The 54963-nt window shown below is 60.7% G+C and carries 38 protein-coding genes and 1 pseudogene (1 of these 39 cut by a window edge); 8 read left to right on the top strand and 31 right to left on the bottom strand.

Features of this window, described 5'->3' with window-relative positions:
• The 3 genes from BBIA_RS02645 to pdxS all read right to left on the bottom strand — a co-directional run.
• On the bottom strand, nucleotides 1-1090 hold the 5' portion of the coding sequence (locus BBIA_RS02645; protein ID WP_051923693.1) for an aminotransferase-like domain-containing protein. The gene continues 683 nt to the left of window position 1, outside the view; 1090 of the gene's 1773 nt are visible here — the first part of the coding sequence; it begins with the start codon at nucleotides 1088-1090; its stop codon lies off the left edge, out of view.
• A gap of 182 nt (nucleotides 1091-1272) precedes the next feature.
• Nucleotides 1273-1911: a pyridoxal 5'-phosphate synthase glutaminase subunit PdxT gene (gene pdxT, locus BBIA_RS02650; protein ID WP_033492339.1), complete on the bottom strand. Its 639-nt coding sequence runs from the start codon at nucleotides 1909-1911 to the stop codon at nucleotides 1273-1275.
• A 99-nt stretch (nucleotides 1912-2010) separates the two neighbouring features.
• Nucleotides 2011-2886, bottom strand: coding sequence for a pyridoxal 5'-phosphate synthase lyase subunit PdxS (gene pdxS / locus BBIA_RS02655; RefSeq protein ID WP_033492337.1), 876 nt, complete (start codon nucleotides 2884-2886; stop codon nucleotides 2011-2013).
• Nucleotides 2887-3325: 439 nt separating this feature from the next.
• Here pdxS and BBIA_RS02660 point away from each other — a divergent pair, with 439 nt between their 5' ends.
• Nucleotides 3326-4759, top strand: a complete 1434-nt coding sequence (locus BBIA_RS02660) for an MFS transporter (protein WP_033492335.1) — start codon at nucleotides 3326-3328, stop codon at nucleotides 4757-4759.
• A gap of 320 nt (nucleotides 4760-5079) precedes the next feature.
• Here BBIA_RS02660 and BBIA_RS02665 read toward each other — a convergent pair whose 3' ends face one another.
• The 3 genes from BBIA_RS02665 to BBIA_RS02675 form a co-directional block, all read right to left on the bottom strand.
• Nucleotides 5080-5298 (bottom strand): helix-turn-helix domain-containing protein, encoded by a 219-nt coding sequence (locus tag BBIA_RS02665; RefSeq protein WP_033492333.1) that lies wholly within the window; start codon nucleotides 5296-5298, stop codon nucleotides 5080-5082.
• 16 nt (nucleotides 5299-5314) lie between these two features.
• Nucleotides 5315-5986 (bottom strand): hypothetical protein, encoded by a 672-nt coding sequence (locus tag BBIA_RS02670; RefSeq protein WP_033492331.1) that lies wholly within the window; start codon nucleotides 5984-5986, stop codon nucleotides 5315-5317.
• A 234-nt stretch (nucleotides 5987-6220) separates the two neighbouring features.
• Nucleotides 6221-8371 (bottom strand): LTA synthase family protein, encoded by a 2151-nt coding sequence (locus BBIA_RS02675; protein ID WP_152600470.1) that lies wholly within the window; start codon nucleotides 8369-8371, stop codon nucleotides 6221-6223.
• Between the two features lie 470 nt (nucleotides 8372-8841).
• Here BBIA_RS02675 and BBIA_RS02680 point away from each other — a divergent pair, with 470 nt between their 5' ends.
• Together BBIA_RS02680 and BBIA_RS02685 are read left to right on the top strand one after the other, a co-directional pair.
• Nucleotides 8842-10020 (top strand): ATP-binding protein, encoded by a 1179-nt coding sequence (locus BBIA_RS02680; RefSeq protein WP_033492330.1) that lies wholly within the window; start codon nucleotides 8842-8844, stop codon nucleotides 10018-10020.
• Between the two features lie 341 nt (nucleotides 10021-10361).
• Nucleotides 10362-10865, top strand: a complete 504-nt coding sequence (locus BBIA_RS02685) for an Hsp20/alpha crystallin family protein (protein ID WP_035137961.1) — start codon at nucleotides 10362-10364, stop codon at nucleotides 10863-10865.
• Nucleotides 10866-11151: 286 nt separating this feature from the next.
• Here the strand turns inward: BBIA_RS02685 and BBIA_RS02690 are convergent, their stop codons facing one another.
• Nucleotides 11152-11793 (bottom strand): hypothetical protein, encoded by a 642-nt coding sequence (locus BBIA_RS02690; RefSeq protein ID WP_033496094.1) that lies wholly within the window; start codon nucleotides 11791-11793, stop codon nucleotides 11152-11154.
• Nucleotides 11794-12072: 279 nt separating this feature from the next.
• Between BBIA_RS02690 and BBIA_RS02695 the strand changes: the two genes are divergently transcribed.
• Nucleotides 12073-13233, top strand: a complete 1161-nt coding sequence (locus BBIA_RS02695) for an ATP-binding protein (protein ID WP_033496096.1) — start codon at nucleotides 12073-12075, stop codon at nucleotides 13231-13233.
• Between the two features lie 160 nt (nucleotides 13234-13393).
• Here the strand turns inward: BBIA_RS02695 and BBIA_RS02700 are convergent, their stop codons facing one another.
• From BBIA_RS02700 to alr, 5 genes are all read right to left on the bottom strand, one after another.
• Nucleotides 13394-14650 (bottom strand): ISL3 family transposase, encoded by a 1257-nt coding sequence (locus tag BBIA_RS02700; RefSeq protein WP_202962023.1) that lies wholly within the window; start codon nucleotides 14648-14650, stop codon nucleotides 13394-13396.
• Nucleotides 14651-14785: 135 nt separating this feature from the next.
• Entirely contained in the window at nucleotides 14786-15856 is a 1071-nt protein-coding gene (locus BBIA_RS13175; protein WP_152600651.1) for a hypothetical protein, read from the bottom strand.
• 257 nt (nucleotides 15857-16113) lie between these two features.
• On the bottom strand, nucleotides 16114-18279 hold the full coding sequence (gene dnaG / locus BBIA_RS02710) for a DNA primase (protein ID WP_033496098.1): 2166 nt from the start codon (nucleotides 18277-18279) through the stop codon (nucleotides 16114-16116).
• A gap of 216 nt (nucleotides 18280-18495) precedes the next feature.
• Entirely contained in the window at nucleotides 18496-19779 is a 1284-nt protein-coding gene (locus BBIA_RS02715) for a deoxyguanosinetriphosphate triphosphohydrolase (RefSeq protein ID WP_033496100.1), read from the bottom strand.
• Between the two features lie 98 nt (nucleotides 19780-19877).
• Nucleotides 19878-21236 (bottom strand): alanine racemase, encoded by a 1359-nt coding sequence (gene alr, locus BBIA_RS02720; RefSeq protein WP_033496102.1) that lies wholly within the window; start codon nucleotides 21234-21236, stop codon nucleotides 19878-19880.
• A gap of 283 nt (nucleotides 21237-21519) precedes the next feature.
• Between alr and BBIA_RS02725 the strand changes: the two genes are divergently transcribed.
• Complete coding sequence (locus BBIA_RS02725; RefSeq protein ID WP_033496104.1) at nucleotides 21520-22944, top strand: APC family permease; 1425 nt, start codon at nucleotides 21520-21522, stop codon at nucleotides 22942-22944.
• Nucleotides 22945-23250: 306 nt separating this feature from the next.
• Here BBIA_RS02725 and BBIA_RS02730 read toward each other — a convergent pair whose 3' ends face one another.
• From BBIA_RS02730 to BBIA_RS02775, 10 genes are all read right to left on the bottom strand, one after another.
• A complete protein-coding gene (locus BBIA_RS02730; protein ID WP_051923687.1) occupies nucleotides 23251-23736 on the bottom strand; it encodes a GNAT family N-acetyltransferase in 486 nt (161 codons plus the stop codon).
• A gap of 137 nt (nucleotides 23737-23873) precedes the next feature.
• Nucleotides 23874-24863: a zinc-binding dehydrogenase gene (locus BBIA_RS02735; RefSeq protein ID WP_033496108.1), complete on the bottom strand. Its 990-nt coding sequence runs from the start codon at nucleotides 24861-24863 to the stop codon at nucleotides 23874-23876.
• Between the two features lie 101 nt (nucleotides 24864-24964).
• Nucleotides 24965-25870, bottom strand: a complete 906-nt coding sequence (locus tag BBIA_RS02740) for a metal ABC transporter solute-binding protein, Zn/Mn family (RefSeq protein WP_033496152.1) — start codon at nucleotides 25868-25870, stop codon at nucleotides 24965-24967.
• 323 nt (nucleotides 25871-26193) lie between these two features.
• Nucleotides 26194-26589 carry a Fur family transcriptional regulator gene (locus BBIA_RS02745; protein WP_033496110.1) on the bottom strand — a complete coding sequence of 132 codons (396 nt, stop codon included), beginning with the start codon at nucleotides 26587-26589 and terminating at the stop codon, nucleotides 26194-26196.
• Between the two features lie 126 nt (nucleotides 26590-26715).
• Nucleotides 26716-27705, bottom strand: a complete 990-nt coding sequence (locus BBIA_RS02750; RefSeq protein WP_033496112.1) for a nucleoside hydrolase — start codon at nucleotides 27703-27705, stop codon at nucleotides 26716-26718.
• 116 nt (nucleotides 27706-27821) lie between these two features.
• A complete protein-coding gene (locus BBIA_RS02755; RefSeq protein ID WP_152600652.1) occupies nucleotides 27822-28823 on the bottom strand; it encodes a ribokinase in 1002 nt (333 codons plus the stop codon).
• Nucleotides 28824-29700: 877 nt separating this feature from the next.
• Complete coding sequence (locus BBIA_RS02760) at nucleotides 29701-31719, bottom strand: ABC transporter ATP-binding protein (protein WP_033496114.1); 2019 nt, start codon at nucleotides 31717-31719, stop codon at nucleotides 29701-29703.
• Complete coding sequence (locus tag BBIA_RS02765) at nucleotides 31716-33668, bottom strand: ABC transporter ATP-binding protein (protein ID WP_033496116.1); 1953 nt, start codon at nucleotides 33666-33668, stop codon at nucleotides 31716-31718. Before BBIA_RS02765 ends, BBIA_RS02760 begins: the two co-directional genes overlap by 4 nt.
• Complete coding sequence (locus tag BBIA_RS02770; RefSeq protein WP_081891885.1) at nucleotides 33665-34225, bottom strand: MarR family winged helix-turn-helix transcriptional regulator; 561 nt, start codon at nucleotides 34223-34225, stop codon at nucleotides 33665-33667. The genes BBIA_RS02765 and BBIA_RS02770 overlap by 4 nt, the downstream gene beginning before the upstream one ends.
• A 263-nt stretch (nucleotides 34226-34488) precedes the next feature.
• Nucleotides 34489-35286 (bottom strand): cell division protein ZapB, encoded by a 798-nt coding sequence (locus BBIA_RS02775; RefSeq protein WP_033496118.1) that lies wholly within the window; start codon nucleotides 35284-35286, stop codon nucleotides 34489-34491.
• Between the two features lie 610 nt (nucleotides 35287-35896).
• Here BBIA_RS02775 and BBIA_RS02780 point away from each other — a divergent pair.
• Nucleotides 35897-37129 (top strand): ATP-binding protein, encoded by a 1233-nt coding sequence (locus BBIA_RS02780; RefSeq protein ID WP_033496120.1) that lies wholly within the window; start codon nucleotides 35897-35899, stop codon nucleotides 37127-37129.
• A gap of 310 nt (nucleotides 37130-37439) precedes the next feature.
• On the opposite strand, the gene BBIA_RS13665 is transcribed toward BBIA_RS02780, so the two are convergent.
• The 3 genes from BBIA_RS13665 to BBIA_RS02800 form a co-directional block, all read right to left on the bottom strand.
• Entirely contained in the window at nucleotides 37440-42173 is a 4734-nt protein-coding gene (locus BBIA_RS13665) for an Ig-like domain-containing protein (RefSeq protein ID WP_081891887.1), read from the bottom strand.
• Between the two features lie 424 nt (nucleotides 42174-42597).
• Nucleotides 42598-43968 carry an ATP-binding protein gene (locus BBIA_RS02795; RefSeq protein WP_033496124.1) on the bottom strand — a complete coding sequence of 457 codons (1371 nt, stop codon included), beginning with the start codon at nucleotides 43966-43968 and terminating at the stop codon, nucleotides 42598-42600.
• A 231-nt stretch (nucleotides 43969-44199) separates the two neighbouring features.
• Nucleotides 44200-45624 carry an ATP-binding protein gene (locus BBIA_RS02800; protein WP_051923695.1) on the bottom strand — a complete coding sequence of 475 codons (1425 nt, stop codon included), beginning with the start codon at nucleotides 45622-45624 and terminating at the stop codon, nucleotides 44200-44202.
• 165 nt (nucleotides 45625-45789) lie between these two features.
• Here BBIA_RS02800 and BBIA_RS02805 point away from each other — a divergent pair, with 165 nt between their 5' ends.
• Nucleotides 45790-47310: a D-serine ammonia-lyase gene (locus tag BBIA_RS02805; protein WP_081891889.1), complete on the top strand. Its 1521-nt coding sequence runs from the start codon at nucleotides 45790-45792 to the stop codon at nucleotides 47308-47310.
• A 399-nt stretch (nucleotides 47311-47709) separates the two neighbouring features.
• The gene (locus BBIA_RS02810) at nucleotides 47710-48450 is read left to right on the top strand and encodes a DUF4391 domain-containing protein (RefSeq protein ID WP_033496128.1); all 741 of its coding nucleotides are present in this window, start codon (nucleotides 47710-47712) and stop codon (nucleotides 48448-48450) included.
• 20 nt (nucleotides 48451-48470) lie between these two features.
• Here the strand turns inward: BBIA_RS02810 and BBIA_RS02815 are convergent.
• The 6 genes and pseudogenes from BBIA_RS02815 to BBIA_RS02840 form a co-directional block, all read right to left on the bottom strand.
• Nucleotides 48471-49538 (bottom strand): annotated as a pseudogene (locus tag BBIA_RS02815) (LacI family DNA-binding transcriptional regulator).
• Nucleotides 49535-50290, bottom strand: a complete 756-nt coding sequence (locus tag BBIA_RS02820; RefSeq protein WP_033496132.1) for a YesL family protein — start codon at nucleotides 50288-50290, stop codon at nucleotides 49535-49537. Before BBIA_RS02820 ends, BBIA_RS02815 begins: the two are co-directional and overlap by 4 nt.
• Before the next feature lie 119 nt (nucleotides 50291-50409).
• The gene (locus tag BBIA_RS02825) at nucleotides 50410-51330 is read right to left on the bottom strand and encodes a carbohydrate ABC transporter permease (RefSeq protein WP_152600653.1); all 921 of its coding nucleotides are present in this window, start codon (nucleotides 51328-51330) and stop codon (nucleotides 50410-50412) included.
• 1 nt (nucleotide 51331) lies between these two features.
• The gene (locus BBIA_RS02830) at nucleotides 51332-52309 is read right to left on the bottom strand and encodes a carbohydrate ABC transporter permease (protein ID WP_081891891.1); all 978 of its coding nucleotides are present in this window, start codon (nucleotides 52307-52309) and stop codon (nucleotides 51332-51334) included.
• 199 nt (nucleotides 52310-52508) lie between these two features.
• Nucleotides 52509-53822 (bottom strand): ABC transporter substrate-binding protein, encoded by a 1314-nt coding sequence (locus BBIA_RS02835; protein ID WP_033496134.1) that lies wholly within the window; start codon nucleotides 53820-53822, stop codon nucleotides 52509-52511.
• A 190-nt stretch (nucleotides 53823-54012) separates the two neighbouring features.
• A partial coding sequence (locus BBIA_RS02840; protein WP_035137968.1) for a LacI family DNA-binding transcriptional regulator occupies nucleotides 54013-54963 on the bottom strand: 951 nt, incomplete at its 5' end.

Genomic DNA, 54963 nt, shown 5'->3' on the forward strand with positions numbered 1-54963 from the left:
TGGGGACCGTGTAGATGAGTTTGGGCCGGAACCGCGCGCAGTAGCCGTCGAGCAGGTCGGTGCGCATGCCGTGCGCGTCGACGGGCACGCCGACGATGCGTGCGTCGGCAGAGCGGAACGACTGCAACGCGGGGAAGAACGTGGATTGTTCGACGAGCACGCAGTCTCCGGGGTTGACGAACGCGCGCACGGTCAGGTCGATGCCCTGTTCGGAGCCGGACAGCACCATGACGTTGCGCGCCGCGCATTGGACGCCGCGCGTGCGCATGTGGTCGGCGAGCAGTGCGCGCAGCTCGTCGAAGCCTTCGATCGGAGACTCGGGCTGGCCGTCGAAGTCGCGTGATGCGAACGCTTCCAGACTGACGGCGCGCAGCAGGTCATCGGGGATGTCGGCCGGGTTGGGCGATCCGGTCGCGAAGTCGATGATGCGACCGCTTTCGCCGGAGCCGCCGCGCTGCGCCCGTTCGGCTTCGGCGATGTCGTGGTACGTGAACCGGTTGGAGTAGTCGCTGAACAGCACCGACCACGGCGGTCGCATGACGATCGGCACAGGATCCGCGGACGACTGCGCGCGCACATCGCGGATGGTGCGCACTCGTCCCGTTGCTCCTTCGCCGACATGGACTGCGCCGCCGGGGTCGGCACGCCAATCGCACGCATCATGCGAGCCGGGCGGAATATGGGGCACGACCGACTGTCGACCATCGGCATTGGCCATCGGCAAACCGCACGGCACTTCGGTCGTGCCGGTCGTGCTGGTCGTGCCGGCAGCGATTCCCGCAGTGCGAGGCGTCGTGCCGGCAGCGGTTCGGCCATCCCCTCCCCGATGTCCAAGCCATGCCGGTGCGGCGCTTTCCGGCAGCACGAACGTGCCCTTGCCGACTTTGGACGCGATCAGTCCTTCGTCTTTGAGCTGCTGGTATGCCTGCAGGACGGTGGCGCGGTTGACCGACAGCCGCGCCGCGAGTTCGCGTTCGGGCGGCAGACGGTAGCCTTCGGCGAGCGCGCCGGAGACGATCTGCTCGCGCAGTTCGCCGGCCAGTTGCCGATACATCGGCACGGTGCTGTGCCGGTCGAGTCGCAGCTGCATGCGATCGCCTCCCATCCGTCGTCTCGCATCGTTATCACGGTCTCCCGCCACCCTACGTCCCGTGGCGGAAAACGTTCGCTGGCATACCGTTCAGCGAGCGTAACGTTTTCCGCCAGCAACCCGTTGTGCGTGGCGGTTTTGGCTCGCTGGCGCTGGCGACAGTGACGGCGAGCGGCGGTGGCTTACAGCGAGAGGAACAGCTCGTGCAGACGCGTGTCACCGGTCAGCTCCGGATGGAACGCGGTGGCGAGGATGTTGCCCTGCCGCAGCGCGACCGGATGCCCGTCGACCGTGGTTTTCGTGTCAGCGGACGGCCCGACCGACACGACGTACGGCCCGCGGATGAACACGAGCGGCAGATCGGGCAGATAGTCCGCATCGCCCGGCTTGCCGAAGTCGGCGGTGGCGGCGAACGAGCCGAGCTGGCGGCCGTACGCGTTGCGGCGGACGGTCGCGTCGAGCGCACCGAAGTACACGTTCGGATCGTTGTCGAGCCGGCTCGCGAGCAGGATCATGCCGGCGCACGTACCGAACACCGGCTTGCCAGCGGCGATGTGCGCGGAGATCGGCTCAAACAGACCAGTCGAGCGCAACAGTTTGCCTTGGGTGGTGGATTCGCCGCCGGGCAGGATCACGCGGTCGATCGACGAGTCGAAATCGTCGGCGGCGCGCAGTAGCTTCCACGGCGCGCCGAGCTTGTCGAGCACGGCCGCGTGTTCGGCGAACGCTCCTTGGACGGCGAGGATGCCGGTCACGCCGTACTTCGCGGTTTCGGCGTCGTCGGATTCCTCTTTGGCAATGTATTCAACAGCTACAACCATGTTGTCTCCTTGCGCTGAGGCTTTTCGCAGTCCCGTGGGACGGGGAACGGGACGGTTCCCTGCCCCACGGGGAGTACGGGCCGCCTCCGCGGAACGCGCTCACTCGCCGCGGGCGGCCATGATGGTCTGGATTTCGTCCTCGTTGATGCCGACCATCGCCTCGCCGAGGTTTTCAGACAGGCGCGCGAGCAGATCGGCGTCCTGCCAGTTGGCGGTGGCCTGCACGATGGCGGCGGCGCGCTTGGCCGGGTCGCCGGACTTGAAGATGCCGGAGCCGACGAACACGCCTTCCGCGCCGAGTTCCATCATAAGCGCCGCGTCGGCCGGGGTGGCGACGCCGCCGGCGGCGAAGTTGACGACGGGCAGGCGGCCGTTGTCGTGCACGTACTTGGCGAGGTCGTACGGCACGGCGAGCTGCTTGGCCGCCTCGTACACCTCGTCGTCGCGCAGGCCGGCGAGTTCGCGGATCTGCTTGTTCATGGTGCGCATGTGGCGCACGGCCTGGATGACATCGCCGGTGCCGGGCTCGCCCTTGGTGCGGATCATGGCGGCGCCTTCGGCGATGCGGCGCAGCGCCTCGCCAAGGTTCTTCGCGCCGCACACGAACGGCACGTCGAACCGGTTCTTGTCGATGTGGTACACGTCGTCGGCCGGCGATAGGACCTCGGACTCGTCGATGTAGTCGATGTCGATGGCCTGCAGGATGCGTGCTTCGGCGATGTGGCCGATGCGTACCTTGGCCATGACCGGGATGGACACGGCGGCCTGGATGCCCTTGATCATAGCCGGGTCGGACATGCGCGAGACGCCGCCGGCGGCGCGGATGTCGGCCGGGATGCGTTCGAGCGCCATGACGGCGCACGCGCCGGCGTCCTGCGCGATCTTGGCCTGTTCGGGCGTGGTCACGTCCATGATGACGCCGCCCTTGAGCATTTGGGCGAGGTTGCGGTTGAGTTCGGCGCGGTTCTGCGTCATGGTGTCCCCCTGTGGTCTGTGGTCAGTCTGTGGCCGACCGGCCGTGAACGGCCGGATCGTGTTCGTTGATGTGCGATTGACAACGCGACCATTATCAAATGCGCGCATTGCCTGCCAATGGACCAGTCCAATTCGGACCAGACCAATCCGCACGTTCCTCACCCAGCCAATTCCGCCGCGCCCGCCCGCGTCATCGCGCTTCATGCACGCCCGCCGCACAGTGTTTCACGCAACGTTCCGCGCATTGTTACGCATCGTCGCGCATCGTCACATATCGTCACGCGCGTCGCAATGCATCGCACAACTCTCGACCCACCCGCAAGAATTCATCTCCGCTTCATCGCGACGCACCATCCGGGCAACGGGTCCGACAGATCATGCGCGTACCACTGGAATCATGCAGATCAGGATGGTAGCTCAGCACTGCACGCAAGTACGAATGCCCTCCCCCGCGTATCGTGTGACGGCGCCCGCATCCCGTACCATTCACACCACACGCGCCGCGAACACCGCCTCGGCACGCGCAATCACCGCCGCTCACACCGCTCCGACCGCGCACGCCGTGCCCCGCCTGAATCTCGTCCAGACGTTCTCCATCGGCTTCGGCATGCTCGCCATCGCCGCCGCGTGGGCCATGTACAACGCGTTCGTGCCGATCAAGCTCAAGGAGCTGGCCATCCCCACCGCCATCGTCGGTGTCATCATGGGCATCGATAATCTGTGCGGTTTCACCGTGCAGCCGCTGTGCGGCATTCTGTCCGACAAGGTTCGCACCCGCTGGGGTCGGCGCATTCCGTTCGCCCTATTCGCAATCCCCGCGGCAGCTATGTGCCTGATGCTCATCGCCGCGGCGCCGAACGCTCCGCTGACGATCGCCGCGGTTGTCGTCTACGCGCTGCTCATGTCAACGTGCCGTGCGCCGATCGTCGCGCTCATGCCGGACGTAACCGCGTCCAGCCAGCGCAGCACGGCAAACGGCGTCATCAATTTCATGGGGTCGATCGGCAACGTGCTCGCGCTCGGCGGCGGCAGCCTTCTGTATCGGCGGTACGGCATGTCCGTCACGTTCGTCGCGGGCGCGTTCATCATGGTCGCCGCGGTCGCGGCATTGGCGAGTCTGGTGCGCGAGCCGGCCGAGTTCCGCACTGAACCGGGCGAGCCGGCGCATCTGCCGTTTGTCAGCTGGCGCGAGTTCCGCGCCGCCGCGGTGCCGCAGCTTGATCTTGACGACGACGATCGCCGCCGCTTCCGGCTGATGCTGCTGATCTTGTTCCTGTACACGATGGGGTCGAGCGCGATCGAAACGTATTTCACACTGTACGCGACGCACGATCTGGGCATGGACGCGGGCGCGGCGAGCGGCGGACTGGTTTGGTTCGCGATCAGCGGCATCATGTTCGCGATTCCGGCCGGCTGGCTGGGCACGCGGTTCGGCCGGCGCGCGACGATGGGCGCGGGTCTGCTGTTGGCAATGCTGATGCTGGCGCCGATGCCGTGGGTCGGGCGCGCGGAGCTGTTGCCGTATCTTGCGTTCGCGTTCGGCATCCTGTGGATGATGGTGCTGGTCAACGCGCTGCCGTGGGTCGCCGAGTTGGGCGGTACGGAGCATACCGGCACGATGACCGCGTACTACTATCTCGCCACGTCGGGCGGCGCGGCGATCAGTCCGGCGCTGTTCGGCCTGATCCAGCAGGCGACCGGCTCGTACCGGTGGATGTTCCTGTATGCGATCGCCGGATTCGCGATGGCGCTGGTCCTGATGCCGTTCGCCGGCAAATCGCTCGCCGACGCGTTGCCTCGCGGCGTGCGCATTCCCGCCCACGCCGCCGCTTGGTCACGCGATGGAAAATCCACCACTCTTGCCATCGGGTGACACGGTCAGCCGGCACGCGGTGGAATTGCTACGTTCATATGCCATCCCGTGACCACCCAACAGTGCAAAACAAGGTCACAGGATGGCTAAACAGCCGGTCTTACCATCCCATGACAAACCCCTCTCTCACGCGATGGCAGTCAAACGTTCCACTTCCATCCCGTGACCTCCCAACAACACAAAACAAGGTCACGGGATGGCAAACCCCGCCGGTCTTACCATTCCGTGGCCCTCTGCCCAATCACGCGATGGACATCAAACGATTGACTTCCATCGCGTGACCGAAACAGCACGGCATGGCAAACAGGAGGCGGGAGTAATCAATCCTCGTCGGGCTCATATTCGAGGATGTCGCCAGGCTGACAGTCGAGCGCTTCGCAGATCGCGGCCAGCGTGGTGAACCGGATGGCCGAGACGCGGTTGTTCTTGATCTTCGACAGGTTCACATTCGTGATGCCCACCTGATCGGCCAGCCAGTTCAGCGACCGCCCGCGCTCGACCATCATCCGGTCGAGCCGGAGCACGATCCGTCCGCCCATCGCACGCCTCCGATCGTCACAGCAGCCCGTCCACGTCGCGCTGCAGCGTCGCGCCGTAGCCGAACACGAACGACAGCAGGAACATGAGCGCTCCGGCCAATATGTATTCAAGCATCGAGAAGAACTCCAACGAAACGCCGACCGGTGATCCGACAATCACAAACAGCACCGACGCCACGGACATGACGCCCGCGATCACCGGCTTGAGTATCAACCCCCAGCCGATGCGCTCCAGCCCGTGCTGCGCATCGGCGCAGAACGGCGTCAAACCGTCCGCGCCCGCATTCGTCGCCTCATCCGATTCGCCGCCGGCCCACGTGCCGATCGCCACGCACAAATCGCGGGCGCCGCTGGCCACGAGCACGTTCAGATACGCGTTCGCCACGCCCGCGAGACCGAAGAACACCAGCGGCAGGCCGCCGTCGTGGAATTGGAACCGCACGCCGGCGATCTGCGCGGCCATGCCGAAGAACCCGTTGCCAAACTGCAGTCCATACGAGGTCACATCGCCGTCGCGCGTCGTGAGCAGCCACGGGTTGAACAGGCAGAGGATGAAGCCGATCTCGATAAGCACGGTGTATGCCACGCTTATCCACGACACCACCACGAGTATGCCGCCGATGCGCGTGCCGAGGCGGGCGTAGGTGCGCACGTTTTCACGATTGCATGTCCATGTCAGGCGTTTCATGATGACCTCCTTGTCATCCCCGGACCGGCCCATCACGACCGTCACGGCTTGCTGTTCACCTCCAGTATCCGCCTATATTTATCGTTTGTCAATAAACTTTTAATGCCCAACGACTATTCACGAGATATTCCGACCCAGCCGCGCAGATACCCCACCGCAAAAGACCGAAAAACGCGAAACCCAGGCAATCGGGGCTTCGACCAAGACACAGCAAGGCAGAAGGCATGGAAACACTCACCTCGCCGACGCGGCCAGCACGTCCATGAATCCGAGCCCGCGCAGATACCCCTTACCCGCGGTGATGTCGTACTGAATGAGCCGATAGTCGCTCAGCAACTGTTTGGTCGCGGCCGACGCGTGCGCGACGTCGATCTGCTTACCGTTCGCGTCGAGATACAGCGGCGTGCCGTCGGGGATGCGCGTCCACCCCTGCGTCACGTTGACTACGGGCGGTTCCATCGCCGGCACGGCCCGGTGCATGGCCGTCAGGAACGCGAGGTACGGCGAGATACGCGCGTCCATGTGCGCGGCGGCCTGCGCCAGGAGATAGTTCGGCGACGTGTACGCGTTCTCCGCAACCGAATCAGCGGCCGCGACGCCACTCGCCGCAGCGCCCTCGCCGACCGCCGCTTCGGCCTTGCGAGCCGCCTCGCGCCCGGCCTTGTTCGACCAGATGAAATAGTCAGTCTCGTGCAGCGGGATCGAATTGCGATCGTCCGCGCTCGCGTGCTTGTAGATGCTCGGCAGATGGTCGCCGTAGAAGATCACCGTGACCGGCTTGCTCAGCGCGTCGAGCTTGTCGAGGAACGCTTTGGTGTACTGGTCGGTGTAGTTCATGCCCTTGGCGTACGTGTCGATGTGCATGCGCTCGTCGGCAGCGAGCGGCGTGCCGGTCGTGGAGGACGCCTTGAATTGGTTGTCGTTGTACCAGTTGTCGTAGCCCATATGGTTTTGCATGGTGACCAGCTGGATGAATCGGCCGCCGGATTCGGAAGTCGTCTTGTTGGACGTCTTGACCGTCGCCGTATCGGCCGTCGCGCCGTCCGCGCCAGACGCCCCCGCCTTGTCCTCGATCAGCTTGAGCACGCTGTCATACGACGTTTCGTCGCTGATGTAGTGCGACCGGTCGATACGTTTCGCCTGCTTGGCGATGAGCGGATCGTCCTGCGAGTAAAACGCGCCGAATCCGAACTTGCGGTAGTTGGTCGAACGCGAGTACAGCGCGGGATTGTACGGATGCACCGCCTCGCTGCCCGCGCCGCCCGCGTTCCATATCTGGTTGAACGAGGGCGCCCAGCTCATCTGCGGCACGAGCTGCTGGTACGGGCTCGACAGCGACGCGTCGAAGTTGGTCATACTCAGGCCGGTGAGCGCCTGGAATTCGAGATTGGCCGTACCGCCGCCGTAGCCGGACGAGAGCATGAGTCCGGACGTGGTCGTTTTCTTGAGCGCGCGGATGTACGGCATCGGGTCGTCGTTGAGCGCGACGCCGGGCACGCGCGTCGGGTCGGAGAATGATTCGGACAGGATCATGACGACCGTGCTGTCGGCCAGGTCCGCACCGCGCGTCGCGTTGATCGTCGCCGCCTGCTTGGCGTAGCGTTGCGCGACGTCGCGCATCGTCGCCTCGCTGTAGCCGGCCGGCTCGTCCATGACTTTTGGCCGGGCGAGTCGCAGAAAGCCTACCGCGACACCGTTCGATTGCGCGTCCGCGATCGAATCCCACAGTTTCGCGCGATCGCCGAATCCGGCCGCGAACGAGTTCGCCCACGATCCGCTCGTGCCAAGGTCGGCGGAGAACGCGACGAGTAGCGACGCGCACAGCACGGCCGCGATGCCGCGGCGGACGCGTCCGACGAATCGTCGCGGCGTGGCGATGAGCGACCGGCGCGTGTCGAACAGTGCGGCCGTGATGCACGCGACGAGCAGGATCGCGACCGTGACGCTCATCTGCACGATCGCGTCGGTCGATCCGGCCGGCATGTTGGTGACCGTGTCGCCCATGCCGCCCGCCCCGCCGCTGGCCATGAGCGTGATGTCGGTGGGCCGGATCGTTTCGGAGCGCACGAGCACCTTCATGCGTTCGAATACGGCGATGACGCCGATGACGACGACGAACAGCCCGCTAGCGATCCAGAACCGGTTGGTCGCGAACACGAGCACCGCGTACACTGCGCCGACGACGATGAGGTTGAGCAGGAACTGGTACTGTCCGCCGCCCGTGAACGTTTTCGCGACGAATTCCCACGGCGTGACGTGGGCGCGCACGATCATCACGCTCCACTGCAGCATGGCGACCCCGGCGGTCGCGAACAGCACGAACGCAACCACGTACGCCCACCACGGAAACCAAGTGCGGATTTTCGAATTCACCAACAATGCCACGGTTTCAGATTATGCAGGAACCCCGGCACTCCCCCGCACCGCGGACCGAATCGTCATCGCCCCGTAACCAAAATTCACCCGTTATCCACTCCCCAGCCGTTTTCCGATCGGCCAGATACGACCTCATCATGTACCCCATCAGCAACAAATCCCCATGCGAATCGCTTTTCGTCGACCTGTTCCAATGACGCGACCGCCATCCTCCTGCTGTTCAAACTGCCACGTACGGGACTCAGCATTCCGAAGGACATCTCGCGAGTGAGGCCTTGACGACAGCTATTACGCCAAAGAAATCGGCCCGACTACCGTTCATCAGGATCCATTCGCGCTCGGACGCAACGCAACGCAGACCAAGCATCACCTAGAGCAGGGTTATGGTGAATGCAATAGCATTGTTATGGTTATTTCTACAGCAATGTTATGGTAATATGTAATGCAGTATTTTGGTTGTTCTGATTGAGGAGTCATACATGATCCCGCGGTTACTCACCGAACAGGTGAAACGGTCCGCCGCCTGGTTTCCGATCGTTTCCGTCACCGGCCCGCGGCAAAGCGGCAAATCAACGCTGGTTCAACACGCCTTCCCGGACTATACGTATCTCAATCTGGAAGATCCAGAACTGCGCAATCAGGCAAACGTCGACCCGATCAGCTTCATTCGCAACCGTTCCACGCGCCTGATCATCGACGAGGCGCAATATGCGCCGGACCTGTTTTCCATGCTGCAAGTGGTTTCCGACGAAACGAAACAACCCGGACAATTCATCCTGTCCGGTTCGCAAAACTTCCTATTGCTCAAACAAATCAAGCAATCTCTGGCCGGCAGGGTCGGGGTACTGAAACTACTGCCGCTCTCATACGCGGAAACGCTCACGGCACGCCCTGAGCTCACCATCGAGGAGTTCACGCTCACCGGCGGCTATCCTCATCTGCACAGCGCGCACGTACCGCGCGGCATCTTCTTCGAAAGTTATCTCAACAGCTATATCGAACGCGACGTCGCCGACTATCTCGACGTGCGCAACCTGACCATGTTCCGCACTTTCCTGCGCCTGTGCGCCCAGCACGTTGGCGGACTGATCAAGGAAACCACGTTCGCCAACGAGCTCGGCATCACCTATCGCACCGTCAAATCATGGATGTCGATCCTGGAGTCGAGCTATATCACGTTCAGCTTGCCGCCATATTTCGGCAATCTCAACAAGCGACTGACCAAAACGCCCAAATTGTACTTCTACGACACGGGTCTGCTCTGCCACCTGCTGCGCATCGAAACCGTGCAGGATCTTCAGGAGCATCCACTGTTTGGCGAAATCATTGAAAACCTCGTGATATCGGAAACCGTCAAGAGGTACTACAACGCACTCAAAACCCCGGAACTGTACTTCTACCGCGACGACAGCAAAATCGAAGTCGACCTCATCGACTGCACACGCTCCCAGACCAAGCCAGAACTCATCGAAATCAAATCCGGGCGCATGTACCATGATCGATTCGCAAAGCACCTGCGCTCGATCGGCACGCTACTCAATGTTCCTGACGAGAACCGTACCGTCGCCATGCGCGTCGACAAACCATACACCGACCACGACGTCAACATATGCCCCATTCGAGAGCTGTTGTTGAAGGCGGAAGATCCTGTGTCTTGATCCGAATGCGTTCGCGCCATTCGTACCTATCTGGACAACCGATGGCCGAATGCAACAATAGGCATCATGCTCAGCTCATCATCACCACAAACAGAACTTGAGTCTTGTTGGCTCAAGTTTTTCACTGTGGGTAAAACCGGGGAATGGTTGCCGGGGATTGCCTATTGTGTGGGGTGAAAGGACAAGGCAGGAGCTCCGGAAGGGGCTCCGGGAACGGTCACGATAACCAGTTCGGCCGAATCTTCGGGGCGCGCCGCGACAGGCGGGTTCCGATGGTTGGCCGGGTCGGCGAGCCAAGCCGTTCCACTCCATGCAAGTTTTTTTGTTTAGGAGTACCGATTATGGCTATGCTTCCGGCTTTGATGAATGACACGATGTTTTCTGATCTGTTCGATGATCCGTTCTTCCAGGGTTGGCGTACGGATGATAACTCGGCGGCGGCTGTGATGCCGGCGAACATGATGAACACCGATGTGCGCGAGACCGCCAACGGCTACGATGTGGACATCGATATGCCGGGCTTCAAGAAGGGTGACATCAAGCTCGAGCTGAACAACGGTTATTTGACCGTGTCCGCCACCCGTAGCAGCGAGCATGAGGATCATGCCCCGTCCGAGGCCCATGAGGGCGATACGAAGTGCGCTTGCGGCACCGACGAGTCCGGCAAGTGGCTGCGTCGCGAACGCTACATGGGCAGCTGCTCTCGCAGCTTCTACGTGGGCGGCGATGTGAAGGAATCCGATATCCACGCGTCGTACAAGAACGGCACGCTGTGCATTCAGGTTCCGAAGAAGCAGGCTCAGCCGCAGGTCGAAGCCAAGCACCAGATCGACATCGAAGGCTGATCTGCGGAGTCCGCACGACGATAACTGAATGATTTCGTCGCCGCCCGTCGGATATTGTCCGCACGCATTGAGTGCGGAGTCCGTCGGACGACGGGAAACAAAGCCTAGTCCTATGATGGGGCCGGATGATCCCAACCGATCATCCGGCCCCATTGCGTTCGTCCGGCCATGTCAGGACGTTCGGTCACGCAATGGAATATCATGGCGTTTCACCATCGCGTGGCCCCACTCCAAAGAAATCAATCGCCTCAGAAATCAGGTTCCAACAATCAGGTTATTGCCGGACTTAGCCGGGAATTTTGGCGACGATGGAGTTGAGTGCGTCAAACGATTCGTTGACCTGATCGACAATCTGTCTGCCCTGCCGCACCATGTCGGTCACCTGTTTGGTATGCGGCTGCGGCAACGCATGAATCGACGACTGTACACGGTCCAACACCGCACCAGCATCGGACAGGTCCCGTTTGACCGACGCGATTTTGGGAATCGACAGCGTTCCGTCCGAGAAATTCGCTCCTGACAACAATTCGGACAGGTTGAAGTCCACCAGCGTGCCCTGCGCCGCACTGTCGATCTTGGGCAGCGCGTTGGTCGCGGCATCGGCAGCCGCGTCCAGCATACCGCGCACTGCGGCGACGTCCGAACCGTAATACGGTACATGCTCAGCCACGGACCACAACGGGCCGCGCGTCTCGTCACGCGCCGCGACGACATGATCACCAGCCTTATCCAACCGGGCAAGCGCCTGTTTGACGTCGCCTTGCTTGATCGACTCCTGCGCCAAGCTCGCATATTCGCCAGCCTGCCGCGATTCGCCGATCACCCGCTGCGCCGACCGCCACAACAGCACGCCGGACACGCCCGCGGCCAATAACAAAATCGCCAGAATGACTGCAACAACGGAAAGAACACGCCTACGTTTCCCCATGCCACCAATCTACCGCAGCGCGCTACGCCACAAGCGGAGGCCCGACGTTCCCCTCCGGAATCACCGCATGCCGGCACCGTCACCACAACGCCTGTTCCATGCCGGCAATGGCGCGGAGCATCTGATACAACGGCTCTATTGATGAATTTACAAAGTTCCTACTGATGAATCTACAGAAGGTCTACTGATGAATTTGCAGAAAATCTACTGATGAATTATCATCATTCCTATTGATGATTTTTCAAGAAGTCTACTGATGAATTTGCAAAGGGGGATGCAATGATACCCAGAACCTTGTCGGAGCAGCTATCCCCAATGCTGTCCTGGTTCCCGGTCGTGTCCGTTACGGGGCCACGACAAAGCGGCAAATCCACTCTGGTGAGAACCCTGCTACCCAATTACGAATACGTCAATCTGGAAGACGAAACAACCCGGCTCAGCGCCCTGAACGATCCAGTCGGCTTCATTCGTTCCCACAACGATCATCTCATCATCGACGAAGCACAGTATGCTCCTGGACTGTTCTCGCAGATTCAGGTCGTCGCCGACGAGCGTGGGACGATGGGACAGTACGTACTGTCCGGATCACAAAATTTCCTAATGGAGAAGCGCATCGGACAATCGCTGGCAGGCCGGGTCGGCATGTTGCAGCTGCTTCCACTGTCCTATCGGGAAGTGTTATCAGCACAGAGCGATCTCAACGTGGATGAGTTCGCGTTCCGTGGCGGATATCCGCATCTGTACGATGTGCCGACGCCGAATGACGTCTACTTCCGCAATTACGTAGCAACATATGTGAAACGTGACGTCGCGGAATACCTTGACGTCCGCAACCTGTCTGATTTCAGCACGTTCATTCACCTGTGTGCCGACAACGCCGGAGCCATGCTGAATCTCAGCGCATTGGCGAGAGATGCGGGAATTTCGTTCAATACGGCGAAGGGCTGGCTGTCCATACTGGAGGCAAGCTTCATCGTGTTCAGACTGCAGCCCTATTCGTCGAACACGCGTAAGCGGCTCACCAAAACACCCAAGCTGTACTTTTATGACAACGGGCTGCTCAACTATCTGCTGGGAATCCGCTCGGTCCAGGAACTGCAGAACGATCCTAAACGAGGAGACGTGTTTGAGAATCTAATCATCTCCGAAACTGTGAAGCACTATCTGAACGCAAATCGGGAAGCGAACTTGTGTTTTTATCGCGATACTGCACAGGCGGAGATCGACCTGGTGGATCTGACGCAACGACGTTCGCCGGAACTTATCGAAATCAAGTCCGGCATGACGCCACGTCCAGATTTCTTCAAGCATCTCGCAACGATCGGTGAGGAACTGAACGTTCCCCTCGAACAGCGCACGGTCGTTTATCGCGGAACCGAAACGTTCTCCACCAAAAATGGCCGATACGTCACCGCCGAAGACTATTTGCGCAGCAAATGACGCAATGACGTTTATGCGCTCACGCTGCGCATATTGCTCCAATCACCGTCAAAACCAAATTGGCCTATTGTGCAGCAAAAACACAATAGGCCAATTTGTTACCTCATTTCCAAAGGAGAAACCAAATTCTCTTTTTAGAGGTTTCTGTTGTTTTCGTGGGTTAGTTTGTTGGTGTTGGTAGTTGGATGTTGAGTCCGCCGCATCTGAGCATGATGAGCGCGATGAGGTTGGTGACGTGGTGGAAGCCGTAGGCCATGCGGATGGTGACTTTGATTCGGTTGTTGAATGCCTCGAGCCTGGCGTTGGAGTAGCCCAGTTCGATCGTGCGTAGGATGTCGGGACGGCGCCGGCGGATCTTCCTGGCGAGTTCGACGATCTCGGGGATCCGGCTGTGGGACGCCCAGAACACCCAGTGGTTCAACTCGGTCTTGGCTTGGTCGAGGGGGTGTTTGAGCAGGGTTCTCAACAGTTCCTTGAGCTGCCAGGCGCGGTAGAGCTGGCCCTTGGGATCCGTGTTGCGCAGGGCGTCGAATGCTTCAGACTGCTTGTCGGTCAGATCGCGCGGGTTCTTCAATACCGCGTATTTGACGCCGCGCATACGCTTAGTCGTTTCCTCGTCGTGTTCGTGTCTAGCTTGGTTCCACAGTCGTTTCCTGACCTTGTCGAGCGCACCGGTCATCCAGGAGACGATGTGGAAGCCGTCCAATACGCGTTCCGCGTTCGGACAGTGCTCGGCGACGCATGAGTCGATCCAACGCGCCCCATCGCCGGTGACGACCCTGATGGACTTCTTCTGTTCGTCGCTGAGCTGCTGGAAGAACAGGTCGAACACGTCTTTGCCGTACCCGTCGTGCGCCCAGATCACGCGATGCCGCTCATGATCGACGACCACCGTGACGTACGTGTGACCCTTCCGGTAGCTGGTCTCGTCCACACCAATCGCGGTGAGCCCGTCGAACGGCGACGGCATCCCCGCTTTCAACCGTTCGGCGACCCTATGGGCGATATCGCCCGCAGTCCTCCATGCGATGTGCAGGAACCCGCTGACGGTCTTCTGGTTGGCGACGGTCATCAGCCACGCGCACTCCGCCTCGAAATCCCTCGTGAACCTCGAGCCGGGCTCGGCCCACGACACGGAAGCGACCACCACCCCGCACTTCGGGCAGTCCACGCGCGGCATCACGGCGACCAGCTCCACCCGCCAGCAGCCGAAATCCTGATGCCGCCAACGACGCACACCACCGCCCTGGTCGTAACCACGACGACGTTTGCCACACCTCGAGCATCGGAGCAGGCCCTTACGCGGGCGCACGCGGATCTCGAGCACGGGCACGGGACGCAACGGCGAGTCAACGATCCGCGCGTCCTCGACGACCGTGCCTTTGACGTTGAGGAGCTGGTTGAATATGCTGTTCATCAGGCGCTTTTTGGTTGTTGTTTTTCTTGGTCGTTAAACATCCTACCCAGAAAGCGCTCTTCTCTTACTCCCCCAACGACTCAACAACGAACCCACACCCACGAAAACAGCAATAGCGCCTCTTTTTATCGAAAATCACTGCGACAACTGCATAATTTTTGCCAATGCACTTGGAATGGTGATATTCCCACCAAGAGTGGACTGATAGGTAATAGTTCCATTGGAAGTGCCCCAGAATTCGACAATATCATCCTCAAGGAATCGGTTATTGCTATCCGTGGCGTGAGATACATAAATAATACTACTGCTATCCCAAATACCGTAATCGCCTTGCTTGACGCTTATGCGATATTCAGAAATATAATCACCCTCAATGACCTGAACGATTTTACCGCGGAAATGAATTCTCTTCCCCTTATTCGAATCGGGATTACGCGCCAAGTCTTCGTATGGTATATCTTGCGTGGAAGCCTTGAAAGTTTCATCGGATTCATCTACGGTCACCGTAAACGTGGTGTCAAAGCCTTCATATTCGACTGTGAATTCTTGAGTTTTCCCTTCCTCAAGCGTTCCAGGATTCGTAACCGTCCATCCGCTAAAGAGAGTCGTTGTTTTACCGTCGGAATACGTAACCTCAACGGTTATGCCCTGAGTGCTGTCATTAATTTCCGTTCCCGGCGCAGTAGAACCGTCATAGTCGGCTTCGATGCCAAGAATCGTGGGTGATTCTTCTTCCTGATCATTGGACGAATCATCAACTTGCTCGTCCTCTTGTCCTGAGCCGGATTGTTCCGACTGAGAAGCTTCCGGTTGCGCACCATTATTACCGGACTGATTGGTCCCCATATTCCCGATGACCATAGCAATGATCATAAGAATAACAACAATACTTACACACAAAGCCATAACGAGCTGCCATAGTTTTAGTGTGATCGTTCTTGCCGGTTTTTTGTTAGTACTCATTGCCGCCGGCACATCCGTTCCTTGCGGATACTGGTCCGCGCTGACATACGGCGCCTCGTGCTGTGTAGACGGCGCAGCTTGCGCGTACAACGGTTGCGTATTAGCGGATTGAGCCTGGGCATTATTTACTGGCGATTCGGAAGTCTGAGCATACTGCCCATACATAGGCTGGACCGGATTGGACTGTGGCATCTGAATAGGATCATTACTTGCAGATGCCGGCTGATTATTCGGATCAGTCATTAAGGGGCTCCTTCGTCTCTCCATTATGAGCGACACGATTGTACCCCCCCCGCTGGACGAACCCTTTCGGCCATGGAACGGAACACAGCCCGTACCACTTCAATGATGGCGCGCTGCAATTACCACTGGCGACGATATCTCGCACCAAGTCGGCTCTATTGATGAATTTGCAAGATTCCTACTGATGAATTTGCAGGAAATCTACTGATGAATTTGCAAAGACGGTTCAGCCAAGAGAAGAGCAGGGAGCCGCCAGGTCACCCGATGTTGCCGCCGAAGATCTCGGATTGGAGGTTTTTGCGCGCGGTTTCCATCTGCGTGATCTGGCCGAGCAGCGCGATTTTCTCCGCACCGTCCGGTAAGGCCGCCATTTGGCGTTTGGCCGCGCCGATCCGCCGCATGAAGCCGATGTCGAGCAGTCGGGCAAGCAGTTCGGTCGCATAGCGCTTCTCGTCGGCCGTGGCCGGGCGCAGCTGCGCGGCGGCAGGATTCGTCCCGTCCACACCGGCACCGCCCGCCGCACGCGCGTCGGATTCGCGCACGTCGTTCTCGCTGGGCGGCAACGGCAACGGCATCACCGCAAGCTCGTTGACGACCGATTCGAGCATCGGCCCGCCCGCCTTGACGAGATTGTGCATCCACAGTCCCTGCGGCATGTCGTCGGCCGGCAGTCCACCCGCCGCGGAAATCGCCTGGAACAGCGAACGGAACACCGGCGTCATGAAATTCGCCAGCGTGAGCGACGCGAACCGGGCACGGTCGATCGCGCGCGGGACCTGCACCAGCATCGCCATGAACTGCTGTTCGCAGATGAACACCGCGTCGTCGATCTTGAAATACGTCTGTTCATTCGCGTCGCGCCGTTCGAGCGCGCGCCGCGCGGACGGATTCGCGTACGGATTGCCGCCGGACTGGCCGCGCCCGGCGAACCCGGCACCGCCGCCGAACTCGCCCGCTCCCCCACTGAACTCGCCGCCGAATCCAGCACCGCTGCCAGCCCCAGCAAACCGCCGTTTCGGCGCGTACGCGTCCTCGTCACGCACGTGCTGCTGCCGCCGCGCGTCGCGCACTTCGCGCTGCATGATGTCGAGATCGACGCCGATGCGTCGCGTCGCCTTGCGCGTGTAGATGTCGAGCAGCGAACGGTCGCGGATCTGCGCGATCAACGGAGCCGCAGCCTTCACCGCGCCCATCTGCCCGGTCGTGTATGACGTGTCGAAACGGTTGATCGCCGCGTCGATCACAAAATCGTACAATGGCCGGGCTCCCGCGATCAGCGAGCGCACCGCTTCGTTGCCGCGTTCGATGCGCAGGTCGCACGGGTCGAGATTGTCGTCGGCCACGGCCACGAACGTCTGCGACAGGAACGCCGAATCGAGCCCGAACGCGTGCAGCGCAGCCTTCTGTCCGGCCGCGTCGCCGTCGAACGTGAACACGATGCGCGAGCTGAGCGACTGGCCTTCGACTTTGAGCGGGCCGACGAGCTGGATCGCGCCGAGCGAGTCGTCGGCAATGAGCCGGCGCACGATTTTCGCGTGCTCCGCGCCGAACGCGGTGCCGCATGTCGCGACGGCCGTGTCGATGCCGGCCAGGTGCATGGCCATGACGTCGGTGTAGCCTTCGACGATCACAACCTGCCGTTTCTTCACGATCGCCGACTTGGCGATGTCGATGCCGTACAGCACCTGCGTTTTGCGGTACAGCGCCGTGTCGGGCGTGTTGATGTACTTGGCGCTGATCGTGTCGTCCTCGTACAGCTTGCGCGCGCCGAAGCCGAGCGTGCGTCCGGTCGAGTCGCGGATCGGCCAGGTGACGCGGCCGCGGAAATAGTCGTACACGCCGCGCTGGCCCTGCCGAGCGAGGCCCGCGTCGAGCATCTCCTGCTGCGTGAATCCCTTGCCGGCCAAGTGCCGGACCAGATTGTCCCAGCCTTGCGGCGCGTAGCCGCAGCCGAACCGTTCGCAGTCGGCCTGGCTGAAGTTGCGCCCGCCGAGCAGCTTGCGCGCGGGCAGCGCTTCCTTGGTGAGGATCTGCGAGACGAAGAACCGCTGCGCCTCCTCGTTCGCTTCGAGCAGGCGGGCGCGCTTGGAGCCGGCCGGCTTGTCGGCGGACGAGCCGTTTTCGTAGTGCAGTTCGATGTGGTAGCGGTCGGCGAGCAGTTCGACAGCTTCGCGGAAGTCGATGTTTTCCTGCTGTTCAACGAATTTGAACACGTCGCCGCCGAGTCCGCATCCGAAGCAGTGCCACACGCCGAGCGCGGGGCGCACGTTGAAGCTCGGGGTTTTCTCGTCGTGGAAGGGGCACAGGCCCACATACGTGCCCGTGCCGGAGGCTTTCAGCGTCACGCTCGCGGATACGATGTCGTACAGGTCCGCCCGCGCGCGCACCTTTTCCACGTCTTCTTTCTTGATCATCCCGGCCATAACGCTCCAGCTTACCGTCACGCTACGAGCAGGCGCACTTGTTACGTTTTGTCCGTTTATGGTAACAGTTGCGCTCACGACCGAGGCGGCCCGGCATGTGCAACGCTCGACACGCTCCGGGCCGCTCGGCCAAGTCATACGGTCGATCATTGCACATGCCGGGCCGCCTCTCGTTCCAGCGAATGTTGCGTTACGACGATCATCGCCTGTCCGCCGTCAGCACAGAATCGAGTGGAGGGCCAAAGCCGAGGTATCAGTGAGGGAGGCGACCTGGTCGACGGCTACGCGCAGGCGTTCGTCGTCGTTGGTCGCGTCGTTCCAGTCGTCGAGGAACACGGTTTCGAGCGCGTCGGACGGGCGCGGTGAGTCGGCCATGAGCACGTCGATCAGATCTTCGACGATGCGCCGCTCTTCCTGATGCAATGGTTCTCGGGCCCGCGGCTCCATAACGAAGTAGACGGCGATGCCTTTGAGCGCGACGATCTCGTAGCTGGTTTCCTCGGGAATAACCACGTTCGCACCGTAACGCACGAGCGGTCCGGCACCGTAGGCGGCGCGCGTCGCCTCCTCCACGGACCATGCGAACCGGCCGATCAGGTCGCTGGTTGCGTTTTTGAGCTGCGCGAGCGAGGAGCGCGATCCGTTGAAATGGTCGGGCAGTAGCCGCAGCCGGCGCAGACGCGCGAACGCAGCGACCAGCGAATCGGCGTCCCACCGTTCGCCGTACCATGCGCGCGTCGCCTCGACGATGCGGTCGATGAGCTTCGCGTCGGCGAGCGCGATCGGATTGAACGCGCCGGTGGCGATCGCGTCCTCCACGTCGTGCACGGAGTAGGCGATGTCGTCGGCGAGGTCCATGACCTGTGCCTCCATCGGCTTGGTTGCGGCCGGAGCGCCTGTTTTGAGCCAGCGGAAGACGGGTTCGTCGTCCGGATAGACGCAGAATTTGGTGGGTTTTGCACCGTGTTCGGCGGCAAGCCGACCCGCTTCGGCGAGCATCCACGGGTATTTGACGGCCGCGTCGAGCGAGGCGCGGGTCAGGTTCACGCCGGCGGAGCGACCGTCGGGGAACATGATTTTCGGCTCGAGCCGGGTGAGCAGGCGCAGGGTTTGCGCGTTGCCTTCGAATCCGCCGATGTTGGCGGCGATGCGCGCGAGCGCCTGTTCGCCGTTGTGTCCGAACGGAGGGTGTCCGAGGTCGTGCGCGAGGCATGCGCAGTCGACGACGTCGGGGTCGCAGCCGAGCAGTTTGCCGATCTGCCGGCCGATTTGGGCGACTTCGAGCGTGTGCGTGAGCCGCGTGCGCGCGAAGTCGTCGGTGCCGGCGACGAGCACCTGGCTTTTTGCGCCGAGCCTGCGCAGCGCGGACGAGTGGATGAGCCGCGCCCGGTCGCGTTCGAACGCGGTGCGCGAACGCGACTTGGGCGCTTCGGGCGCCCATCGCTCCTCGTCGAACGCGCCGTACGCTTCGCCGGCGGGTATTGTTTCGGCCGTCGTCATCACTCTCCTGCCGTCAGTCGTCGGTCGCGCATCAATCATTACGAATCAAACGCTACGCATCAACCGTTCGAATCATTCGTCGATCAGTCGTCCGCCGCCTACAGCAGCGTCGTCGGATCGAGCTTGGCGAGATCGTCGGCCGGCAGCACGTCCGCGGCGTGCAGGTACAGGCGCGGAATGCGGTTGCGCAGGCAGGTGAAGATCTCGTAGCTGATCGTGTCGGCGGCGCGCGCCCAGTCGTCGGCGGTCGGCTCGGCAACTTCCTCGCCGCGGCCCGGACCGAACAGTTCAACCGTGTCGCCTTCGTGCACGCCGAGCGCGTCGCACGATCCGTGCAGGTCGATCATGAACTGGTCCATGCACACGCGGCCGGACACGCGGTACAGCTTGGGGCCGTCGGCGGTCATGACGCGCACGGGACCGCCGGGCTTGTCGACGTGTTTAGCGCCCTGCATGTCGAATCCGGAGGCTGAACGGTGGATGCCGTCCGCGTAGCCGAGTGGCACGATCGCGGTGGACGTGTTGTCGGGGGTCAGGTAGGTGCGGCCGTAGGAGATGCCGTGACCTTTTTCGACGTGCTTGACGGTGCCGAGCTGCGCCTGCAGGGTCATGGCGGGCTTGAGGTCCCAGTCGCGCGGCGTGCCCATGGCCGGATCCGGCTCGTAGCCGTACAGGCCGATGCCGGGACGGGTGAGCTCGAAGTGGATTTCGGGACGGTTCAGCGTGGCCGCCGTGTTGGCCAAATGGCGGATTTCCGGCGCAATGCCGGCTTTGTCCATGCGCGCGGTGAACGCGTTGAAGTTGGCGATCTGACGGTCGGTGGAGGTGACGAATTCGGGCACGTCCGGCGAGTCAGCGACGGCGAGGTGGCTCCATTGGCCGACGACGTGCAGCACACCTTCCTTGGCGAGGGGCACGAGTTTGGCGAGCGCCACGTCGAACGATTCCTCAGTGAAGCCGTTGCGGCCGAATCCGGAGTCGACCTTGACGTGCACGCGGGCGGGCTTGCCGAGCTTGCGCGCGGCGGCCGCGACCGCGTCGATGCCGGGCAGGGAGCCGACAGACACGTCGATGTCGTTGGCAATAAGCTCATCGAACGGCACTTCCATACCGTTGTAGACCCACGTCAGAATGTGGCAGCGGTCGGGGCCGATGCCGAGCTTGCGCAGCAGCAGCGCCTCGTGCGATTGCGCGGTGCCGAGCCATGTCGCGCCGCCCGCGAGCGCGGCGAGCGCGGCCGGCAGCAGGCCGTGGCCGTACGCGTCGGCTTTGACGACGCCCATGACGGCGGTGCCGGAATGCGGCCCGCCGACCACGTCGACGAGATGGCGCATGTTGTCCCGCAGCGCGGCGAGGTCGATGATCGCCTGCGCGGGGTAGCGTTTGCGCGCGGCGCGGTAGTTGGCCTCGCCGGCCGGGGATGAGAATTGCCATTGCGGTGCTGCATTGAGAGTCATGCGCTCCATTGTGGCGCGCGATTGTGACGAATCGCGCACGAATCGCCGCACGGCGGGCATATGGCGAACGCGAGACGTTCGCACTGCGACCGTTCCACGCCTTGAGACAAAATCCGCGATTGTCCACGACTTGTCCACAACATGACCATACACTGTCACCAATCGTTCGCGCCGACGTAACGTTCCCGGCACGAACCGTTCTGATTCCCGGCGTTGAGGCGTGCCGGGGTCCCGGAAAACCGTCCGGTCCAGCCCATATCCATTCCGTATTGAGAGAAGACTCATGGATCTTTTTCGCAAGAAATCGGTGGATCAGCTGGTCGCTGAATCCACTCCGTTAAAGCGTACGATGCACACGTTCGATCTGACGATGCTCGGCATCGGCGCGATCATCGGCACCGGCATCTTCGTGCTGACCGGCAAGGGCGCGCTGACCGCCGGCCCGGCCCTGTCCGTGTCGTTCCTGCTGGCCGCTGTCTGCTGCGGTTTCGCCGGCCTGTGCTACGCAGAATTCGCGTCGATGGCCCCGGTTTCCGGTTCCGCCTATTCCTACTCGTACTTGGCCTTCGGCGAGCTGATAGCGTTCGTGATCGGCTGGGATCTGATCCTTGAGTACGCGCTGCAGGCGGCCACCGTGTCCGCCGGCTGGTCGGGCTATTTCAACAAGTTACTGAGCGGGTTCGGCCTGAGCCTGCCGGTCGAACTGACCGCCGCGTACGGCACCACGCCAGGTGTGACGACGTATTTCAATCTGCCCGGTTTTGTGATCGTGCTGCTCATCACATGGGTGCTGTCGATCGGCATCAACCAGACGAAGAAGACCAACGACATCATGGTCATGATCAAGCTTGCGATCATCGTGCTGTTCATCGTGTGCACCGTCTGGTACGTGAACCCCTCCAACTGGAAGCCGTTCTCCCCGTACGGCGTGTACACGTTCCAACCCGGTTCGACCCAGCCGTACGGCATCGTGCCGGCCGCATCGATCGTGTTCTTCAGCTTCATCGGCTTCGACGCCGTCTCGTCCTCCGCCGAGGAGACCGTCGAACCGAACAAGACGCTGCCGAAGGGCATTCTGCTGTCGCTGGCCGTCTCGACGGTGCTGTACATCATCATGACGCTCATCATGACCGGCATCGTGCCGTACAAGGAGTTCGCGAACTTCATCGACGCGCCGGTGGCCGGCGTGATCCTCGCAACCGGCATGAACTGGCTTGCGTTCATCGTCAATCTCGGCGCGCTCATCGGCATGACCACGGTGATGCTCGTGCAGCTGTACGGCCAGTCCCGCATCTGCTATGCGATGAGCCGCGACGGCCTGTTCCCGGAGTTCTTCGGCCACGTGCACGAGAAGTACCGCACGCCGTTCAAGGGCACGTGGTTCTTCGGCATCCTCACCGCGATCGCGGGCGGCTTCATCAACATCAACGTGCTGTTCGAGCTGGTGAACATCGGCACGCTGTCCGCGTTCATCATCGTGTCCGCCGGCATCCTGTGGATGCGCAAGACGCAGCCGAACGCGCATCGCGGCTTCCGCGCGCCGCTCGTGCCGTTCACGCCGATCTGCGCGATCGTGTTCTGCCTGATCCTGATCGCCGGCCTGAACTGGGAGACGTGGCTGCGGTTCGCTGTCTGGTTCGGTCTCGGCCTGATCGTCTACTTCGCGTACAGCCGTAAGCGCTCCAAGCTCAACAAGGCCACCGAGTAGCGCCGTCAAGCTACAACGGTCCAAACGACCACAGGAGCTCCCCTTGTCAGGGGAGCTGTCATGCGCAGGCATGACTGAGGGGTAGTCGGAAGATCATGCATCGATCTCCCGACTACCCCTCAGTCGTTATTCGTCTCTCTTTATCTGTTACCTGCGCAACATTCGCTGGAACGAGGCGGAGTCCGGCATGTGCAATGATCGACCGTATGACTCGGCCGAGCGGCCCGGAGCGTGTCGAGCGTTACACATGCCGGATTCCGCCGGTCTACGCAATAGCAGAAATCAACGAAGAATAAGTTACGTCGTTCACCACTCGTGCCGCTGGTACGCGATGCGCGTGGTGTCGGTCGGCCGGTCGATGAGCTGGATGAGCCCACAGCGCGCGAATCCGCTCGTTTCAAGCACGTGCTGCATGGCCTTGTTGTTGGGGTGCGTGTCGGCACGCACGTTGCCGTAATGCTTGAGCGCCCAGCGGATGCAGTCGCGAGCCGCGTGCTTGACGAGTCCGGACGAAGCGATGCGATGGATGGTCACATACGTGTCATCGTCCAGCCACGCGCCGTCGATGGTCTTGTACGTCGGGTCCTCGCCCGTGCACAGCGCGAACTGCGCGAGGATGCGTTCGTGGCCGTTTTGCGTGTCGACGAGCAGCATGGTGCGTCCCTGCGCGATGTCGTTGAGGATGACTTCCTCGCGAGGGAACGTGTGCCCCCACTGCGTCGGATTGCCGTTGCGAGCCATGAGTTCGCGGGCGTGCGCGTAGATTTTCTGCATCTGCGGAAAATCGCGCATGGTCGCATGGCGGAAGTGCCGAGACGGCGCATTGGACACGGTTCACCTCGCGGTCGGAAGAATACGTAACTGTCGGGATAGACTAGCACGCCGGCCACACAACCGTCGTCGGTTCGTCTGCGACGTGGCCGTTCGCATCACACGCGCAGCACGACTTTGCCGAACACGTCGCCGTCGATCACTTTGGCGAACGCGGCGGGCGCGTCGTCGATCGCGAACGTCGAATCGATCACGGGATGCAGATCGGCGTATTCGACGAAGCGCAGCAGGCGCGCGAAGTCGTCGCGCGAGCCCATCGTGTTGCCTTGCACGCGGATGTCCTGGAAGAAGATGCGCGTGAGTTCGGCGCCGGGCTGGTCGCCGGTGGTCGCGCCGCAAATCGCGATCGTGCCGCCGGGCCGCACCGATTTGACCGAATGGCTCCACGTCGCCGCGCCGACCGATTCGATCACCGCGTCGACCTTGCGGGGCAGGCGCGCGCCCGGCTCGAATGCCGCGTCGGCGCCGAGTTCCAACGCCTTGGCCCGCTTGGCTTCGGAGCGCGACGTGACGAACACTTCGAGTCCGGCCGCGTGCGCGAGCTGGATGGCCGCCGTGGATACGCCGCCGCCCGCGCCCTGCACGAGGATCGTGTCGCCGGGCTTCACGTTCGCGCTCGTGAAGACGAGCGAGTACGCGGTCAACCAGCTGGTGCCGAGCGCGGCGGCCTCGTCGAGGCTCAGGTTCGCGGGTTTGGCGAACACGTTCGCGCTCGGCACCTGCGTGCGTTCGGCCATGGTGCCCTGGTATTTTTCGGACAGGATCGTGCGGCGCTCGCCGGGCATGACTCCCGCGCCGTCGGTGCCGACGAACGTGTACAGCATGACTTCGCTGCCGGCTTTGAGCCCCTTGCGCACGGGGATGTCCTCGTCGAGGATGCCGGCCGCGTCGGTGCCGAGGATCATGGGCGTCTGCTCGGCGGCGAGGCCCACGCCTTTGAGGCTCCAAATGTCGTGGTGGTTGACGGTGGCGGCCTTGACGGACACGCTCGACCAGTACGGGCGGGGTTCCGGCTCGGGCCGCTCCCCTACTTCCAGCACGTTCAGCGGATCGTCGGCGTTGATTCCTGCGGCGTATACGGCCTTCATCGGCACTCCTTTTCGCGGCGGTTGCGTTTCGGTTCCATTCAACCACGTTCCGTCGCGGATTGGCGGATGCCGTCACGCCGCGTTGGTCCGTGCCGGAACCGTCACGCCGCCTTGGCGAACTGGCCGACGAGCGCGCTCATCCAGTCGAGCAGGTTGTCGTATTCGGCGGGCATCTGCTCGGTCAGTTCGACGATCGGCACACCGGCGCTTTTCGCGGCGGATGTGATCTGTTCGGTGGTGGAGTTGGCTTCCTGCGTGTTGACCACGAGCATGTCGATCGAGCCGTCCTTGAGCGCGTCCTGGAAGCCCTTGATGTCTGCCGGGGTCGGTTCGCTTTCGTTGGCGGACGCCTGCGCGTAGCCCTTCGGCGTGGCGTCGGTCATGCCGAGATCGTCGGCGAGATACCATGCGACGGATTCGGTGGCCGCGTACGGCTTGCCCTTGGTTGTGGCCGCAGCGCCCTTGATGCTGGTTTCGAGCTTGCTTTCGCGCTCGTGCCACGCCTTGTTGAGCTGTTCGTAAGCGCTTTTGTTGCCCGGATCGGCCTGCTGGTAGGCGGCGGTGATCGCATCGGCGGTCGCGTTGCGCACCTTGGCGGAGAACCAGACGTGCGGATTGTCGCCTTCCTTGATGCCAGCCTCGTCCGCCGCGTCGACGAGCGTCGCCTTGGTCGACCTGGCGGCCTTGGACGCCCACGGGTCGTAGTCGGCGCCGTTGACGACGGCGACCGCGGCCTTGCCGAATTTGGCGACGTCCTGACTGGTCGGCTCGTAGTCGTGCGCTTCGACGTTAGTCTTGGTCATGATGTTGGTCACGTTGACGTGGTCACCGCCGAGTTCGGCCGCGACGGATCCCCACTGGTTGATCGACGCGACGACGGCGATCTTACCGTCGTCGATTCCGCCGTTCGCGACCGCCGCGGCGTTTCCGTCGCCGCCGGCCGCCGCCGTTCCGCAGCCCGCTAGGCCCGTCATCATCACTGCAGCCATAGTTGCGACCATTGCCATCGTCGTGAGTTTCTTCCATGCAGTCATACCGTATGTTCCTCTTCTACAGTCATATGTTCCGGTTGACTCCATCACTATACATCATAAATGAGACTCATTATCATTATCAAAGAAAAAACGGCGTGTTCCACGATTCACCACTTCAGAAAACCGTTTCGACAGCAAATCGGCATCACACTGCCGCGCAATATCATGTTGCCGACTGCAACGGCGGCAACCACGACGGCTTTTTCATGCCCAGCGCATGCGGAAGCCGAGGGAGCGTTTCGGACGCAGGACCGCCCAATGTCATCGCACCGCACGCAGCGCAATGACCGGCATTCTCAAACCTTCTGACAGTCGGGGCACAGCCCGAACACCTCGAGCGTATGGGATTCGACGGTGAACCCGTGGTTCGTGGCAATCTTGCGCAGCCACGCCTCGCTCGGCGGGTCGATTTCCACGGTTTTGCCGCATTTGCGGCACACCAGATGATGATGGTGCGCATCCTCGCCGCACAGGCGGAACAGCTGCTGGCCGTCGAGCCGTATCGTGTCGGCCGCACCGGAATCGACGAGCGCGTTGAGCTGCCGGTAGACGGTGGCCAAGCCGATTTTGGTGCCCTCGTCGTCGAGTTTGCGGTGCAGTTCCTGCGCGGAGACGAAATCGTCGCATTCGCGCAGTCGCTGCATCACGGCGTCCTTCTGTCGCGTGTGCCTCACCGGTCCGTTTGTCGCCATGCGTCACTTCCTTGGCCAAGCCGGCGGACTGTCGCGTCGGCGTCATTATCAATAACAATCAGTTAATGATAATAACGCCGTTTACGCGACAACGGAAGCAATGAACGAGACAGACACGGCACAACGTCACGCCTGCGCGCGCACGTCCTCCCCGCCCTGATCCGCAGAGGCGGCAGCCACGGACGTGACGCGGCGCATGAAATCGTCAAGGAAGCGCGACTTGTTGACCGCGATCGCGACGCTCGTGGTCTTGAACGGGTCGTTGAGCCGGTCGTAGTCGCCGATGGTGCGCCCGCGCGTCGGCCCGTCGAGGTCGACCTTGAGGTTGATCGGTAGCGTGGCAACGAGCGTCGGGTCGATCGCCGTGGCAACGGCGAGCGGGTCGTGCAGGCCGCAGCCGCCGAGTCCCGGCGCGGTCTTCTCGTATGCGGCGATGTAGTAGTCGGTCATGTCGGCGAGGAACCGGCCGGCGGGCGTGCTGAGTTCGCGCCATTGCGCGGTTTCGGCGCGCGTGAGCAGCGTCTGCATGGTCACGTCGAGGCCGATCATTTCGGTGCGCACGCCGGAGCGGAACAGGTAGTCGGCGGCTTCCGGATCCTGCGAAATGTTCGCTTCGGTCCACGCGTTCACGTTGCCGGGCACAGTGAGCGCGCCTCCCATGAGCACGATGTCGCCGATCAGGTTGCGGATTTCAGGCGCGCGGCGCAGCGCGGCGGCGATGTTGGTCATGGCGCCGGTCGGCACGTACGTGAGCTCCTTGCCGTAGGTTTTGGCCGCGTCGATGATGAAGTCGACGGCCGGCTCGCTTTCCGCGTCGCGCGTCGCGTCGGGGATGTCGACGTCGCCGATGCCGTTCGCGCCGTGGATGAACGCCGATCCCTTGCTGACCGTGAACGTTTCCTTGGTTTCGGGATGGTCGATGCCGCGATAGACGGGCACTTCGGGATGTCCGAAGAGTTCGGTGACGGCGAGCGCGTTGCGTACGCCCTGGTCGACGGTCACATTGCCGTAGGTGCCGGTGATGCCGATGAGTTTGGCTTCGGGGCTGCCGAGTGCGTAGGCGATCGCGAGCGTGTCGTCGATACCGGTGTCTAGGTCGAGAATGATGTTCTTCATGATGGCCTCCTTTGCCATGCGCCGATCAACCAATACTTACTCCGTGTTCAGCGTATCGCCGCAGCGCCGCCCCACCAAGCCTTTCCCCACCACAGCCCCCAGAATTCAACCGTTCTTCATTTTGCGAATCGCGAACGAATCTGCGAGGAGGTGCCATACGAAGCCTGCGCCCCGTATCCGGTCGCAGCATAGGCCGCCACGTACGAGCCAAGACGGGCCGCGTCAGCCAGCACGAATCCGGAGGCGAGGCCAGCAAGCACGGTGCCCATGAACGCGTCACCGCAGCCGGTGGTGTCGACCGCCTCAACTCGGACCGGAGCAACACGCGTCACACCGGCACCGGCATCATCACCGTCTCCCGTCGCATCCAGAATCACCGATCCGTCGCCGCCGAGCGTGACAATCGCGTGCGCAAATCCGAGCCCGGCCATGCGTTCCCGCGCATCAGTCCAGTCGAATCCGTTCCAATCGCCGTCGGCCGGCTCGTCGACGCCGAGCATCTGCGCCATCTCGTGTTCGTTGACGAGCAGAATGTCGGCCGCATCGACCAGTTCACGCGGCAGTTGCGGCACGAACGGCGAGTTGTTGACGAGTACGGTCATGCCGGCGTCGTGCGCGATGCGCGCGGCCGCGACGACCGTGTCCATCGGGCTTTCGAGGCACAGGCCGAGCACGCTAGCCGCGGTGAGCGCGTCGCGCGACGATACGATGTAGTCGACGCTGACGTGCGCGTTGGAGCCAGGCGAGTAGACGATTGTGTTTTCGCCGTGCGCGTCCACGGTGATGACGGTGGTGCCGCTGGGGCCGGGCACGTGGCGCACGTTGGCGGTGTCGACGCCAGCTTTGCCGAGTTCGCCGAGCAGGAAGTCGGCGTTCGCGTCGTCGCCGACCGCGCCGAACAGCCGCACGTGCGCGCCGATTCGTGCCGCAGACGCGGCCTGATTGCCGGATTTGCCGCCGGGCAGGATCGTGAGCGGCCCGGCGTTCACCGTCTCCCCCGGTTTCGGCAGTCGTTCGGTCACGACCGTGTAGTCCGCGTTCATCGATCCGACCACGGCCACGTCGCCGCCGATCCGTTCCAGCATGTCCAGTGTTGCATCGTCACTTACACCGATCATGGCCATTCCTTTCGTCGGTTTCATCCCATATGCAGATTACGTCACAGCCCCGCGAACCTCCACCATTGCCCGATCGCACATGCTCAAACGCAGCCAGTATCAGCCAATCGTTCCATTCCGCAAGCGTCCGGGCATGCGGGCTGCTTCCCCACCATCGGCCCAACTGGAGTAATTCGGAATACGAATCACGGAATTTCGGGATATCAGTGCCGAAAATCCGGAATAGACATGACGAAATCTCGGAATAGAAGTGTTGAAAATCCGGAATAGACATGACGAAATCCTGACCTATATTTAACTATGCCAAGCAGGAAATCGACTTCATCGTCGAAAAAGGCGGCAGGATACGGTATGCAATCGAAGTCAAGGCCTCCGCCAGCTTCGACTCGCACGCATTCGCTACAATGGACAAACTTTCGACGACTCTGGGACTTACACAAGAGCAGCGTATCGTCGCTTATGGAGGCAACGACACATACGATACCCGCTTCGGCAGAACCATACCGGTAAGTGCGCTTACCGAGCTCATCGCATAAACACGCATTCAACCGCAACGCCTGACCATGCGCATGACGCACGCGCGTCTTTGCACACCCGATACGGCTGTGGGGTGCGTGCATCGATCGACGCACGCACCCCACAGCATTGGCCACAGACACCGACTGCAGTGCAGACTGGCCGACGACCGGCATAACGCATTGGATGTCGCCGGTCGTCAGGCCGTCCGTCTCTACCGACTATTCGAGCTCCACGGCACCCGTGTAGAGCTGCGGAGCCGTCAAACGGACAGTCCTGTGGACTGTCCGTAGGCAACGCCGAAGCACGACAGTGCTGAGGAAACATGACAGCCGGCCGTCAGGCCGTCCATTTCTGCCAACTACTCGAGTTCCACGGCACCGGTATACAGCTGGTAATACTCACCACGCTGAGCGATGAGCTCGTCATGCGAACCGCGTTCGATGATGTTGCCATGGTCGAGCACCATGATCACGTCGGAGTTGCGCACGGTGGACAGGCGGTGCGCGATGACGAACACGGTGCGACCCTTCATGAGCGCGTCCATGCCGGCCTGCACGACTTCCTCGGTGCGCGTGTCGATCGACGAGGTGGCCTCGTCGAGAATCAACGCTGGAGAGTCGGCAACGGCGGCGCGCGCGATGGAGATCAGCTGGCGCTGGCCCTGCGACAAGCCGGAGCCGTCGCCTTCGAGCACGGTCTGGTAGCCCTGCGGCAGCATGCGGATGAAGCCGTCGGCGTTCACGAGCTTCGCGGCCTCGATGCACTCCTCGTCGGTGGCGTTGAGGCGGCCGTAGCGGATGTTGTCCATCACAGTGCCGGTGAACAGGTTGACGTCCTGCAGCACGATGCCGAGCGAGCGGCGCAGGTCGGGCTTGCGGATGTTCTTCACGTCGATGCCGTCGTAGAGGATCTGGCCTTCCTGAATGTCGTAGAACCGGTTGATCAGGTTGGTGACCGTGGTCTTGCCAGCGCCGGTGGCGCCCACCAAGGCCATCTTCTGGCCAGGCTTGGCGAACCATGTGATGTCGTGCAGCACTGGCTTGTCGGGGTTGTAGCCGAAGGTCACGTTGGTGAAGCGCACGTCGCCCTGCAGGAGCGTAAGGCGCCCGTCGGGCGAGGTGATGGCCTGTTCTTTGGCCTTGAGCGCAACCTCGCGAGCCTTGCCGTGCAGTTTTTCGGCGGCCTTGAGCGAGCGCGTGCCGTCGTCGCCGGCTTCGCGCTTCCACGCCCAGTGGCCGGTTTCGTGGTCGACTTCGGTCATCGTGCGGCCGTCCGAGGCGAGCTCGACGTTGACGAGTGTGACGGTACCGTCGTCGGATTCGACCGGCTCGTCCATGAGCGCGAAGATGCGGGAGGCGCCGGCGAGCGCCATCATCACCATGTTGAGCTGCATGGAGACCTGGCCGAGCGGGTTGATGAACGAGCGGGACAGGGTGAGCAGGGAGATGAGCGTGCCGAGCGTGAGCGTGCCGAAGCCGTTGAGGCCGACGTTGCCGACGCCGCCGAGTGCCATCGCGCCGCCGATGATGGCGAGCAGGATGTAGAGCATGTAGCCCATGTTGCCGACGATCGGCATGGTGACGTTGCCCCACGTGTTCGCCGCGGCCGAAGCCTCGAACAGCTCGTCGTTCTTCTCGTCGAAGGTTTTCTGCGTGGTGTCCTCGTGGTTGAAGACCTTGATGACCTTCTGACCGTTGACGGATTCCTCGACGAACGCGTTAACGTCGCCGATCCACTGCTGCTGCTTGACGAAGTATCGTCCGGCGCGGCCGACGACCGTGCGGATCACGAAGAACAGCAGCACGGTGAACAGCAGTACGAACGCGGTGAGCGGAATGGACAGCCACAGCATGGAGACGACGGCGGCGATCGCGGAGATCGCGGAGGCGAACATCTGCGGGAACGACTGGCTGATGGCCTGGCGCAGCGTGTCGGTGTCGTTGGTGTAGCGGCTCATGATGTCGCCGTGTTCGTTGGTGTCGAAGTAGCGGATCGGCAGGTACTGCTGGTGGGCGAACATGTCGTCGCGGATCTTTTTGAGCGTGCCCTGTTCGACGGTGACGATGAGCCACTGCCACAGCCAGCTGGAGACGATGCCGGCGACGTACAGGCAGCCCATGAGCGTGATGGCGCGCAGCAGCGGCCCCCAGTCAGGATCGGTCGCGCCGACCATCGGCAGGATGTACGTGTCGATGAGCGACTGGAGGAACAGCGCGGAGCCCGCCTGTGCGGCCGCGCCGACGAGGATGCAGGCGACGATGGCAACGACGCGCCACCGGTATTGCATGATGTACCCGAAGATGCGCTTGGTGGTGCCGGGGGCGGGTTTGCCCATGCCCGGCTTGCGGTTCTTGAAGTTCTGCTTCGCGTCGCTCATCGCGCTTCTCCTTCCTGTTCGTTGGCGTGTGCGCCGGCCTGTTCGTCGACGCGTTCGCTGGCGCGTTCCGCTTCGGCGCGCACGGCGGCGGCTTCGCGTGCGGCGGCCGCGTCGAGCGCGGCCTGGCCTTCGGCGGTGTTCTTGGTCTGGGATTCGTAGATGGACCGGTATTCGTCGCAGGTTTCGAGCAGTTCGTCGTGCGTGCCGCGGGCCATGATGCGACCGTTGTCCATGACGAGGATCATGTCGGATTCCTGCACGGAGGCGACGCGCTGGGCGATGATGATCTTGGTCGTGTCCGGGATTTCGTTGTGGAACGCCGCGCGGATCAGCTTGTCGGTCTTGGTGTCGACTGCCGAGGTCGAGTCGTCGAGGATCAGGATCTTCGGCTTTTTGAGCAGCGCTCGCGCGATGCACAGGCGCTGTCGCTGGCCGCCAGACACGTTGGTGCCGCCCTGTTCGATGTACGTGTCGTACTTGTCGGGGAATTCCTGGATGAAGCCGTCGGCCTGCGCGAGTTGGCATGCGTGGCGGATCTCCTCGTCGGTGGCGTTCGGGTTGCCCCAGCGCAGGTTTTCGGCGATGGTGCCGGAGAACAGCACGTTCTTCTGCAGCACCATCGCGACCTGGTCGCGCAGGACTTCGAGGTCGTAGTCGCGCACGTCGACGCCGCCAACCTTGAGCGAGCCGGAGCTTACGTCGTACAGTCGCGGCACGAGCTGCACCAGCGACGACTTGGCAGAACCGGTGCCGCCGACGATGCCGACGGTCATGCCAGAACGGATGTCGAGGTCAATGTCGTCGAGCACCGGCTTTTCGGAACTGTCGGAATAGCGGAACGTGACGTGGTCGAATTCGATCGAGCCGTCGGTGACGGCCGTGACCGGCTTGGCCGGGTTCGTCACGGTGCTTTCCTCCTGCAGCACCTGGCAGATGCGTTCGGCGGACGCCTGCGAGATGATGAACATGACGAAGATCATCGACAGCATCATCATGGACATGAGGATCTGCATCGCGTACGTCACCAGTGCGGTCAGGTCGCCGGTGGTGAGGCCCAGCGCGGCGTTGTTGCCGGAGGCGACGATCTGCTGCGCGCCCATCCATGCGATGAGGATCATGGAGGCGTAGATGCAGAACATCATGATCGGGCTGTTGAAGCTCATGATGCGTTCGGCGAGCGTGAAGTCCTTGAAGATGCGCTTGGAGATGCGGTCGAACTTGGAGATTTCGTGGGCTTCGCGGTTGTAGGACTTGACGACGCGGATGCCCTGCAGGTTCTCATCGACGACGTTGTTGAGCGCGTCGTACGTGTGGAACACGCGCTCGAACACGGGGTGGACGAGCACGGCGAGACCGCACAGGCCGAGTCCAAGGATCGGGATGCATGCAAGGAACACCATCGAAATGGACGGCGAGATGCGGAACGAGAAGATCCACGCGATCACGACCATGATCGGGGCGCGCACGCCCATGCGGACCATCATGCCGTACGCCATCTGCAGGTTGGTCACGTCGGTGGTCAGTCGCGTGATGATCGAGCCGGTGGAGAACCGGTCGATGTTGGTGAAGCTGAACGCCTGCACCTTCTCGAACTGGTCGCGGCGCAGGTTCTTCGCGAAGCCCGCCGCGGCGACGGCCGCGAATCGTCCGGCGAGGAAGCCGCTGCCCAGCGAGATGATCGAACAGACAAGCAGGATCAGACCGAACTTGACGATGGCCGGCATGCTGCCGCCGCTGATGCCCTGGTCGATGAGCGAGGCCATGACCGTGGGGATCAGAATTTCCAGAATGCTTTCGATGAACACGAACAGCGGCGCGAGCAGGCTTTCCTTCCTGTATTCGCGCAATGATCCGGCCAGTGTGCGGATGACGTGCTTAGGCCGGTCGGGCTCGACGGCCTTGCGCGACCGTTCGATGGCCGCTTCGGTGGCGGTTGGGTTGTCGCTCATTTGCTTTCCTCCTTCATATCGTCCATGTCGTTCATGTCGTCGTCACGCTCCCTGTCCGGCCCGCGTTCCGGAATCATCGTCTCGCGGAATCGCGGGCCCTCGTGATCGTGTTCGAAATCCTTCTGCGCTTCGTCGATGTTGTCTCTCATGTGCCGGATGCACATCCGCAGGGTTTCCTGTTCCAACGGTGTGAGCCCCTCCACCAGCAGCCGTTCGGTCCGTTCGCCGTTCGCCTTGAGGTCGGCGACGATGTCGTCGGCGGCGGGCGTGAGCACGATGCGCTTGAGCCGTGCGTCGTGCGGCACCGGTTCACGCACGATCAACCCTTTCTTTTCCATGAGGGCGAGCACGCGAGACGCCGTGGACCGCGTGATGCAGAACTTCTGCTCGATGGTGTGCTGGTAGATCGGCTTGTCGCGATTGCGGTCGAGGAAAATGATGATGCGCGCGTTACCGCCGGTGGCCGCCCGGGCTGATTCAGGCATGGTTTCGCCCAGATACCGGTCCACCGCCTTGGTGAGCATGCGCATTTCGACGCTGAGGACATGTTGGTCCATATTCCTCCCATCACTACACACTGCATATCGTTCCACATGCAACAGTTGCATATGCAACATCCGAGAATAATACGTACCCCATACAACAGTTGCACATGCAACAATCCGCGTGTCGCAAAGCGCCGCGCGAATACTGTGCTCTAGAGCACATAAACATTTAGCAATGTGCTCGAAAATAATGTAATCGCAAGCACATTATTCCGAATATCGGAGATACCGTTGCATCAGAAGTTGCAGCACGAACAATTCCGATGAGACGACCGTCACTGGAGCACGTAGGTTTTGACTTTGGAATCGTAGTGGCCGTTGATGTAGGGACCGTTGTCGCTTTGCGCGGAGGCGTTCCAGTCGAGCGGCACGACGGTCAGGCCGGACCGGTTGGTCACGTTGTACAGGATGTCGTAGATGTCGATGCTTTGTCCGGGGCCGACCGATGTGTCGGGCGCGTTGAACGCGTAGCGTTTCGTGCCCACGGTTTTGCCGGACGCGTCACGCAGTTCGTAGCCGATGGAAATCATGCTGAACGTGCCAGCGGTGTAGTTGCGGACCGTCATGTGCAGCTCGTGCGAGTCCGGACCATACTCTTCGCGTTCGGAATATCCTTCGACGGCGATAAGCAGCCCTCCGGCCTTGTTCAGGCCGCCGCCGGCCGCCGACGCATCGGCCTTGAGTTTCTTGTTCGCCGCCTCAAGTTCCTTGTTTTTGGCGGTCAGATCGTTATTTTTCTTCGTCAGATCGTCGTTTTTCGCACTCAGTTCGTCGTTGCTGGTCTGCAGCGACCCACGATCGTCCAGCACCTCGCCGTACTTGGTTTTCAGCTCTTTGAGCTGTGCGTCGCGATCAGCTAACTGCTTGGATATGACGTCGACCTGCCGTGCGGACTGTGCTCCGTTCGCGGCCCAACCAGCGCCGAACGCGCCCGCCAGCACCAGCGCAACCGCAGCGATCGCCGCGATGATCGGCGCGGCAATCGGCGCACGCAGCGCCGACCGCCAATCATGCTTTCCGTCGCCGTCGTCTTTCCCCGCTTTCGGAGAGTTCTTCACCGACGTATCGTCCACGATCTTCCCTTCTCCGCAACAACCACCAATCTGCACTCCGCCGCTCTACTCCATCGTAGAAGCTCATCCGCTCCCCCACCCCATCCCCACATGAACAACCAGTGAACACCACCGCGCGATGAAAACGGCATTGCGCTCACGCGCAATACCACGTTCCCGGCGGCGGCCCAGCCGCCGCGTTCGCATGTGTCCAACGCACTATGATGCTGGCGGTAGCCTCGGCCCCTCGGCTAGGCCGAGCCGTGAAGAAAACAGTCCAGTGGACTGTTTTTAGGCGAGGAGCGAGCGATAGCGAGCCAACAATAATGCTCGCGAAGCGAGTCCATAATTGCAGGACGCTGGCACGCGAAGCGTGACTGAGGGAGCGTCGCGGCCGAAGGCCGCCAACAAACAGCATCGCGCGATAGCGCGATTCCAATACAACCGACGCCACCACCAACAAAAAGAGTGGGAGCCCCACAAGGAAAACTCCCACTCAATGGTCATTGACAATCAGCAGCACGCTACTTCAAACTCTGCCAGGCAACACCCTCCTGACGATAAAATCGTCCCTTCCGGGGGGCAAAATTGAAAAAAATGCAACTTTGCCCCCCGGAAGAAGGATTTTTCCATGTCGTTATATCCAAGGGAACGATATCTGAAGCGCCTGCGACCCTTCTTCGACGACACGGATCTCATCAAAGTGATCACCGGCATCCGCCGATGCGGCAAGTCGTCGTTGATGTCATGCGTCGCCGACGAGCTGCGGCAGCGCGGCGTGGCTGAGCGAAGCATCGTGTTTCTGAACCTCGACAGTCGAGAACTGCGCAAAGTGACCACTCCCGATGCTCTCGACCACGCCATAGAAGAACGGATTCCCGATAGCGGCTTCGTATACCTGTTCATCGACGAAGTGCAGAACGTCAACGGTTTTGAGACGGTGGTCAACGCGTATCGCGAAGATGGCCGGTTCTCCATCTTCATCACCGGGTCGAACTCATACCTGCTGTCCGGCGAATTGGCGACCAAGCTTACCGGCAGATACGTGGAACTGGAAATGTACACGCTTTCCTACTGCGAGTATCTCAGCATGATGCGATTCCTCGGGATGCGAGCCGAAAGTGGCATGGCGTCGTTCAACGACTATCTGACCTACGGCGGTTTCCCCAAGGCACTGGAATACGACGATCCGGATGCTAAGGCCCTGTACATTCAAGACGTGATCCGGCAGATCTTCGAGAAGGACATCACCGCACACAGCCGGATCACGAACCGCGACACGTTCGAGCGCATGCAATCGTATCTGATCAACAACTATGCGTCTCCCACCAATCTGACGCACATCGCGCAGTATCTGCAGCATAGCGAACACGTATCCGTCAAGCGGGAGACGCTGGCCAAATACGTGCGCATGCTCGAGAACGCCAAGATCCTGTACAAGTGCCCCCGCTTCGACCTCCGATCGCGCAAGTCGCTGCGAGGCGGAGAAAAATACTACATAGCCGATCCGGGCGTCTACTTCGCGCGCAACGTTGACACGAGGCTCAGTTACGGGCCGGCGTTGGAAAACGCGCTGTACCTGCATCTGCGATCGAAGGGCTACGAAGTCAGCGTGGGAAAGATCGGAAAGCTTGAGTGCGATTTCATCGTTCGCAAACGCAGCCGATACGCGTACGTTCAAGTGTCCATGAGCGTGCTTGACCCGCAGGTTGAGGAGCGTGAATACCGGCCTTTTACCATGATTCGCGATTCCTACCCTCGCTACCTGTTTACGCTCGATCCACTTCCGCTCCAACGAGACGGCGTACGCCACCTCAACCTCATCGAATTCCTCGCCAACGACGGAGACCTAGAATCCGACTAATGCGTAACGCACAGGACAGGCTACCTCCAGCGTTCGCTTCACGGCTCGCCCTAGCTAAGGAAGCCTGCAAGGCGTGTTATAGATTTCTGGCTTCAAGATCGTAAAACCATCTGATGCTGGCGGTAGCCTCGGCCCCCTCGGCTGAGGGGGCTCCCGGCGAAGCCGGGTGGGGGAGCGTCGCGGCCAAAGGCCGCCTAGCAACACAGCATCGCGCGCAGCGCGATTCCAACGCACACGCCATCACCAACAACAAAAAGTGGGAGCCCCAAGGAAAGCTCCCACTCAATAGCCATTGACAATCAGCAGCACGCTACTTCAGGCTCTGCCAGGCAACGCCCTCCTGACGCCAACCAGCAGCACCAACCTTCTCATACTCGACCTTGTTGGTCGTGTACACGTGCTCACCACTATTCGGGTTATACAAACGATACACCGGCGTGCCAGCCGTGGCATCCACATACCAGGCAACACCCTCGTCCTTCCAACCCAACTTGACCAGATGATCATGCTCAGCCTTGTTCATCGTCCAGTTATGGTTGCCGTCATGACGGTTGTACTCGCGATACACCGGACGAAGGTTCTTGTTCGACGTATCCTTGGCAACCGCCTTAAACGAGACACCCTCATCACGCCAACCAAGCTTCACCAAGTAATCACGCTCAGCCTTGCTCGTCGTGTAATGATGCAAACCGGAATTACGGTTGTACACGCGATACACGGGAACCGCGGTCATCGACGGCTTGGACGGCTGTTCAGGCTCACTCGGCTCAGACGGTTCGCTCGGCTCCGAAGGCTCAGACGGCTGATCAGGATTCGACTCGTTCTTCTTCTTCAGAGCGCCCTGAGCCTCGGACAGCGTCTTGGCCGCCGTATCGACATCGGCCGGCGTCGCCTTGTCGTTGGCTGCGACCTTCTTGGCTTCGGCCAACGCATCGGAGAACGCCTTCCACGAATCGGCCGTGTAATCGGACTGCTGGAGCTTCCCGGCCGCCGCGATCGCATCATTCAGCTTGGTCTTGTCGGCCTTGGCAGGAGTCTGCTCGCCGACCGTTACGATAAGGTTGGCGCTGATTCCACTGAATGCAGTCGCAGTGATGGTTGCAGATCCTGCCTTCACACCGACGATACGACCATTCGCATCCACGGTCACGACCGATGGATCGCTCGATGCCCATGTAATACCATTCATGGTCACGCCCGCCGGCTTCAGTTCCACACCCACCGACGTGGATTCGCCAATCTTCAATGACAACGTCTTATCCGACAGGCTGATGTCCGTAGGAACCGTAATTTTGTCTTGCTGGACGAGTGCAGTACTGGCCTGCGATTCCGTCTTGCCGTCACCATTCTGGTCCACGTCCACGGTGGAATCGCCGTCCGTGTTCACCTTGGCAATCGTGAACAAACTGTCAGGTGTCACACGCAGATGATTGGTGCGGTGTATAATTCGCTCACCGCCGGCCTGCACATCGGTGGAGAACACGAACATGCCGTTGTCGGTACCGCGAGCCTTAAACGAGTACTCGTTAGGAGCACCATGCAGGGTCAATAGTTTGACCGAATCGTCATCCACCTTGAATGATTCGAATACATCCTTCCCTGCAGTAAGACGATTCTCCTTCGAGGTAAGTGTGGCGACCTTTTGCCCGTTGCGGTATACATCCACATCAAGCGGGCACATGAAAGTCGCATACCACAGGTACGGATCCTTATCTACCGTGGGCGCAGAAGGGTTAATCTGGCTGCCGAATAAACCATCAATGATCTTAGTATGAGTTATGGCCGTCTCTTTCTGCTCGGCATCCACCCAACGACCGTAATCCTTGATAATTGTTTGACCCGTTGGAAGTTTGATTCCACCCGTTGCGATCTCGTCAGATGAAACCGTCTTTTCTCCAAGCTTATTTATGCTTAATAGCATAGCCATATCAAAGAAAGCATAATTTGCTTTCTTAAGCTTAACCACGGGGTCAGAATTCTCATCCAAGAACGAAGACAAATCATTTTGATACCCGATAGATAATGATTTTGCAATTTCCGTCTGAATAGCCATGGTACGGCATACCGACGTTGCATCAGCAACACTCTTATTCAATGCAACACCTATATCAATACCTTTCAAGACAGCAGATACAGCAGATACAGCAGAAGTAAAGGTAGTACCAAACATCCCTTTGTCCACAGCATTATCCAATACAGCATTGAAAGCTTTTTCAATCAGATCCGGCCCTACCGCGTCCGCCACATACTCGAAATCATCCTCAATACTTTTATCTTTACGGTTAACTTCTGTAGCGAGATTCTCGGCAGCTTTTTTAACCCCAGAGATATCGGAATTATTCGCGATGCCATTAAGAATTCGAACATATAGATCAGCATTATCTTGAAGCGCCCGCAACTTCATCAACTGATCGAATGCCTCATATACCATTTTAACATCTTCGGCAGCATCCGTAATAGATTCAACCTTTTCAACTGCCTCAACCGCCTTAGCACTCTTGAACTTCTTATTCAATCCAGATATCTGCACCCACTGTTCCATAAACTTAGACGAAGTAACTTCCTCTGTTGCCTTCGAAACAGCGGACGAGGCATCAGCATCCGAAATTCCTTGTTTGTTAACTGATTCCAAATACACTTTATTAATGTGCTCGAGGCACTCAGAAACACTCATTATTTGTTCAGTTGAATCACTAACAATAGAAACCGTTTCTTCAATGGCATTCGATAATGTCTCAAAAGACCTGCGTGTTTTCTCGTCAGTATTCGCTTGAACTTGTTTCTCGACCCATTGTTGCATCAAATCCAGAAACTCAACCATTGAGTTATTTAAAGATTTACCGGTTATCTCTTTCTCGGATTCAAAAATAACTGCATACAATGTCTCTTCAGCTTGCGCTTCTGTAGGCTTCCACCCGGTTATCCACTTACGATCAGCAACAGATTGAAGAAGATTCCATAAAGCCCCATACGCGCCCATACCGGTAATACGAGCAGCTACCGCATATTGTTGATACAGCATCGGTGATATGTTCTTCCCGTTATATGGGTCAGGATTCACATACTGATTCAACTCCGAGGAAACTTCCGAATCGTAATACCATGAATTCACACGATCGACCAGCTGGAAGTCCATGTTGATGTCCTTCACCGGCAGAGACGCGGATGCTTCTACGTCTCCAGCCGATGTGGAGACTTTCGCCGACGCAGTGAACTGATCTACACGCTTGCTCATGTAGTACGGTCTGATATACACGTCGAAATCCGCGATCTTCTGGGTCCAGCTGCTTGGTGTATCCGGACCTTCGTATGTTTGGAGCAGATCCTTCACGTCCTTGGATTGCACTTCTCCCTTACGATCAAAACTCAGATTTTCAGGTAAGGTCACTACAGCCGAATTCACCGACACATCAGTGGTGCTTGTCTGAGCACGATCTACAGTAACGGATAGTTCAAGCGGAAGTTTAGCTCCAATATACGAGCCATTATTGAACCATGCCTGATCCGCCAAGAACGAGAGAGAGGCAGATACTTTATCCTTGGACTCTGTTTCACCTGGGTTGGCTAGTTTTCGAGGAGTGCTGTAGCGCCAGGGATTCTTATCGTTGTCACCGTAACCGAGGCCCCACGGAACATAACCCATCGCCCATAGGCTGCCGTCGGTCTTAATGACATATGACTCAAAGTCTCCGCCGTAAAGATCATCATAACCAGAAAAGATTACATCAGCTATACCAGGCTCAATATTGACTTTTACCGGTGCAGATATTTCCTTATCATTATTACCGATTCCGAGTTGCCCATTAGAGTTTTGCCCCCATGCCCACAAAGTACCATCGTTCTTTACAATGAAGAAAGAACCATGATCTGTATAGACGTCACTTACGTCCTTCATGGTTTGCGTGAAATGCAAAGTACCAGAATAGTCATCGTTGGCCATGAATAGGGTTCCGTCGCGCTTCAGCGCAAAAACCTCCGGCCCATACCGCACCGCTGAAGCCGCAGCAATCTTCTTGATACCTTCAAGTTCCGGGACTCGAGAAGGAATGGAAGACTCCTTCCAGGTCAACACATGACCATCACTCGTCAATGCCAGATTCGCATACCAATTCTGTTGCCGAGCAACAATTTGAGAGACACCGATGCCAGATAATCCGTCAATCTTTACCGGGGTGGCGTATCCGCCCTGCGGATGTTCAATACCTAGGCTGTCACCATCACCCCAACCATAAACAGACCCATCTTTTGTAAAAGCCCACACATGATTATCTTTATCTAGCCTTGCATACACGCTTTCTACATTGTTTAGATTTACCTTCGTAGGAGTAGAGACAATACCCCGAGCATTCCCGATACCCAATCGAGACCGTTCACTCTCTCCCCACGCCCATAAGGTTCCATCATTTTTCACAGCAAATATACAGTGCTCTTGGACGATAATCTGCTTGACATTAGTCATGCCCGGTATCGGGGTCGGCTTCACAATAGCCTGCTCTTTGTCCACACCATTACCTGCGACACCATATCGGTTATAGCCCCACCCCCATAATGAACCATCATTCTTCAGAGCAAAAACGAATCCACCATCCGTTTCCACATCTTTCACGTCGAAAATACCCGGAACTTTGGTTGGACTGATTACACGATTTTGATCATCCTTTAAACCAGCTATCCACGGTAATCCTGTATTTCCTGAAGGCAAATCCCAATACCCCACCAGAGACGGATCAGCATTGCAATTATAGTATTGCGAAGAATGAATATAAGTGTCTCGTTCCCAACAATAGTCCCAATCAAAAAATAGATCATTTCGCCCCCATGCCCATACCGATCCATCATCGGCAACGGCATAGGCCGAACCATCCGTAAAGGTGCTGATATCCTGAACACCTTTAAACTCAGCACTCGGCTCATTCGCATTCGCGGTTTGGTCAACTATCATGCCGGAAATCAGCATGGCCAATGCGCAGACGAATCCGACCACGACTTTCAGAGATCTTCCCAGTTTCATTCCGACTGGAACTTTGGATGTGTACGTCTTCATGACGTTGCTCTTTTCTCTCGCGACACCTCAATGTCTAGGAACTCCCGGGAATCGAACAGCTGGTTCACAGGAAATCCTAGGAAAATCATCGCCCCCCCCCCCCAAGACTTGGCGGGGCGGGTCGTCACGGCCACTGTGGAATCGCGCTATCGCGCGATGCTGTGCTTGTTGGCGGCGCGTAGCACCGCGAACGCTCCCCCAGTCACGCTGCGCGTGACAGCCCCCTCAGCCGAGGGGGCCAAGAGCTACCGCCAGCACTGTGAAGCGTTGAACACTTATCAGCACAGCAATTGCCGCTGAGAACACAGCATCGCGCGCAGCGCGATTCCAATACAACAGATAGGTAATCGTCACACATACCAAAGCGAAGAGCCTCTGAGCGGAAGACGCGTCGGAATTTCCCGTATGGCCCGTCATGGGTTTGTTACTTGCTGTTGTTCAGGAACCATTTCCATGCCGGAATTTGGCGGATGACGAACCCGTTCCGGTGGTATTCGCATTCCTTGCCTTGGCCGACGATGATGGCACCTTCTTTCAACCCCCGTTCCTCCATGAGTTCCCATAATGCGCGGGTTTCACGTTCGACGGTTTTGGGATCATCCATTGCTGCGGTGACTTGGCAGAGTTCGTATTGTTCCTGTTCGAGCACGTCGCCGACGACGAAGTCGACTTCGTATCCATGCGCTTGAGTGTGGCATGATGAGATGCCGTCACGCCGAAAGCCGATGGTCCGTCGGCGCAGTTCGAGATAGACGGCGTTTCCCAGCCTCTGCCCCTCGTCTTTCGAACTTGCCGTGCTTGCCGCTGCAGCCAGACCAGGGTCGATGGCATACACTTTGGGCATGGACGTGGTTTTCTCGCGCAATGCCATGGAAAACTCTCTCATACGGAACACCAGATAGGCATCCTCGAAGTATTCCAGCAGGTCTCCGAGCAGTTCCCGACTCGTGGTCAGCCCAGCGGAACGCAACTCGTTCTCGATTTTGCGCACGGACAGTGTCTTGCCGTTGCAGCCGAGTACACGGCGCGCCATCATGGCGGCGACTCTCGGTCGGGCGATGTCATATCGTTCCACCACATCGCGCGATACCACGCGTTGTACGTACGACTGCAGCAGCGCCACGCGCTGGGGTGTCGGCAGTCCCTGCGCAGCAGGGAATCCGCCTTCTTCTAGGTACCTTGTCATTGCGTTCGAGAGAATCAGTCGCTCCTCGGTTGAATATCCGGATTGGGACGAACGATGCAACAGTTCATCGTCGGCAATGCCATTCGCGCGCACGAACTCGCGGAAGGAGAACGGCAGCAGTTCAAAGTCCAATGCTCGGCCACGGAATTCAGTGGAGATTTCTTTCGAGAGCATTTTAGACGAGGAGCCGGTCACATAGACCGTCGCTTTGGTGGTATCGATAATGCGACGCAACCAGCGGCCCCATCCTTGCATTTCCTGCAATTCGTCAAAGAACAGGTAGATGCCGTCCCTCATGCTTTCCGGGTGCATCGCATAGAACGTTTCGAGCGCTTCGTCTCCGGTTTCGGGTGTGACGTCACCCAGCCGGTCGTCTTCGAAGTTGATGTAGCAGATGTGGTTCCAGTCAATGCCGGAAGCGTGCAATGCTTCCATTTCCTGGAACAGACGGTAGCTTTTGCCACTGCGTCTCATGCCGACGATCACTTTTGCCAGATTGCCGATCTTTGGTTGCAGCGGCCTACCCAAATCAAGTTCGCGGGGCACGATCGGTTGGAAGTCCTCGATGCGGAAGCTTCTCAGTTTCTCCTCAATGATCGGGTTCGCCATATCCTATCCTTCGCGAAAACCAGTACTGGTAATCTGATTTTACCAGTTTTTCTAAAACTAGTAAAATAGCTTATCCAGTTTGTTGTACTGTGGAATACCGAGCAAACGCGCAATGCCCGCCTTTCAGCGACGCCTTGTCTCGGGGGGGGATCTTGGAAGCGGCGCCCCCCCTTCTTGTCGACGCCGCATTCCGTTCAACCAACCGCTCAATCAGCAGACAGCAAACATCGGTTAGTCGGAAACACCGCCAAGCATGTCGTTGGCCGACCACACGGTGAAATCGGGCTCGTTGCGTGAGCGTGCGGTTTGGGCGAGTTCGTCGGTTTTGACGAAGAGTGTGTAATGTCGGCTGTCGTATCCGGGGATGAGATCGGCTCGTGAACGAAGGGTCGCGATGGTCTCGGCGATGTTGAGATTGTTTTTCCATTTGCATTCGCCGAGCAGGATCGTCTTGCTGCGCGGGTTGGCGGCGATCACGTCGATGTCGGTTTCCTGGCGCAGACGCGGATCGGTGCCCCACCATTTGCCGAACGCCGTGGCCCGAAACGGCAGCAGACCTTGACGGTTGGCGCGTACGAGCCATTGCTCGCACACGGTTTCGTACTGCTGGCCGACATAGGTGTCCAAGGCCGGACCGGCGATGTCCGACAAGGCGAGATCGCCGTCGCCGCGTTCAATCAGATCCGTGTTCGGGCCGACAAACCGGTACCAGAATGCGAAGAACGGGTCCGCGAACGACCACAGTCCCTTGCGCGTTCGGGTCGAGTCCTCTCCGAACGGCACCTTGCGTTCGATCAGGTTCAGATCCGACAGAACGCTCAGATACTTGCTGACCGATGAGGATGAGACCAGTCCCGCCTTGCCGGCGATGTCGTTCTGCCGGGTGGCGCCCGAGCCGATGGCGTTCATAACCGAGTTGTACACGGCAATGTCGCGCAGCTCCTGCCGCAACAGCATCAACGGCTCCTCGTACAGCAGGCCGCTGGTGTCGAACATGAGACGCGAAACGTTGTCCTCATAGGAACGGTCCGACCTCAGCTGTTTGAGATAGTACGGTGTGCCGCCGAACGTGGCATAGTACCGAACGACGTCCTCGGTCGACGCGAACGGGATCATACGCGCGGCGTCAAACACGTCGAACGGCTTGACGCGCATCTGCGCGGTTCGCCGACCGTACAGCGGGCTCTTGTAGCCAAGGACCTCGCTTTCCATGAATCCTTCGTTGCTGCCGCACAGCACCATCATTATGTTCGCATGCTGAAAGCCGTGATCGATGGCCACCTGCAGGATCGACGGCAAGGATTTCTCGTTCATCGTCGCGTACGGGAACTCATCGAACACAAACAAGATGCGGCGTGAACCGTCCTGTCGCGTTTTGTCCACGATGAAGTCGAACGCGTCCTGCCACAGGTCAAACGCCGGGCGGGAAGCCGGCTCATTGAAGAAACGGTAGATCTCGCGCGAGAAATCCCGCAGATTCGCGGCGGAAGTCTGCTGCCGCGCCGTGAACATCAGCGTATCGCGCCCACGAGCGAACTCGCCCAACAGCGCCGTCTTGCCCACGCGCCGACGCCCGTACACCACCAGCATCTGGAAATCATCCCGATCCCACAGATCCCGCATCACCGACAACTCATACTCACGCCCGACAAACACAACACGCTCCTTCAGTATGATACTCACGAGTATCATACCAAAGATTATCAATGAGCATCTGCTCTTCCTTTCCCGCACAGCCATGCACGAGCGACGTCGGAAATCACACCATCACGCGGCTTCTTTTTACGCAACCGATTGTTTGCGGGGATACGATGCAGGAGTATGAGCATCGAACACGCCACTGACGCCAACGACAACGACAACCGCACGATCCACGGGACCAACGTCACCGAATGGATCGCCAGTCATCCGCAACTGCGCGACCTGATCGACCTGAAACCGACTGCATGGTTCAACGATCGGCTCGCACCGACGGCGGCAGCCTTGCCGGACGTCGGTCTGACCGTCGCCGACGTGGACGACGCGGCAGCCCGGCTCAAACGCTTCGCGCCGCTCATCGCCGAACTGTTCCCCGAAACCAAACCGACCGCCGGCACCATCGAATCGCCGCTCGCCGCCGTACCGGACATGCAGCGCGCACTCGGCGAGCGTCACGACCAACAGCTTCCCGGCCAGCTGTGGGTCAAACTCGACAGCGAACTGCCGGTGAGCGGCTCGATCAAGGCGCGCGGCGGCATCTACGAGGTCCTCAAGCACGCGGAAGATCTCGCCGTCGAGGCCGGCCTGCTCCCCCGCAACGCCAACGTCGAGGCACACAGCACCACGCATACCGACGCACATTCCGAGGCGACGCGCAATACGTCATCCACCGCAACATCCGCCGTATCAGACCTCGCCCCTCATCCGCCAACCGACCGCACCGACACCGACGCCGACTACCGCACGCTCGCCTCCCCCGAGGCCCGCGCGCTCTTCGCTAAACACACCATCGCCGTCGGCTCGACCGGCAATCTCGGCCTGTCGATCGGCATCATGGCCGCCGCGCTCGGCTTCAACGCGACCGTGCACATGTCCGCCGACGCGCGTCAGTGGAAAAAGGACAAGCTTCGCAGCCACGGCGTGAACGTCGTCGAATACGAGTCGGATTATTCGGTCGCCGTCGCCGCCGGCCGTGAACAAGCCAAAAACGACCCATCAGTCTATTTCGTGGACGACGAGAACTCCTCCACGCTGTTTCTCGGCTACGCGGTGGCCGCACGCCGTCTCGCCGGCCAACTGCAAACCTTTGACATTCCGGTCGACCAGGATCATCCGCTGTTCGTCTACCTGCCGTGCGGCGTGGGCGGTGGCCCAGGAGGCGTGTCGTTCGGCCTCAAAACCGTGTTCGGCGACGCCGTGCACTGCATTTTCGTCGAACCGACGCACTCGCCTTGCATGTTTCTGGGCGAATACACGGGCCTATTCAGCGACGCAAGCGTGCAGGACTTCGGCATCGACAACCGCACCGCGGCGGACGGTCTGGCCGTGGGCCGCGCGTCCGGTTTCGTCGCGCGGCGCATGGCGCGGCTGCTCGACGGGTTCGTCACGGTCGACGACGATGATCTGTTCCGCTCGGTCGCGCTGCTTGACCGCACGTCCGGACATGACATCGAACCGTCGTCGGCGGCCGGGTTCGCCGGACCGTGGCGCGTGCTCGCGGACCGCGACTATCGCGAACGGCTCCATCTGACCGACGAGCGCATGGCGCACGCCACACACGTCGCGTGGATCACCGGCGGTTCGATGGTCCCGCGCGACGACATGGCCGGCTACATCGCCCGCGGCGAGTCTCTGCTCCAATAACAAACGGACAAACACACGCACGCTTGCCGGAATGTGGGCATCAACGGACATCGTGGGCATAGGCGGTTCATTACGAGGCAAAAATCCGTTCTTAATGAACCGTCTATGCCCACGACCGACTTAATGAACCGTCTATGCCCACGACCGACTTAATGGACCGTCTATGCCCACAGCCGCAGCCGCAACCGCAACCAACCAACCCGCCATCAACTGCCACCCCATATCCGCAACGCATACCAGCAAACACATACCAGCAACACATACCGGCAAAAAATGGGCACCAGCCACCGCCCGAACCAACACTGCACTAGTGTGGGAACCGTTGATGTCGCACACAGCGGCCGCGAGGAGCCTCGCCTCAAGGCAGGCGCCGCGCACGGCCGGAAAGGAAGGCCGACGATGACTGTCGCGCACTGTGGTTCCGTATCCGCGCTCACCTTGGGATTGCCCGCCGCAACGGCGATTCCCGAAGCGAAAGGCAGCCTGCCGAAGGCAATGTTCGTCGGCCACGCCACGATCTCCGCAAAACTCAGCAAACAGCTGAAAAACGACATCGCCGGCATCAGCCTGCTCGCGATCGCCCGCCCGGCCAACACGCAACTGACGGCCGGCGCGAAAATCCCGGAGATTCTGGTGATCGGCCTGAAACTGGCCGCAAAAGTCACCACAGTGCCGACGGAGACGATCGAACTGATCGCCGCACAGCGCAAGTCGGGCATCGTGTTCGCGGTGGTGCGCGGCATGCCGTTCGAGGGCACGACGCGCGAGGAGTGCACGCTGGCCGTGCGCCGCGCGCTGCCGGGCCGCGCCGGGCACACGCCGGTGCATCAGGTGTTCGCCGGCGAATGGAAGCCGGCCGGCGAGGTGACGCTGGAAACCGACGGGGTGCCGGAGGGCGCGTCCACCGACGACCTGTGGGAGTCGATCTGCGCGCAGATCATCCTCGGCACGCCGGACGGCGCCGATCTGGACGCGCGCATCACGCGCCGCGCGCAGATCCGCCAATTGGAAGCCACGGTCGACAAGCTCGTGCGCGACCATCAGCGTGCCAAGGACGCCGACCAGCGCAACGAAATCTACGCGCAGCTACACAAGGCCAAGCAGCAGCTCGACGCGCTCGTCGCCCAAGCCACCGCATAACGCGACGCGAGCGGCGCACGTCAGGCCGCGCGCGTCATCGCTGCGCCGCGCGTCYCRYSMTGCGSCGCATGACGTRGACGSGCGGKCATCGCGTGCGCCGCGCGTCCCACGCTGCGGCGCATGACGAGACGGGCGGGCACGGTCATGGACGAGGCGGGCACGTCGCCGCCGCTGAGCCGGCTGAGCAGCGCGGCGGCCGCATCCGAACCGAGCGCGTCGGCCGGCATGTGGATCGACGTGAGCCCGGGATTGAACAGCGCGGCCGTCTTGTTGTTGTCGAATCCGATCACCGACACCTGTTCCGGACAGGAGACGCCACGCCGGCGCAGGGCCGCAACGAAACCCATGGCCATCATGTCGTTGTATGCGATCACCGCGTCGGTCGGATGCGCTAGATATTCGTCGGCGAACGACGCGCCGCCGTCCTCGGTGGGCGCGCACGGCCGCGACCGGCGCAAGGCGATGCCTCGGGCCGCGCATTCGTCCGCGATGGCACGCCATTTGACTCCTCCGACCCACGATGTGGCCGGCCCGTCGATGTACGTGAGCCGGCGGTGCCCCATCGCGGCCAGACAGCGCACGGCCTGACGAACCGCGTCGGCGATGTCGACGACCACGTTCGGCACGCCGCGCACGTCGCGGTTGACGACGACGAGCGGGCACATCTGCGCGCATTTGCGGATCATCACGTCGGGCATGCGCGGCGAGACGAGCAGCACGCCGCGCACGTACGGCAGGACTTCGTCGAAGACGATGCGTTCGCGCGCGACGATTTCGCGCGATTCGCACATGACCATACCGAAGCCGCGGGCGGAGCATTCGTCCTGCACGCTGCGCGCGATGGCCACGAAGAACGGGTTGGCGAGGTCGGGCACGATCACGGCCACCTGTCCTTTGCCGAAGCCGCTCCCGCGCCAGCCGTTGTCGTCGACGGCGTCGGCGTGGTAGCCGATGCTGTCGGCCGCTTCGCGCACTTTTTTTGCGGTCTGTGCGCTCACTCGGCCGGGGGATGCGAACGTGCGCGACACGGTGGAGGGCGCGACGCCGGCCGCTTTGGCCACGTCGTAGATCGTTACTTTGTCGCTCATCGCGCACCGCCCTGCGTGTCGTTCGCACTGTTACGTCCGCCGGCCGCACATCCGTCAGCACCGCGCACGTCCGCCGCATCATCGACGATCACGTACCGGCCGATCCCGCCCCACGCGGAAAACACGCCGATCAGGCCGATCAGCGAACAGCCGAACACCGGCATCACGAGCACGGTGTACGGCAGTCCGACGTACGAGACCACCAGTATCGCCACGATCGCGACCAGCGCGCCCAGCGACTGTCCGAGCCGCATCTGCGTGAGCAGCACGGCGTTCTTGAGCACGTCGCGCACCGGCAGGTCGGTGAACGCGACGAGCGGGAACACGTACGTCATCGCCATGATCGCGAACGCGGCGATCGCGACGCACAGTCCGGCGAGCGCGATGCCGGCCGAGCTGCCGGAGCGCAGGTAGAACGACGCGCCGACGACGGCGAGCGCGAGCACGGCGAACACGGCGAGACCGCTCAGGCTGGAGCGTTTCCATTCGCGCGCGAACGCGGCACGATAGTCGTGCGCGGGATAGCAGACGCGGCGTTGGACGAGCCGGCCGAGGACTTCGCTCATGGCGGTCATGGCGCACGGGATGGTCACGATCGGCAGGCAGGAGAGGATGAACAGCACGTTGAGACCGATCAGGCGACCCCAATGCCACTTGATGACGGAGAAGAACAGTCGCAGGCCATGCGGATGGGCGTCGCGTTCGCTTTCGCGGCCGCCGCCGTTGCCGTAGAACATGGAGTACAGGTTCATGGTTGCGTTCCTTCCGTGTGACCCGTGACCGTGGCCGCGCGGTCGCGTGTTTGCGGTGATGATATGGCCGAGGGCCGACGGCCGATGGTACGGTCGCCGGCCCGGAGCGGACGGAGATGTCAGCCCTTCAAGCCCGAAGTGCTCACGCCTTCGACCAGATACTTCTGGAAGAAGAGGAAGATGAGCACGCTCGGCAGGATGGACACCGACGCCATGGCGAACATGGCGCCGTAGTCGGAGGACGAGCTCGGATCGGCGAACATCTTGAGCGCAAGCGCCACGGGCAGCTTGGCCGAGTCGGACACGTACAGGAGCGCGCCGAGGAAGTCGTCCCAACGCCACATAAAGGAGAAGATGCAGCCGGTGACAAGCGCCGGGGTGAGCAGCGGGAAGATCACGCGAGCGAAGATGCCGTAGTAGGAGCAGCCGTCGATCTGCGCGGCTTCGTCGAGGCTGCGCGGGATGCCTTCGATGAAGTTCATCATCAGGTAGATGAAGAATCCCTGGATGGCGAAGCAGTAGGGCACGATGAGCGGCAGGTAGGAGTCGGTCCAACCGAGCTTCTGGTACCACAGGTACTGCGGAACCATGAGCACCTGCGCAGGCAGCATCATGGAAATCATCATGGCGGTGAACAGCACCTTGCGGCCCTTGAAGTGCAGGCGGCTCAGCGCGTAGGCGACGATGGCCGATGAGAACACGGTGCCGATGGTGGCGGTCACAGCGATGAACAGCGAGTTGCCGATGTAGCGGTAGAACGGGATGCTTTCCTCGAAGCCCTTGAAGCCGTTCACGTAGTTGTCGAGCGTCCATTCGGTCGGGATGAGCTGGCCTGCGGTGGAGAACACGGTGTTGGTGGGCTTGAACGAGCTGAACACCATCCACGCGATCGGGTAGAGCATGACCAGCGCGAACGCGAAGACGAGCACGTGGTAGACGATGCGGCCGGGCTTGATGCGCGTGCGATTGGCGTGGTTGGCACGATTGGCCGAAACCGCGGACGGACCGGAACCGGAAACTGAAGTGATTGCGGCGCTCATGTCAGGCCTCCTCGTCGTATACCCAGAAGCGCTTGGTGGCGAACAGGAACAGCGTGACCGCGCCGACCAGGACCAGCATGACCCAGGCCATTGCGGCGCCGTAGCCCGCGTGATAGTTGGTGAAGGATTCGTCGTACATGTGGACCATGTAGAACAAGGTGGAGTTCATCGGCTTGCCCTGCGTGATGATGTAGCACTGGGTGAAGGCGAGGAATCCGTTGATCATCTGCATGACCAGGTTGAAGAAGATGGTGGGCGTCAGCAGCGGCAGGGTGATCTTCCAGAACTGGGTCCACTTGCTCGCGCCGTCCACGCTGGCCGCCTCGTACAGTTCGGCGGGGATTTGCTTGAGCGAGGCGAGGAAGATCAGCATGGAGGAGCCGAACTGCCAGACCGCGAGGATGATGAGCGTCCAGATGGCGGTGCGGGTGTCGCCGAGCCATGCGAACTTGGAGTCGATGCCGAACACGCCGAGCACCTGGTTGATCACGCCGTCGGTGGCGAACATCTGCCGCCACAGGATCGCGATGGCGACGGAGCCGCCGAGGATGGACGGCAGGTAGTAGGCGGCGCGGTAGAAGCCGGACGCCTTGGAGTTGCGCAGCAGGAGCATGGCGACGATGAGCGCGAAGACGAGCTTGAGCGGCACGGAGACGAGCGCGAACAGGAAGGTGACGCCGAGGGACTTCCAGAACAGGTCGTCCTGCGTGAACATTTCGACGTAGTTGTCGAGGCCGATGAACGAGGCCTCGCCGATGATGTTGTAGTCGGTGAACGAGTACCAGAGGGACAGGATCATCGGCACGATCATGAACATGAGGAAGCCGAAGATGAACGGGAACGCGCACACATAGCCCGCGACGCTTTCCTTGTGCAGGAGCGCGCGCAGTGCGCCCTCCTTGCGGAAGCTCAGGCCGTTCGTCTTCGCCCCGCTGCCGTTGCGCGCCGAGCTGGGCAGCGTCGCGGTTGCTGGTGACATGGTTTGCCTTTCGGATGATGTGAAGGTCGGATTGTTGGTTGTATCGGACGGTTGGGCCGGCCGGGCCGGCGGGCCGTGCGATCGGCGGACTATGGCTGGTCCGTCTGTCGCCGCGCGCCCGTCGGCCGACCGGTTGTGTTGTTGTGTTGTTTGGATGCGGGATGATGATTGTTGCTACGCTGCGGTCAGGTCGTGTCGCCTACTTCGCGCTGGCGAGCGCGTCGTTGGCCTGTTCGACGAACTCCTTGGCCGCGGTGGCCGCATCCTTCTTGCCGTAGAGGACTTCCTCCTCGATGCTCGGCAGGAGCGTGGAATTGACTTCGGTGGCGCCGGCCGGGGCGGGCGGGTTGATGGCGGAGCTGTTGGGGATGACCACGTCGTTGAGGTAGGCCACGGACTTCTGGTCGCCTTCGTCGAGGCTGGATTCGATGGCGTCCATCATCTTGGAGTTGACCGGCAGGCCGCGGTCAGTGAGCATGGTCTTGACCGCGTCCTCGTTGTTGGTGTAGAAGTCGATGTACTTGGCCGCGAGCTTCGGGTTCTTGGAGGATTTGGTGATCACGAAGAACATGGAGGGCTTGACGTAGCCGGCCTTCTTGGCATCCGCCGACGGCCAGTTGGTCATGGCCAGTTCGGTGCCGTCGGTGAGCACGGCCTGCATGGCGTTGAGCTGCGAGTTGAACTTGAACGAGCACCACGAGCGGGCCGCGTTGTCGGTGCCGTAGACGAGCGGATCCTGTTCGACGGAGCCGGCTTTGATCTGGGCGAAGATCTCGGGGGCGACGTGCCAGCCTTCCTTGACGCCCTGCTGGTAGACGTTCAGGTAGTCTTCGACGTCCTGTTCGCTGGCGCCGAGCTTGCCGTCGCCGAAGAGCTGCTTGCCTTCGCCGCGCAGGATGTATTCGAGCAGTTCGGACGCCTCGTAGTAGCGGAAGTTGGTTTTGACGCCGGTCTTCTCGTACACCTGCTTGGAGATGTCGATGAACTGGTCGACGGTCATGTTGTCGGGGACGGTGATGCCGGCCTTGTCAGTGAGTGTCTTGTTGTAGATGAGGGCCGGCGCGCTGTTGCCGAGGCTGAGCGCGTAGGTCTTGCCGTCGATCTTGCCGGCGGACAGGACGTTGTCGTCGATGTTGGACGTGTCGATGGTGCCATCCTTGATGTACTGGTCGAGGTCAACGAGCAGGCCGTTGTCGATGTACTGCTGCAGATAGGAGTAGTCCATGGCGACCACGTCGGGCATCTTGTTGCCGGCGGCGTTGGTGGACAGCTTCTTCCAGTAGTCGTCCCATTCGGAGAACTGGCCTTCGACGGTGACGCCCTTGTTGGCGGCCTCGAACAGCTTGTTGACCTTGGCCTGGCGTTCGTTGCGCTGCTGGTTGCCCCACCATGCGACGGTGATCTTGTTGGAGTCCGCCTTGCTCGAGGAGCCCGATCCGGTACCACACGCCGCCATGGACACCAGTGCCGCGCCGGCCGCGATGGCCGCGGCGATCTTCTTGTACGCCTTCATTACTGGACCTTTCTTGTTGAGGCCGCTTGGTGGATCCTCATCGACCACCGGCCTGCTGTGGATTCGTCTTCCACGACGTTTCCATCTGACAGCCTCCAATATAGCAAATCATTTCCATATTTGCATCCAAGTTGCCATTTGTTCCCGCAAAAATTTCCAGTCTTTTTGCAAACTTCGCAACGCCGCGGCGTCACGCTTCGTGCGCCGCATCATCACCGCCGGCAGGCTCATCATCGTCGCGGCCACGCGGCGCAGGACCGGTCGACTCGCGCGTGACGAGAATCTCCGGCACCATCTCGACGTGCGGCGCATCGTCGCCATCCACGCCGCCGTCGCCCCACGCCGCGTCCTCGAGCTTGTTGATGAGCATCTGCATCGCAAGCGCGCCCATGCGCTCCTGCCGCACGTCGACGCTGGTCAGCTGCGGCCGCACGACGCGCGCAAGCACGCTGTCGTCGACGCCGATCACGCTCATCTCGCCGGGGATGTCGACGCCGCGTTCGACCAGACGACCGATCAGGCCGGTCGCGACGAGGTCGTTGAACGCGACCACGCCGGTCACGTCGCGCTCGAGCAGCAGTGCGTCGCCCGCGTTCACGCCGCCCGCGTACGACGGTTCGAGCGGGCCGACAACGACGCAGTTCATGCCGAACGACTTGGCCGCCTCGGCGCACGTTTCGCCGCGCACCTGGTTCGCCCACGAGCTGTCCGCGCCGCCCACGTACGCGATGGTGCGGTGGCCGAGCGAGGCGAGATGCCGCACGGCCTGCAGGATGCCGGAACGGTCGTCGATGCACACGGACGAGTAGCCCTCGACCTGCCGGTTGGTGAACACGGTGGTACGCGGGTCGCAGCAGCGCCTGAGTTCGGCGTCGCTCAGGCGCGGCGAGACGAACAGTTGGCCGGCGGACGCGCCGGTGACGCTGCGGATGGTTTCAGACCGGTCGCCGGACACGTCGAGATCGGCCATGAACAGGCGGTATCCGGCGTTCTGCGCGACGGAGAACAGGCCCTTGAAGATGTCAGTGAAGTAGAAGTTGGCGATGTCGGTGACGAACACGCCGATGTTGCCCTTGCCGGTCGAAACGGCCGCGCCCGGACCGCCGGCGAGGCCCGCGCCGGCCGGCGCGCCCGCGATTCC

It is taken from the genome of Bifidobacterium biavatii DSM 23969, from assembly GCF_000741165.1.
In the GTDB taxonomy this organism is placed as follows: Bacteria; Actinomycetota; Actinomycetes; order Actinomycetales; family Bifidobacteriaceae; genus Bifidobacterium; species Bifidobacterium biavatii.

Coding starts and splice junctions, on each gene's coding strand:
- pdxT (WP_033492339.1), bottom strand. CDS start 1,911: ATGGTTGTAGCTGTTGAATACATTGCCAAAGAGGAATCCGACGACGCC.
- pdxS (WP_033492337.1), bottom strand. CDS start 2,886: ATGACGCAGAACCGCGCCGAACTCAACCGCAACCTCGCCCAAATGCTC.
- BBIA_RS02660 (WP_033492335.1), top strand. CDS start 3,326: ATGCCCTCCCCCGCGTATCGTGTGACGGCGCCCGCATCCCGTACCATT.
- BBIA_RS02665 (WP_033492333.1), bottom strand. CDS start 5,298: ATGGGCGGACGGATCGTGCTCCGGCTCGACCGGATGATGGTCGAGCGC.
- BBIA_RS02670 (WP_033492331.1), bottom strand. CDS start 5,986: ATGAAACGCCTGACATGGACATGCAATCGTGAAAACGTGCGCACCTAC.
- BBIA_RS02680 (WP_033492330.1), top strand. CDS start 8,842: ATGATCCCGCGGTTACTCACCGAACAGGTGAAACGGTCCGCCGCCTGG.
- BBIA_RS02685 (WP_035137961.1), top strand. CDS start 10,362: ATGGCTATGCTTCCGGCTTTGATGAATGACACGATGTTTTCTGATCTG.
- BBIA_RS02690 (WP_033496094.1), bottom strand. CDS start 11,793: ATGGGGAAACGTAGGCGTGTTCTTTCCGTTGTTGCAGTCATTCTGGCG.
- BBIA_RS02695 (WP_033496096.1), top strand. CDS start 12,073: ATGATACCCAGAACCTTGTCGGAGCAGCTATCCCCAATGCTGTCCTGG.
- BBIA_RS02700 (WP_202962023.1), bottom strand. CDS start 14,650: ATGAACAGCATATTCAACCAGCTCCTCAACGTCAAAGGCACGGTCGTC.
- BBIA_RS13175 (WP_152600651.1), bottom strand. CDS start 15,856: ATGACTGATCCGAATAATCAGCCGGCATCTGCAAGTAATGATCCTATT.
- dnaG (WP_033496098.1), bottom strand. CDS start 18,279: ATGGCCGGGATGATCAAGAAAGAAGACGTGGAAAAGGTGCGCGCGCGG.
- BBIA_RS02715 (WP_033496100.1), bottom strand. CDS start 19,779: ATGACGACGGCCGAAACAATACCCGCCGGCGAAGCGTACGGCGCGTTC.
- alr (WP_033496102.1), bottom strand. CDS start 21,236: ATGACTCTCAATGCAGCACCGCAATGGCAATTCTCATCCCCGGCCGGC.
- BBIA_RS02725 (WP_033496104.1), top strand. CDS start 21,520: ATGGATCTTTTTCGCAAGAAATCGGTGGATCAGCTGGTCGCTGAATCC.
- BBIA_RS02730 (WP_051923687.1), bottom strand. CDS start 23,736: ATGCGCGATTTTCCGCAGATGCAGAAAATCTACGCGCACGCCCGCGAA.
- BBIA_RS02735 (WP_033496108.1), bottom strand. CDS start 24,863: ATGAAGGCCGTATACGCCGCAGGAATCAACGCCGACGATCCGCTGAAC.
- BBIA_RS02740 (WP_033496152.1), bottom strand. CDS start 25,870: ATGGCAATGGTCGCAACTATGGCTGCAGTGATGATGACGGGCCTAGCG.
- BBIA_RS02745 (WP_033496110.1), bottom strand. CDS start 26,589: ATGGCGACAAACGGACCGGTGAGGCACACGCGACAGAAGGACGCCGTG.
- BBIA_RS02750 (WP_033496112.1), bottom strand. CDS start 27,705: ATGAAGAACATCATTCTCGACCTAGACACCGGTATCGACGACACGCTC.
- BBIA_RS02755 (WP_152600652.1), bottom strand. CDS start 28,823: ATGATCGGTGTAAGTGACGATGCAACACTGGACATGCTGGAACGGATC.
- BBIA_RS02760 (WP_033496114.1), bottom strand. CDS start 31,719: ATGAGCGACGCGAAGCAGAACTTCAAGAACCGCAAGCCGGGCATGGGC.
- BBIA_RS02765 (WP_033496116.1), bottom strand. CDS start 33,668: ATGAGCGACAACCCAACCGCCACCGAAGCGGCCATCGAACGGTCGCGC.
- BBIA_RS02770 (WP_081891885.1), bottom strand. CDS start 34,225: ATGGACCAACATGTCCTCAGCGTCGAAATGCGCATGCTCACCAAGGCG.
- BBIA_RS02780 (WP_033496120.1), top strand. CDS start 35,897: ATGTCGTTATATCCAAGGGAACGATATCTGAAGCGCCTGCGACCCTTC.
- BBIA_RS13665 (WP_081891887.1), bottom strand. CDS start 42,173: ATGAAGACGTACACATCCAAAGTTCCAGTCGGAATGAAACTGGGAAGA.
- BBIA_RS02795 (WP_033496124.1), bottom strand. CDS start 43,968: ATGGCGAACCCGATCATTGAGGAGAAACTGAGAAGCTTCCGCATCGAG.
- BBIA_RS02805 (WP_081891889.1), top strand. CDS start 45,790: ATGAGCATCGAACACGCCACTGACGCCAACGACAACGACAACCGCACG.
- BBIA_RS02810 (WP_033496128.1), top strand. CDS start 47,710: ATGACTGTCGCGCACTGTGGTTCCGTATCCGCGCTCACCTTGGGATTG.
- BBIA_RS02820 (WP_033496132.1), bottom strand. CDS start 50,290: ATGAACCTGTACTCCATGTTCTACGGCAACGGCGGCGGCCGCGAAAGC.
- BBIA_RS02825 (WP_152600653.1), bottom strand. CDS start 51,330: ATGAGCGCCGCAATCACTTCAGTTTCCGGTTCCGGTCCGTCCGCGGTT.
- BBIA_RS02830 (WP_081891891.1), bottom strand. CDS start 52,309: ATGTCACCAGCAACCGCGACGCTGCCCAGCTCGGCGCGCAACGGCAGC.
- BBIA_RS02835 (WP_033496134.1), bottom strand. CDS start 53,822: ATGAAGGCGTACAAGAAGATCGCCGCGGCCATCGCGGCCGGCGCGGCA.